Genomic DNA, 57,671 nt, shown 5'->3' with positions numbered 1-57,671 from the left:
CGAGCAGGCGGCCCTTGTCGTCCACGAGCTGCCGGCGCTGCCGCGTCGTCCGGATGCGCGCGACCGGGGCCAGCTCGCGACCTCGGGCGTGCACCCGCACCAGCGCGCCCAGCTCCTCGGGCGGGCGCTTGGTCGCGCGACCCGGCGGCAGCCGCACCTCCTCGCGGGTGTCCACGCCCACCGGCAGCTTCAGGTGCCAGCCCGCGTCGTCACCGCCCGTGCGGCGGCGCATCGTCAGACCCGCCCGGGCGAGCCTCAGGTCGGCCGTGTCGTAGTACACCGCTTCCAACCGCTGTTCCTCGGGGCCCGCCACGGCGGCCACGCCGGGCAGGTCGGCCAGGTCCGGCAGCGCGGCGCCGCCAGGGGCCTCGTACTTGCGTTCCGTCTCGTTCACCGACCTCGACATGCCCTAGGCATACACCGTTTCGTCCGAGTTCAGGCATGTCACGGTGCGTGATCAACCGTTAACCATGCCGGGGGTTTGTATCGGCCCGTCCGCGTGGTTTTCCGGTTCCGTCCCTGGACAGGGTGGGTTCGTGCGGTTGGCTGGCGGCGTGCCCACTGAGAAGGAACGGCTCGACGAGGTCGAGCCGACCGTCGCTGATCTCGTCGCCACCACGCAGGCGCTGACGGCCGAGCTCGGTCGGGTGAGCGCCCGCCTGCTGGTGCTGGAACGCAGGCTGTCCGGCGCCGGGTCGGGCCCGGACGAGGACCTCGACTCGACCGAGGACATCATCGACACCGTGCGCGCGCTGCGGGCCGCGTGGGACGCCGAGCAGGAGCTGCTGGCCGAGTCCGTCCGCGCCGAGCTGCGGGGCGAGGTCGGCGAGTACGAGTCGCTGCGCCAGCAGCGGGACGCGGGCCTGGCCAAGCTGTCGTCCGGCCGCATGCCGCGCTTCGAGCGCGACGCGCTCCAGCACGAGGTGCAGAACCTGGAGTGGCGGGTCAACGCGCAGGAGCCGGGGGCGATGGCCGCCTCGCAGCGGCTGGCCGCCGACCAGCTCGCCGCCGAGGAGCCGTGGCGCGCGGAAGCCGTCGTGGCGGGGGAGAAGGCGCGCGAGGAGGTCCTCGACATCGCCCGCCGCCGCCTGGAGCGCGCCCTGGCCGCCGACACCCGCCTGCCGCTGTGGTTCCGCGTCGGCCTGGGCGAGATCACCAGCCCCGACCCGTCCCGCTGGGTCGAGGCCGCCGTGGCCCTGATCGCCTACCGCTTGGAGTACGGCGTGACGGACCCGATCTCGCCGCTGGGCGAGGCACCCTCCGACGAGTCCGGCTTCGCCGCCCTGGTCCGCCGGGCCGAGGCGTACACCGACATCGTGGACCAGCTCGAGTCCCTGCGGCTCTAGCAGGTCTTGAGCATCGCGCCCAGCGCGTCGCGCTCCGCCTCGTCCACGGTCAGCGAGTAGATCGTCTTCACCGACACCACGGCCCGCGCGTAGGTGCACCAGTACGCCTGCGCCGGCGGCTTCCACTTCGCCGCGTCCTGGTCGCCCTTGGCCCGGTTGCTGGTCGCCGACACCGCGATCAGCTGGAGCCCGCCCAGGTCGTTGGCGAACTTCTCGCGCTGCTCGTCGGTCCACTTGTCCGCGCCCGACCGCCACGCCTCGGCCAGCGCCACCACGTGGTCGATGTCGAGCTGGCCGGGGTCGGTGACGACCGCGCCGTCGTAGGCGCTCGTCCACGAGCCCGACACGATCTTGCACTTGTCGGCCGTCTTCACGTCCGCGCCCTGCCGCTGCAGCACCACGTCCCGGGTGTCGCACCCGCCGCCCTGGTTGCTCCAGTGCGGGAACCGGTCGCGGCTGTACCCCGTCATCTTGCCCTCGGGCGCCACGGTCAGCGCCGCCAGCTGCGCCGCCGGGTCGTCACCGGGCGCGGCCGGACCCGTCGGCGCGGCCGCGGACGTCGGGGTGGGTGAGAGGACGTCGGTGCCGCACCCGGCGACGGCCAGGAGAACCGCCAGGACACCGCTGACAACCGCCGCAGACCGCTTGCCGCTCATGTACCCATGATCAGCGATGGTCGCCCCCACGGGAACACCGGGGCGGAAATATTCCGAACCGTTGTCCCGCAACGATCAAGGGCGGCTGGTGAGGTACCCGCCCATGTGCGTGAAGTACTCCGCGGCGGCCAGCTCCCGGCCGTCCTCGGTCCGGACGCGCTTGACCAGCAGCGCGTGGTTGCGCCCCCGCCGCGCCAGCGCGCCCGCGACGATCGCCACGCCGTCGCCCTCGCGGTAGAAGATCCGGCCGGGCGTGCCGCCGTACCGCTCCTTCGACACCTCGGCCTCCAGGATCTCCAGCCGCTTGCCCCGGTGGAACGCGAAGGCGCTCGGGTACGGCGGGCACTGCGCGCGGACCAGCCGGTCCAGCTCCTCGGCCTCCCACGTCCAGTCGATGCGCAGGTCCTCCTCCGCGCGCTTGTGGAAGAAGCTGGCCTTGGAGCGGTCCTGCTTGGTGAAGTCCGTGCGGCCCGTGGCGATCTCGGCCAGGCCGTCCACGGTGATCGGCCCGAACAGCTCCAGCGTCTTGTGGAACAGGTCGGCCGTCGTGTCGCGGGGGCCGACCGGGACGGCGCGCTGGAGCACGATGTCGCCGGCGTCCAGCGTCTCGTCCATCAGGTGCGCGGTGACGCCCACCTCCTTCTCGTCGTTGATCAGGGCCCAGATCAGCGGCGAGAAGCCCGCGTAGGCGGGGAGGAGCGAGTCGTGCACGTTCAGCGTGCCGTGCTTGGGGAGGCCGAAGACGTGCGGCGGGATCCACGTGCGCCAGTTCGTGGCGACGATGACGTCCGGGTCGACCTCCTTGAGGCGCTGGAACAGCTCGTCGTCGTCCGGGCGGTTGCGGATGATCGTCTCGACGCCGTGCTCGGCGGCCAGGTCCGCGACCGAGTCGCTCCAGATGCGCTCGTAGGCGTGGTCGCTCTTCGGGTGGGTGACGACCAGCGCCACCTCGTGCTCCGAGTCCAGCAGCGCCTGGAGCGTGCGGTGACCCCAGGTCTGGTAGCCGAACATGACGACCCGCATGGAGCTCCTCCTTGGATAGGCTCGCCTAACTTATCGAACCCTAACCTAAGTAGCCGTGGGTTAGCCTTCGCGGGTGATCCTTGATCTCAAGCTGGTCGGCGGGCGGGTCGTGACCATGGACCCGGCCCGGCCGACGGCGTCCGTGATCGGTGTGTGGGCCGGGAGGATCGTCGGCCTGGACGACGACGTCGCCGACCTGCCGGCGCGCCGCGTGGTCGACCTGGACGGCGCGGTCGTGCTGCCGGGGTTCGTCGACGCGCACAACCACCTGGCGTGGGCGGGCCGTGCGGCCAGGACCGCCGACATCTCGTCGTGCCGGACGGTCGCCGAGGTGCTCGACGTGCTGCGCGGCGCACCGCGTTCGTCGGGCTGGGTCGAGGTGGCGGGCTACGACCACCGCGTCCTCGACCGCCCCCTGACCTCCCGCGACCTCGACCCGGTCGGCCCCCGCGTCTACGTCCAGGACCTCTCGGGGCACGCGTGCGTCGTCAGCGGCGACGTGCTCGACGTCCTGCCCGCGGCCGTCCTGCGCGACGCCCAACGCGACGCTTCCGGCGCGCCCACGGGTTTCCTGGCCGAGGGCGCGCAAACCGCCGTGCGCGCGCTGCGCCTGCCGTACTCCCTGGACGACATCGCCGCCGACGTCGAGGCGGGCGCGCGCCAGTGCCTGCGTGAGGGCATCGTGCTGGCGGCGGAGGCGGGCGTGGGCGGCGGCCTGATCGGCAGCAGCCCGCTGGAGGTCGAGGCGTACCAACGCGCCGCGCTCCCGATCCGCGTCCAGCTCATGATCTCCGCGGACCGGTTGGAACCGGTGGCCGCCCACGCCGCCGACGGCATCCGCCGCGCCGTGCCGCTGGGCCTGCGCACCGGCCTGGGCGACGAGCGGCTCTCCATCGGCCCGCTGAAGCTGTGGACCGACGGCGGCATGATCGCCCGCACGGCCGCGCTGACCCGGCCGTACGAGGGCATGGACACCGCCGGTCAACTGCAGGACGACCCGGACGTGATGCGCGCGGCGATCCTGGACGGCCACGCCGCCGGCTGGCAGCTGGCCGTGCACGCCATCGGCGACCGGGCCGTCGACTTCGCCCTCGACGCCCTCGCGGAGGCCCAGCGGGCCGTTCCGCGCCCGGACGCGAGGCACCGCATCGAGCACTGCGGCCTCGTGCGGCCGGACCAACTCGACCGCATCGCGGCCCTCGACGTGATCCCGGTGGTCCAGCCGACCTTCCTGTGGGCCTACGGCGACGACTACGCGAACATCATGGGCCCGGAGCGGACCCCGTGGATGTACCGCGGCAGGTCGTTCCTCGACCGGCGGATCACCGTCGCCGGCAGCTCGGACCGCCCGGTCGCCGACGGGGCGCCGCTGCGCGCCATCCAGTTCATGGTCGAGCGGAGGTCCCGTTCAGGCCAACCGATCGGCCCGGCGGAGGCGACCACGGTCCACGAGGCGCTCACCGCCTACACCGTGAACGCCGCCTACGCCTGCCGCATGGAGCACGAGCTGGGCACCATCACCCCGGGCAAGCTGGCCGACTTCACCGTCCTGGAGGCCGACCCCCTGACCACCGACGTCGACAGGATCGCCGACATCGGCGTCGCCGCCACGGTCGTCTCCGGCGACTTCGCCCACAACCCCGCCGCCTTCTGACGGGCTCGATCCGACGTGGGCCCCACGTCGGATCGAGCCCGCGGCGATCACGCGCTCATCCGCCAGTGCACCACGTACCCGGCGGCCTCCGCCGCGATCAACGCGTCCAGCTTCGCGAGGTTCGTCCGCCGCGACATCCGGAACGCCCGCCCCCGCCGCGCGTCCAGCACCAGCGGCACCGCGCCGGGCAGCGTGTCCGCCATCGTCTGCTGGAGGATCCGCAACCCGACGTTGGCCGCCTCCTGCGTCAGGGGCGCCTCCTTCACGTACACCAGCACGGCCGCCCGCGACCCGTCCGGCAGCCGCAACCCCAGGTGCGGCCGGACACGCAGCGCCAGCTCCCCCGCCTGCCACCGCGCCGCCCCCGTCGGCACGCCGGTGGCCCTGGTCGCCAGCAGCCAGGGCAGGAACCCCTCCCGCAACTCCTCGAACGCCCTGGGCTGACCGGCGCGCGGGTGCCGGTGCGCCTCCTCCACCGCCTTGTCCAGCTCGGCGGCCGGGTCGGGCGAGTTCGCCGCCCGCCGCATCGCGTCGCGCATCGGGTTGTAGAACCCGGCCACCCACTGCTCGGGGGCGAGGTAGACGCGGCGCTGCTCGGACACGATGCTGATCCGGCCACGCTGACCGCTCATGGCGTACTCGGTGAAGGACAGGGCGGTGACGCTGATCGGCTCCACGGCAGGCTCCCCTCGGCGCTCGAACTCACGTTCGATTCTACCGCCGGGGTCCGACAATCCGGGCCGCCGCGAACCGGGAATCCGCAGGTGGCACGCTATCGGCCTAGTCTCGCGAGGGGGGCGGCGCGGGCACGGCCTAAGCTGCCGGCCCGGGGAAGGAGCCAGCCGTGGACGAACGACCGGACATCGACCTGACCAGGCCGAGCGCGGCCCGGGTGTACGACTACTACCTGGGCGGGGCGCACAACTTCGCGGTCGACCGCGAGATGGCCGAGCAGGCGATCAGGATGTGGCCGGACGTGCCGCTGATCATGCAGGCGAACCGGGCGTTCCTGCGCCGTGCGGTGCAGTTCTGCGTGAGCAGGGGCGTGACCCAGTTCCTCGACCTGGGCTCGGGCATCCCGACGGTGGGCAACGTCCACGAGGTCGCCCGCGAGGCCGACCCGGAGTCCCGCGTGGTGTACGTCGACAACGACCCGATCGCCGTGACCTACAGCCGGACCATCCTCGGCGACGACCCGCGGACCACCGTCGTGCAGGAGGACCTGCGCCACCCGGACGACGTCCTGGCCGTCCCGGAGGTCGCGGCGCTCCTCGACTTCGACCGCCCGATCGCCGTGATGATGGTCGCGGTGCTGCACTTCGTCCAGGACGACCCGACGAAGATCGTCGCCGCCTACCGCGACGCCGTGCCGTCCGGGAGCTACCTGGTGATCTCCCACGCGACCCACGACGGCCAGGACGAACAGGCCGACGAGCACACCGCCCTGTACCGCCGCCGGACCGCCACCCCCATGACCATGCGCTCCAAGGGGGAGGTCGAGGCCCTGTTCGACGGTTTCGAGCTGGTCGACCCGGGTGTCGTCCACCTGCCCCTGTGGCGACCGGCCTCACCGGAGGACGTGGCCGACCACCCGGAACGCTTCGCGGGCCTGGCCGCGGTCGGCCGGAAGCCGTGATCCCCTGACCTGGCCACGCAGGTCAGGGGCTTGCACATCCAGCGCCCCCGGCAGGATTCGAACCTGCGACCTCGGGATTAGAAGTCCCTCGCTCTCTCCACTGAGCTACGGAGGCTGGAGGGGCTGTCGACCACGCGCTGTAGCAGCGTAGCCGCCCCACCGGACACATCGTCCGGAAGACTCGTCGCGTTTCCGTCCCGGCACCCGAAGGGTGATCAAGATGGCAGGAAAGTGATGTGTATCACATCAATGGGGCGGTCGAGTCGCGCGTGACGAGGGTTACCGGCAGTCTTGTCGGCCCTCCCGGTCTGCCGCCGTCCAGCAGGCGCAGCGCCAGTTCCCCGGCGTGCTTACCCTTCTCGGCGAGGGGTTGACGCACCGTAGTCAACGGCGGGTCCGCGTGCTCGGCCGCCGGCACGTCGTCGAACCCGATCACGGACACGTCGGCGGGCACGCGCAGCCCCAGGTCCCGCACCGCCTGCAACGCGCCGAACGCCAGCTCGTCCGAAGCGCACAGCAGCGCCGTCGGCCGGGGTGTCGCCGAGAGCAGGTCCCGGGCACCCGCACGACCCAGCTCACGGCTGCTCCGCGCGCACTCCCACACCGGCGTGCCCGCCCCGGTCACGTCGAGGTACCCGTGCAACCGGTCGCGCGTCACCCGGAACGACGTCGAGGCCAGCCGCTCGGGCGTCACGCGCCCGTTGTACCCGTCGGGGTGCAGCGCGAACGCCACCACGCCGAACCGCCGGTGCCCCGCCTCCCACAGCGCCGCCGCCGCCAGCCGCGCCCCGCCGAAGTCGTCCACCTCGACCCGCGCGGTGTCCGGCAGCACGGGCTGGTCGATCACCACCATCGGCAGCCCGCGCGCCCGCGCGGCCGCCAGGGCCGGCGCGTCGTCCGGCAGCGAGTACGCCACCACGACGTCGGCCTGCGCCCGGGCCACGGTCTCCGGCCGCGGCCCGCCCTTGTCGCGCCCCGGCATCAGCACGAGGCAGTGGTCGTGGCCGTCCACGGTGGAGGCGAGCCCGTCGAGCACGACCGACAGCGCCGCGTCGGCGAACGACGCCGACAGCCCCTGCCCGAGCATGAACCCGACGGCCGCGCTGTGCCGGGTCGCCAGGCTGCGCGCCACGGGGTCCGGCCCGGCGTACCCCATGGCCGCCGCGGTCTCCAGGATCCGCTCGCGCAACGCGGCGGACAGCTGGTCCGGCCGGTTGTAGGCGTTGGACACGGTGGCGCGCGACACGCCGACCGCGCCGGCCACCGTGTCGAGCGTCGGCTTGCGAGGGCGGTCCACGTGATGAGCCTAACCAGGTAATCGGTTGGACGTTCTGAAGCGCTCTAGTTCACACTCGTGGTCATGCCCACCCCACGTCTCGCCGTCTTCGCGGTGTTCCTGTTCAACGGGGCGCTGTTCCTGTCCTGGGCCGCCCGCATGCCCGCGCTGGCGGCGCAGGTGGGCGCGACCGAGGCCACGCTCGGCCTCGCCCTGTTCGGCGCCAGCGTCGGCCTCGCGTCGACCGCACCGTTCGCCGCGCGGATCTGCGCGCGGGTGGGCGCGCGGCGGTTGATCGTCGTCGGCGCGACGGTCACCGTCCTGGCCGTGCCCGGGCTCACGCTCGCCGGGTCGCCGTTCCAGCTGGGCCTGATCCTGTTCGTCCTCGGCGCGTGCGGCGCGTCGCTGGACGTCGGCATGAACGTCGCCGCGGTGTCCGTGACGCGCGCGCTGGACCGGCCGCTGATGCCGCAGTTCCACGCGGGGTTCAGCGTCGGCGGCCTGGTGGGGTCGTTGGGCGCTGCGGCCGCCGCGGCCGCGGGCTGGGGGCTGACCAGGCACCTCGTCACGGTCGCGGTCATCGGCGCGGTCGTCGTGGTGTGGGTGATCAGGGCCGTGCCGAACACGACCGGCGACACCGCCGCCGCGGTCGAATCCGATCGGCCGGTGCTGAAGCGCCCCCTGCTGTGGCTGCTCGCGACGATCACGCTGTGCTCGGCCATCGCCGAGGGCGCGGCGTCGGACTGGTCGGCGCTGTTCTTCGTCACCGAGCGGGACGTCAGCGAGGCCGCCGCTGCCGCCGCGTACTCCGGGTTCTCCATCGCGATGGCCGTCGCGCGGCTGTTCGGCGAGCCCGCGCAACGCCGGGTCGGCCCCTACCGGCTGCTCGCGTCCGGCGCGGTGGTCGCCGCGGCCGGGTTGGCGCTCGCGGTGCTGGTGCCGTTCCCCGCCGCGGGGTACGTCGGGTTCGGCCTCGCGGGCCTCGGCCTCGCGTTCGCCTTCCCGGTGATCATGGACCTGGCCGGTGACGCCGGCAGGCGCGCCGACGGCACGGGCGGCGAGCGCGAGATCGGCCTGGTCACGACCGTCGCCTACACCGGGTTCCTGCTCGGCCCGCCGCTCGTCGGCGGCATCGCGCACGCCGCGGACCTGTCGGTCGCGCTCGGCCTGGTGGCGTTCGTGGTCGCGCTGATGGTCCCGGCCGTGCTGCTGGCCCGCCGGTCGCGAGGCCGCGAGCTCACGCGATCGGCAGCCGGTTCAGCGCTGCCTTGAGCATCGGCCGCATGGCCGCGAGCATCTGCTCCGGCACGCCGCCGGCCTGGGCCATCCCCACGAGGACGGTGCGGTTGGCGTTGACCGCCAGGGTCGCGGTGCACGCCATCTCGCCGCCGCTGAGCTCGCACAGCTCCCAGGTCGAGTGCCCGTCGACGACCACCTCGTGCCCCTTGGCCTGCCGCGACTGCACCTGCTCGTACTTCTGGTAGAGCGCGACGACCACGGTCCGCCCGACCGGCGTGCCGTCGTCCAGCACGTACTGGCACGACTCCTGGATCACGTCGTCCTTGCGCGCCGGCTCCTTCTTGAACGGCCCGATGGACTTCAGGTCCGGCGCGGTGAGCAGGGAGCACGGCTCGACGCCGACGACCGTGCGCGGCTTGGCGACCTTCGGCGCGCCCGGGGGCTCCGCCGACGTCGACGTCGGGGCGACCCCGGCCGCGGGCAGCGGGTCTCCGTTGACGGAGTAGCTGCACCCCGCCGACAGGAGCAGGGCGAGGGCCACCGCGGGCGCCGTGCGCGATCCGGTCACATCCGGCAACGGTAGCGGGTGTGATCTGCGCACGTCCGGCGGTTGGTAGCGGTGTGGCCACGCCGCCTACCCTCGTGACGTGCCCACTGAAGCGCCTCCCCGCACCCGGCGGACCGGTCTCGTCCCCCTGCTGATCGTCGGCACGGCGATAGCCGCGCTCGTGGCGGCGGGGCTGCTCGTCCTCACGGGCGGCGACGCGACCGGGTTGATCGTGGTGCGCGTGCTGACCGAGACCGCCGGCGTGGTGACGATCGGCTCGCTGCTGCTGGCCGCGTTCCTGGTGCCGCCGCAGGACACCGGCACGCTGGCCGCCGACGGCTACGCGGCCGTGCGCACGGCGGGCTGGGCGTCGTTGGTGTGGACGGTGGGCGCGGTGCTGTCGGTGCCGTTCACGGTGGCCGACGCGCTGGGGCAGCCGGTGACCACGATGCTGGACCCGTCGGTGCTGGTGCAGGTGGCCGGGCTGGTGGAGCAGTCGAAGGCGTGGATGATCACGGCGGTGCTCGTGGCGCTGCTCGCGCTGGGCTGCCGGCTGGTGCTGTCGTGGGGCTGGACCGTGCCGCTGTTCCTGCTGTCGGTGTTCGCCCTGATCCCGGTTGCCGTGACGGGGCACTCGTCCGGTGGCGGGTCGCACGACGTGGCCACGAACAGCCTGCTGTTCCACCTGATCGGGGCGGCGCTGTGGGTGGGCGGCCTGATCGCGCTGCTGGCGCACGGCCGGCGCGGCGGCGACCACCTGGGCCTGGCCACGGCCCGGTTCTCCCGGCTGGCCCTGGTCTGCTGGGTCGTGATGGCCGCCTCCGGCGTGATCAACGCGTGGGTGCGCCTGCCGCTGGACCAGCTCTTCACCAGCGACTACGGCCTGCTGGTGCTCGGCAAGACGATCGCGCTGGTGGTGCTGGGCGTCGTGGGCTACTTCCAGCGCGAGCGGAGCGTGAAGGAGGTCGTGGCCACCGGCTCCGGCCGGTCGCTGGTGCGGCTCGCGGGCGTCGAGGTGCTGCTGATGTTCCTCACGCTGGGGCTGGCCGCCGCGTTGAGCCGCACGCCGCCGCCGGTCGAGGGCCGGGTCCTGCCGAGCGCGGTGGAGCTGCGCATCGGCTACGACCTGTACGGCGCGCCGACGTTGTGGCGGCTGCTGTTCGACTGGCGGTTCGACCTGGTCTTCGGCACGGCCTTCATCGCGCTGGGCGTGGTCTACCTGCTGGGCGTGCGGCGGCTGCGCCGTCGGGGGGACGCCTGGCCGGTGGGCCGCACGATCGCGTGGGTCGCGGGGTGCCTGACCGTCGTGTTCGCCACGTCGTCGGGCGTGGGCCGGTACGCGCCGGCGATGTTCAGCATCCACATGGAAGCGCACATGCTGCTGTCCATGCTGGCGCCGATCCTGCTGGTCCTGGGCGGTCCGGTGACGTTGGCGATGCGCGCGCTGCCGACGGCGGGCAGGGGCAACCCACCGGGGCCGCGGGAGTGGCTGCTGGCGTTCGTGCACTCGCCGGTGGCGAAGGTGCTGACCAACCCGTTCGTGGCGCTGGCGCTGTTCGTGGGCTCGTTCTACGGCCTGTACTTCTCGGGGCTGTTCGACGCGGCGCTGGACTACCACTGGGCGCACCTGGCGATGAACGCGCACTTCCTGCTGGTCGGCTACGTCTTCTACTGGCCGGTGATCGGCATCGACCCGGCACCGAACCGGCTGCCGCCGCTGGGCCGGCTGGGCCTGCTGTTCGCCTCGATCCCGTTCCACGCGTTCTTCGGCATCGTGCTGATGAGCTCCCAGACCGTGATCGGCGACACCTTCTACCGCTCGCTCGGCCTGCCGTGGGTGACGTCGCAGCTGGAGGACCAGCGGCTCGGCGGCGGCATCGCGTGGGCGGCGGGCGAGCTGCCGCTGATCGTGGTGATGGTGGCGCTGCTGGTGCAGTGGGCCAGGTCCGACTACCGCGACGCCCGCCGGGCGGACCGGCGGGCGGACGCGGACGGTGACGCGGACCTCGCCGCGTACAACGCGATGCTGCGCAAGATGTCGGGCAAGGACTAGAGCGGGCGGCGGAAGCCCTTCACGGCGAGGAACCACCCGGCGGCGGCCAGCACGGCGCTCGTGGCCAGCGCCCCCACGACCCCGGTCACCGGCTGGGCCAGCGCCAGGGACCGGGCCGCGTTCACCGCGAACGTCAGCGGGTTGACGTTGGCGATCGCCTGGAGCCAGCCGGGCAGGCTGTTGACCGGCACGTAGGCGCTGGAGGCGAACATCAGCGGGAACATCGCCAGGAAGCCCACGGTCTGCATCAGCTCGGCGTTGCGCAGCCAGGCGGCGACGGCCAGGAAGATCCAGCCCAGGCCCCAGCCGACGGCCAGCGCCAGGGCGAGCGCGGCGAGCGTGCCGACGACCCCGCCGGCGGGGGAGTAGCCGAACACCACGACCGCGAACAGCATCATCAGCAGCAGTTGCGCGGCGGTGCGGACCAGGTCGGACAGGCTGCGGGCGACCAAAACGGAGCTGGACTGGACCGGCAGCGAGCGGAACCGGGCCAGCACGCCGTTCTTCATGTCGGTGACCAGGCCGACGCCCGCCTGCAACGCCGACTGCATGGCGGTGTTGACCAGGATCGCGGGCATGAGGAAGTCGATGTAGGCGACACCCCGCGGGAAGCCCGGGGTGTTGGCGATGCCGGCGAAGATCTGGCTGAACAGGGTCAGCATGATCAGCGGTTGCAGGATGCTGAACACGATCATGCGCGGGTCGTTGACCAGCGTGCGCAGGGACCTCTGGGTCAGCACGAGCACCTGGGTGCCGAAGGCGGTGCCGCGCCAGCGCGGTGCGGCGGAGAGGGTGGTCATCGGGTGGCTCCTGTTCAGGCCGCGTGCTGCGCGAGGGTGAGGTAGACGTCGTCGAGGGTCGGCTCGCCGAGGGCCAGTTCGGTGGCCTCCAGGCCGACCTCGTCCAGCGCGCGGACGACCGTGGCCAGCTCGCGGGACGAGGTGACGGGCGCGGTCAGCGTGTTTCGCGCCGGCACGGGGTGCAGGCCGGCCCGTTCGAGGGCTCCGGTGGCCTTGGGCACGTCCGAGGCGTCCGCCAGGGTCACGGTGACCGTGCGGCGGCCCACCTGGGCCTTCAGCTCGGAGCTGGTGCCCGCGGCGACGACCCTGCCCTGCGAGAGCACCGTGATGGAGTCGGCCAGCCGATCGGCCTCGTCGAGGTACTGGGTGGTGAGCAGGACCGTGGTGCCGTCGGTGACCAGGTTCTCCACGATCTCCCACAGGCCGAGGCGGGCGGCCGGGTCCAGGCCGGTGGTGGGCTCGTCCAGGAAGATCACCTCCGGGTGGCCGACCAGGCTCGCGGCCAGGTCCAGCCGTCGGCGCATGCCGCCGGAGTAGGTGCGCGAGGGCCGCTTGGCCGCGTCCGCCAGCCCGAACAGCTCCAGCAGCTCCGCGCCCCTGGCCCTGGCCTCGCGGGTGGTCGCGCCGAGCAGCCGGGCGATCAGCACCAGGTTGTCCAGGCCGGAGAGCTGCTCGTCCACGGAGGCGAACTGGCCCGTCAGCCCGATCCGGCTGCGGACCTGGTGCGCCTGGGTGACGACGTCGAACCCGGCCACCGCCGCCCGGCCGGAGTCCGGCGGGAGTATCGTCGTGAGCACGTTGACCAGCGTCGTCTTGCCGGCCCCGTTGTGGCCCAGGAGCCCGAGCACGGTGCCCTTGGGCACGGCGACGCTCACCCCGTCGAGGGCCTTCTGCGCACCGAACGCCTTGCCGACGTCGGTCGCTTCGATCATCAGGTCTGCCATGTCGCCTTCCCCCTCAGTCCTGCTTCAGCACGCCGTGGAGGAACAGCTCCACGAGCTGGTCGGCGTCCGCGGTGGAGTCGCCGAAGCCGTCGCCTTGCATGCGGTTGGTGAACACGAGCCCGAGCAGCAGCCGTGCGGCCAGGGACGGGTCGACCCGCAGGTCGTCGTCCGGGCCGAACAGCGTCGCGACGTGCTCGGTGATGCGCTGCATCTCGACCGGCGGGCCCTTGCGCTCGCCGTGGCCGTCGCGCGGGTCGTAACCGGAGTCGCGCAGGACGCTGACGAGCTTCCACATCCGGTCGAGGTAGCCGGTGACCGCGCCGATGGCCTGGGAGAGGCGTTCGGCGAGGGCCGTCGCCCGTCCCGCCCGCTCGATCAGCTCCAGCTCGGCGTCGATCTCCAGCACGCTCTGCACGCAGGTGCGGATCAGTTCCTGCTTGTCCTTGAACGCCCGGAAGACCGTGCCCTCCGCGATGCCGGCCGCCTTGGCGATCTGGCTGGTCGTCACGTTGGCGCCGTGCGCGAACAGCAGCGGGACGGTGGCGGTGACGATCGCCCGGCGGCGGTCTTCGGTGCTCATCGCGGGGGCGCGGCGGCGGCGGGTGGTGTCCTCGGGCATGTCACCAGGTTATGAGTGAGTCCTCACTCATGTCAACGAGTGAGTGCTCACTCATTGCGATTATGCATGCTCCGACGAGTTGTCCACAGATCCGGAAGCGGTGCTGTCCACCGCCCCCGACCACCGGCAATCTGGTCCCAGCGGATCACCACCAGGAGGCGGACATGGCTTACAACGAGACCCGGGTCACCATCTGCGGCAGCGTCGCCGGCCCGGTCACCCACACGAAGGTCGGCACGGGGTTCAGCCGGGCGAAGTTCCGGCTGTTCACCGCGGAGCGGGTGTGGGACCAGGAGCAGCGCACGTGGGAGGACGGCGCGCGGATGTTCCTGTCGGTGTCGTGCTGGCGGATGCTCGCGGACAACGCGCAGGCGTCCTTGGCCAAGGGTGACCCGGTGGTGGTCACCGGCCGGTTGACGATCAAGGAGGTCGAGTACGAGGGCGCGGTGCGGCCCGTGGTTGAGCTGGAAGCGACGGCGATCGGGCCCAACCTCGCGCTGTGCACGGCCACGTCGGTGCGCACCAGGCAGTCGGCGGACGCGGTCGAGGCGCGTGCCGCTCCCGAGATCGCCGCACCCCGCAAACCGGACGAGCTGCCGTTGGTCCTCCCGGGTGAGCCGGAGCGCCCGAAGGAGGTGGCCGAAGTGCCGTTCTGAGCCAATCGAGCTACAAGGGCTCCCCTCGGCCGGATCTGGACGGAGAATGCGCGGGCAGTCGTCGCCGTTGCGAGCGTGGAGGAGGGAGGTCGTCGGGCCGGCGCCAGGGCCGGGTCCGCACGCAGGCATCGGGGGGTTGACAGCGCACCGAGTTCGCGCATCCGGTCGGAGCCGCTGGTCGCAGGGTCGCGCCAGGCCCGCCGGACGGTCGTGTTACGTCTGTGGGTGACCCACGTTCGCGTTAACTCTGCGTTGTGCCCACGTCCGTTGCCGGCGTCCGAGGTTCGGGCCCGATCGGCACCGCTCTACGATCGCGGGCATGGCCGAGTACGTCTACACCATGAAGAAGGTGCGCAAGGCGCACGGGGACAAAGTCATCCTGGATGACGTCACCATCATGTTCCTCCCCGGTGCGAAGATCGGCGTGGTCGGTCCGAACGGCGCCGGCAAGTCGAGCGTGCTGAAGATCATGGCCGGCCTGGACACACCGGGCAACGGCGAGGCGTTCCTCTCGCCCGGCTACACGGTCGGCATCCTCCAGCAGGAGCCGCCGCTCAACGAGGAGAAGACCGTCCTGGGCAACGTCCAGGAGGGCCTCGGGGAGATCAAGGTGAAGCTCGACCGCTTCAACGAGATCGCCGAGAAGATGGCCGTCGACTACTCCGACGAGCTGATGGAGGAGATGGGGCAGCTCCAGGAGGAGTTGGACCACGCGAACGCGTGGGACCTCGACTCCCAGCTGGAGCAGGCGATGGACGCCCTGCGGTGCCCGCCGCCGGACGCCGACGTCAAGAAGCTCTCCGGTGGTGAGCGCCGCCGGGTGGCGCTGTGCAAGCTGCTGCTGAGCAAGCCCGACCTGCTCCTGCTCGACGAGCCCACCAACCACCTGGACGCGGAGAGCGTGCTGTGGCTGGAGCAGCACCTGGCGCAGTACCAGGGCGCCGTCCTGGCCGTCACCCACGACCGGTACTTCCTCGACAACCTCGCCGAGTGGATCCTGGAGCTCGACCGCGGCCGGGCCCACCCGTACGAGGGCAACTACTCGACCTACCTGGAGAAGAAGGCCGAGCGGCTGGCCGTCCAGGGCAAGAAGGACCAGAAGCTCCAGAAGCGGCTCAAGGACGAGTTGGAGTGGGTCCGCTCGGGCGCCAAGGCGCGCCAGGCCAAGTCCAAGGCCCGCCTCGGCCGCTACGAGGAGATGGCCGCGGAGGCGGAGAAGACGCGCAAGCTCGACTTCGAGGAGATCCAGATCCCGCCGGGCCCGCGCCTGGGCAACGTCGTGGTCGAGGTGGAGAACCTCAAGAAGGGCTTCGGCGACCGGGTGCTGATCGACAACCTGTCGTTCAGCCTGCCGCGCAACGGCATCGTCGGCGTCATCGGTCCCAACGGCGTCGGCAAGACGACGCTGTTCAAGACCATCGTCGGCCTGGAGGAGCCGGACTCGGGGACGGTCCGCATCGGTGAGACGGTCAAGCTGTCCTACGTCGACCAGAACCGCGCGGGCATCGACCCGAAGAAGAACGTGTGGGAGGTCGTCTCCGACGGCCTGGACTACATCCACGTCGGCAACGTCGAGATGCCGTCGCGGGCGTACGTCAGCGCGTTCGGCTTCAAGGGCCCGGACCAGCAGAAGCCGGCGGGCGTGCTGTCCGGCGGCGAGCGCAACCGGCTCAACCTGGCCCTGACGCTCAAGCAGGGTGGCAACCTGATCCTGCTCGACGAGCCGACGAACGACCTGGACGTCGAGACACTGGGCTCGCTGGAGAACGCGCTGGAGCAGTTCCCCGGCTGCGCCGTGGTCATCTCGCACGACCGGTGGTTCCTCGACCGCGTCGCCACGCACATCCTGGCGTGGGAGGGCACGGACGAGAACCCGTCGCAGTGGTACTGGTTCGAGGGCAACTTCGAGGGCTACGAGAAGAACAAGGTCGAGCGCCTCGGCGCGGAGGCGGCCAGGCCGCACCGCGTGACCTACCGCAAGCTCACACGGGACTGAGAGCCGGGTACCTACATCGTGGCGGCGAGGGGCGAGGCGCAGGCGGACGTCGAGGTGAGCACGCTGGTCGTGCCCGCCTGGCGGTTGCGTTGGCGGGCACCGGAGCTCGCTCTGGTGCTGGGCGAGCGCGCGGTCGCGCTCGCCTCCACCCGCCGTGACGAGGTCGACCGGTTGCGCGCGGAGGCCCTGGTGGTCTTCGCGAGCAACCGCATGGGCCGGGGCGTCCGCATCGCGGACCGGGCGTTGGACGCCCTCAAGGCGGCCGAGGTCGCGTCCGAGCGGGAGACGGCCTGGCGGCTGCGGGTGGAGCTGGCCGACAGCGCCAGGTCGGTCGGCGCGCCCCTCACGGGGTTCGCCGCCGTCCGGCCGGTGCTGGAGGCCGACGACGTCCCGCCGGGCCTGCGCGCCACCGCGCTGGTCCAGGCGAGCGAGTGCCTGGTGTCGGTGGGCCGCGGCGCGGCGCTGGCCAGGGCGCTGGACGAGGCGGACCAGCTCTACCAGGCCGATCCGCTGCTGGACCACGACACGACCCTGCTGCACCGGGGCCTGCTCCGCGCGTCCGCCGCGGGTCAGCACCGCCGTTGGGGCGACCTGCCGGCGGCGGTCGCCGCGGCCCGCGACGGCCTGGCGGTGCTGGACGGCCTGAAGGAGGCGCGGACCGACAACGGGCAGGTCCGGGGCAGGCTCACGGTCGAGCTGGTGTGCGCCCTGCTGGACCTCAACAAGCCGGGCGAGGCGTCCGAGGTCGGCACCCCGCTGCTGGAACGCCCGGTGCGAGCGCCGTCCGCGTCGACCGCCGGGTGGCTGCGCCTGGCCCTGGCGACCAGGGTGCACCTGCCCGCCGGCCGCGTGGACCAGGCTCGTGACCTGCTGCGCGACGTCGCGGACAGCGCCGAGCGCCACCAGCTGGACACCCTGCTGGCCGAGAGCCTGCTGGCCTTGGCGCACGTCCACGAGGTGGCGGGCGACCTGGCTGAGGCCCTGGCCAACCTGCGCTCCGCCCACGCCGCGGAACGCCGTCGTGCCCGCGCGGTCTACGCGGTGCGGGCGAGGCTGGCCGCGGAGTTCGCGGGCGTGCACCGCCAGCCCGCCGGCGGCCTGCACGACGAACTGGCCGCCCTGCTGCGCACCGGCACCCCGTCCGCCGTCGCGCCCACCGACCCCGACCTGGCGCCCGAGGTCAAGCAGCAGCTGCGCCAGTGGCGCCCGGTCCAGATGCACCGCAACGAGGGCATCCGGGTCAAGCGCCGCCGGGCCGCGGAGGACATGACGGTCGAGGGCCTGTCCGCCGCGAGGGCTCACGCCGCCGACCGCTGGCGGCTGGTCCAGCCGTTCGGCGAGACGGAAGCCGCCGCCGAACCGGGGGGTCGCCGCCGGGCACCGGAGCAGGACCAGGAGCAACGCCCCACCCAGGGCCGCCCGGAACACGCGCGGAGCATCCAAGCGCGCCCCACCACGCCTCCCCGGGGCATCCCCGTCGCCTCCCAGGAGGGCGCCGTCCCCACTCCGGTGCCGCCGACGCCCCCGGCATCGGCGACCGCAGTGCCCCCGCCCCACCCGGCTGCACCCACCGCCACCGACGTGCCCGCGAGCGGCGCCGGCGACGTGACCAACCCGGAGCCCACCTCCGGTCCCGCGCCCGCCGACCGCCACGCGGTCGAGGGCGCCGAGGACACGCCTGCCGCCTTCGCCGGGTTCCCGCCCGACGACGCGGCCGCCGCGCCGGTCGAACCGGCGGTGGACGCGACCACCCCGGCCGACGTCCCAGCCGACCTCCCGGAAGGCGAGCGGAGCGTCCCCGCGGCCGGCTTGATCGCCGCAGCGGGTGCGGTCCGCAGCGGTCGGCGACGGGCCGCCCGGGAGGCCGCCGAGGAAGAGGGTGCGCGGGAAGCCGGACCCGACTCGAGCGTGCTGGACACCTTGAAGGCGGCCGGCCTGCTCGACCCACAACGCGCCGGCGGCCGGCGACGTGCTCCCGACGCCGGTCCCGACCCGGAACCGGCCACCACCACCGAGGGCACGGCCACCCAGCCGCAACCAACCCCACAACCTCCGACCACCCACCAACCGCAGCCCACGCCCCACCACGGACCTGTGTCACACGCCGAGCCCGCACCGCACCCCGAACCCGCGCCGGGGTCCGCGCCCGCACCGCAGCCGGGGTCGCCGCTGCGCCCTGAGCCCGCACCGGTGCTCGCGCCCGCGCCGAACCCCACGCCTGCGCCGCACCTCGAACCCGCGCCGCACCTCGAACCCGCGCCGCACCCTGAACCGGCACTGCGGTCCGAGGCCGCGACGCACCTTGCGCACACGCAGCACACCGCGCCGGCATCGCACTTCGAGCCCGGACTGCGCCCTGAGCCTTCCCCGCGCCCCGAGCCTGCGCTGCCCTCCGAGCCCGCGCTGTACCCCGAACCCGCAGCGCACCCCGAGCTTGCGCCGCACTTCGAGGCTGCATCGCACCCTGAGGCTGCGTCGTACCCCGAACCCGCGCCGCACCCTGAGGCTGCGTCGTACCCCGAACCCGCGCCGCACTTCGAGCCTGCGCCGCACTTCGAGCCTACGCGGCATCCCGACTCCACCCTGCATCCCGACTCCGCACTGCGGCCCGAACCCGTGCCGCAGCCGGAGCCACTGCCGGAGCCCCTGCCGCAACGGCAGCCGCTGACCCGGCCCGATCCCGTGGTGCTGTCCGAGTCGCCGTCCCAGCCGGAGCCGGGGGCGCGGGAGCCGTTGTCGCAGCCGGTGCCGTTCCCCGAATCCCTCGGTCACGCGGGGCCGGTGTCGTCGCCTGAGCCGCCGTCGCACGTCGAGCCGTTCCCGGGTGCGGGGCCGTTGCCGTACCCCGAATCGCTGTCGTACCCGGAGGCTGTCGACCTCACCCCCCAGCCCGAGCCGCCGTCCGAGCCGGTGCAGTGGCGGGTCGAGCCGCCGGCCCGGTTGCGGGGTGAGCCGCCCGTCGACATGTTCGACTCGCCCACGATGGTGCAGCCCGTGATCCGTGACGACGTCCCCCCGGTCGGTCTCGGGGCGGCCTTCGTCAAGGGGCCGCTCATCCCGACCGCCCGCGTCCCCGACCCGCCCGACCACCCGTTGCCGCCGGTACCGGACTTCGGCATGTCTGAACCCCTGCCGACCGCCCCCGACGAGGTCCGGCCGCTCTTCCCCCCGGCGGACGCGAACGTGCCGGCACCCGAGCCGGTCCAGCCCGAGCCGGTCCAATCCGAGCCCGTCCAGCCCGAGCCCGTCCAGCCCGAGCTGATCCGGCCCGAGCCGGCGCCGCTCCGGTTCAGGCCGACCGGGTTCCTCGGCGCGGCGGACGTGGAGCACGACGTCGAGCCCGACATCCAGCCCCACATCCAGCACGACGCCGCGCCGGCGCCCGCCCCCGACCCGGCCGAGCCGAAGGAGCCGACGGGCGAGACGCCGAAGGAGCCCTTCGTCACCGCCGTCGTGGTCGGCGGCAGGACGATCGACCTGCCCGCCATCGCCGAACCGGCCCCGCCGACCTCCGACACGCCCAGCGCCACCCGCGCCTCGCGCCGCCACAAGAGCGACCTGAGCCTGGCCGAACTCCTCGCCGAGGCCCTCGTCGCCTACGAGGACGCCCGGCGCGAGGACGAGGCCGCCGGGCGCGTCGAGGTCGACGAGGACACCGTGCCGCTCCCACCTGTCGGGACGCCGCCACCGGCTTCCGACAACGAGACCACGGCTCCCATCCTGCGCGTGGACCCGCCGCACCGGTTCGACACGTGGACGCTTCCCGAATCCTGAACCGATTTGAGGTTCTAATAAGGTTTCCCGCCGGTAACAAAGCCGGGAAAAGGCCATGTCATCGGTGAATTCCGCGTTTTGCGGGAGGTTGTTCGATTCAGTGCGAGGGTGGCGGCGAACGGGTTCGCGGGCGTCTGGTTAAGTGGTGCGCGGACCCGGTACACAGAGGTACCGGATACTGTGGAGCCGCCTGAACATGACCTCGACTGGAGTTCCGTCCCGATCCGAGCACGCCGCCCGCGACGCCGGCGCGGCTCGCCCGGCCAGTCCCGAACAGGCTCGTGACGAATTGATCGAACGGGCCGCCGCCAACGCCCCCGAGCTCGCCGACCTGATCCGCCTGTACTACCGCCACGTCCCCGCCGAGGAAGTCAACGACGACGACCCGGTGGACTTGGTGGGCGCGGTGCGCTCGAACTACCAGCTCGCCGAGACCCGGGTGCCCGGGCGACCGGTGGTGCGGATCCTGAACCCGACCCGCGCGCACGACGGCTGGACCTGTCCGGCCACCGTGGTGCAGGTGGTCACCGACGACATGCCGTACCTGGTCGACTCGGTGGCCTCCGAGCTGACCCGCGGCGGCGTGCAGGTGCAGCGGGTGGTGCACCCGATCGTCGTGGTGCGCCGGGACCTGGTGACGGGCGCGCTCCAGGGGGTCCTGCCGACGGCGGACCCGGCCGACCCGCCGGGCGACGCCATCGCCGAGTCGTGGATGCACATCGAGGTCGACCTGCTCACCGACCCGGACCGGGCGCGCGAGCTGCAGACCAAGCTGCACGCCGTGCTCAACGACGTGCGCGAGGTCGTCGAGGACACCGACAAGATGGCCGGCACGGCGCTGCAACTGGCCGAACGGCTGGAGGCCGCCCCGCCGCCGCTGCCCGAGCACGAGGTGCGCGACGGCGCGAACCTGCTGCGCTGGCTGGCCGACGACCACTTCACGTTCCTCGGCTACCGCCAGTACGAGCTGGTGCACGACGACCCGGCCACCGACGGCGAACCCGCGCTGCGGGCGGTGCTCGCGAGCGGGCTGGGCGTGCTCAGACAGGACAGCCTCGCGGCGCGCAGCCTGACGGCGGGCCCGGACGCGGGCGCGCAGGCACTGTCGCCCGAACTGCTGGTCCTCACGCAGGCCAGCGCCCAGTCCAGCGTCCACCGGTCGGTGTACCCGTACTACGTGGGCGTGAAGACCTTCGACCACGACGGCAACGTCACCGGTGAGCACCGCTTCCTGGGCGTGTTCTCCACCACCGCCCTGCACGAGGACGTGCTGGACATCCCGGCGGTCGAGCGCCGGGTGCGCGACGTGATCCACCGCGCCGGCTTCCCGCTGCACTCCTACTCGGGTCAGCGGATGCTGGAGGTGATCCAGAACTACCCGCGCACCGAGCTGTTCTCGGTCGACACGGACACGCTCTACCAGACCGTGACGGGCGTGATCGCGCTCGCCGAACGCCGCCGGCTGCGGCTGTTCCTGCGCCGCGACCCGTACGGCCGCTTCTACTCCTGCCTGGTCTACCTGCCGCGCGACCGCTACACCACGACGTCCCGGCTGGCGATGCAGGAGGTGCTGATCGACCAGCTCGGCGGCGTGAACCTGGAGTACAGCGCCCGGGTGGGCGAGTCGGCGCTGGCGCGCGTGCACTTCACCGTGCACACCGACCCGAACCGCCAGGTCGAGCCGGACACGGGCTACATCCAGCACCTGCTGGCCGAGGCGGTCCGGTCCTGGGACGACCGCATGGTCGAGGCGGTGCTGGAGGGCCACGGCGCGGGCCTGGGCGCGGAGTCGTCCTCCGAGCAGGGCCAGCGGATCGCCGCCGCGTTCCCCGAGGCCTACAAGGAGGACTTCACCGCGGTCGAGGGCCTGGCGGACTTCCGGCGCATCGAGGCGCTGGCACCCGGCGCGCTGGACCTCGCGTTCTACGTGCCGCGCGACGCCGAGCCGGGCGAGCGGCGGTTCAAGCTGTTCCTGGTCGGCGCGCGGCTGACGCTGTCGGACGTGCTGCCGATGCTGCAGCGCATGGGCGTGGTCGTGGTGGACGAGCGCCCCTACGAGCTCAGCCGCGACGACGGCGTCGAGTGCTGGATCTACGACTTCGGCCTGCGCCTGGACCAGGCGACGCTGGAGAAGCTGTCGAGCGAGGACCTGGAGTCGGTGCGCACCCGGTTCCAGGACGCGTTCGCCGCCGCGTGGCGCGGTGAGGCCGAGGTCGACGGGTTCAACACGCTCGTCCTCAAGGCGGGCGTCACGTGGCAGCAGGCCGCGATGCTGCGCGCCTACGCCAAGTACCTGCGCCAGGCGGGCACGCCGTACAGCCAGGACTACATCGAGGACGCGGTGCTGGGCCACACCGAGGTCGCCACGGCCCTGGTGCGGCTGTTCGAGACGCGGTTCGACCCGGCGCTGTCGGACGAGCAGCGCGCGGACCGCACCGAGCACCTGGCCACCGAGATCACCGCGATGATCGACGACGTGACCAGCCTGGACGCGGACCGCATCCTGCGCAGCCTGCTCACGCTGGTGCAGGCCACGCTGCGCACGAACTACTTCGTCCGCGACGTCGACGGCAACCCGCGCCCGTACCTGGCGGTGAAGCTGAACCCGCGCGCGATCCCGGACCTGCCGCAGCCGCGCCCGCGGTTCGAGATCTTCGTGTACTCGCCGCGCCTGGAGGGCGTGCACCTGCGGTTCGGGCCGGTCGCCCGCGGCGGGTTGCGCTGGTCCGACCGCCGGGAGGACTTCCGCACCGAGATCCTGGGCCTGGTGAAGGCCCAGGCGGTGAAGAACGCGGTGATCGTGCCGGTCGGCGCGAAGGGCGGCTTCGTGCTCAAGCGCCCGCCCGCACCGACGGGCGACCCCGGCCAGGACCGCGAGGCGCTGCTCGCCGAGGGCATCGCCTGCTACCGGCAGTTCATCTCCGGCCTGCTGGACCTGACCGACAACCTGAACTCCGGCACGGTGCTGCCCGCGCCGCAGGTCGTGCGGCACGACGGCGACGACACCTACCTGGTGGTCGCCGCGGACAAGGGCACGGCGTCGTTCTCCGACATCGCCAACGAGGTGTCGAAGTCCTACGGCTTCTGGCTGGGCGACGCGTTCGCCTCCGGCGGCTCGGTGGGCTACGACCACAAGGCGATGGGCATCACCGCCAAGGGCGCGTGGGAGAGCGTGAAGCGGCACTTCCGCGAGCTGGGCACGGACACGCAGACCGAGGAGTTCACCGTCGTCGGCGTCGGCGACATGTCAGGTGACGTGTTCGGCAACGGCATGCTGCTCTCCGAGCACATCCGGCTGGTGGCCGCGTTCGACCACCGGCACGTCTTCATCGACCCGGACCCGGCGGCCGCGGCGGGCTTCGCCGAGCGCAAGCGGCTGTTCGAGCTGCCCCGCTCGTCCTGGGACGACTACGACCGCTCGCTGATCAGCGAGGGCGGCGGCGTGTGGCCCCGCACGGCCAAGTCGATCCCGGTCAGCGAGCAGGCCCGGGTGGCCCTGGGGCTGCCCGAGGGCGTGGTGAAGCTGTCGCCGCCGGAGCTGATGAAGGCGATCCTGCTCGCCCCGGTGGACCTGCTGTGGAACGGCGGCATCGGCACCTACGTCAAGGCGACCGCCGAGTCGCACGCCGAGGTCGGCGACAAGGCCAACGACGCGATCCGCGTCAACGGCGCGGACCTGCGGGTGAAGGTCGTCGGCGAGGGCGGCAACCTGGGCCTGACCCAGCGCGGCCGGATCGAGTTCGCCCGCACGGGCGGCAAGGTCAACACCGACGCGCTGGACAACTCCGCCGGCGTCGACTGCTCCGACCACGAGGTCAACATCAAGGTCCTGCTGGACGAGCTGGTCCGCGACGGCAAGCTCGACCAGGACCAGCGCAACGAGCTGCTCGGCCAGATGACCGACGAGGTCGGCAGGCTCGTGCTGGCCGACAACTACTCGCAGAACGCCGTGCTGGGCGTGTCGCGGGCGCACGCCGCGCCGATGCTGTCGGTGCACGCGCGCCTGGTCGCGGACCTGGAGCAGCGCGGGGTGCTCGACCGGGCCCTGGAGGCGCTGCCGAGCGCGGCGGAGTTCAAGGCGCTGGAGAAGGCGGGCGACGGCCTCACCTCCCCCGAGCTGGCCACGCTGCTCGCGCACGTGAAGCTGGCGCTGAAGGAGGAGGTGCTGGCCAGCGACCTGCCGACGATCGACGTGCTGGCCCGGCGGCTGCCCGAGTACTTCCCGAGCGAGCTGCGGGAGCGGTTCGCCGACGCCGTCGGCAACCACCCGCTGTCCCGCGAGATCATCACCACGGTGCTGGTCAACGAGGTCGTGGACGGCGGCGGCGTGTCGTTCGCGTTCCGGTTGGCCGAGGAGATCAGCGCCTCGGCGACGGACGCGGTGCGCGCCTACGCCGTGGTCACGGCGATCTACGACCTGCCGTCGCTGTGGCGGGAGATCCGGGCGCTGGACAACGTCGTGCCGACCGACGTGCAGGACGACATGGTGCTGGAGACGCGCCGCCTGCTCGACCGCGCGTCCCGCTGGCTGCTCAGCAACCGGCCGCAGCCGCTGGCGGTCGGGTCGACGATCAGCCGGTTCGCCCCGGTGGTCGCCGCACTGGCGCCGCGCACGATCGACCTGCTCCAGGGGCACGAGAAGGAGTCGGTGATCGCGCACGTCGAGCGGCTGGTCGAGCAGGGCGTGCCGGTCGGGCTGGCGCGCCGGATCGCCGGGCTGCTGTTCACCTACGGGCTGCTCGACGTCACCGAGGTGGCCGAGCTGGCCGAGCGCGAGGAGGGCGACGGCTCGACCGGGCCGGAGCGGACGCACGAGGAGACGGCCGAGGTGTACTTCGCGCTGTCGGACCACCTCGACGTCGACCGGATGCTCAGCTCGGTGTCGAACCTGGAGCGGCTGAACCGCTGGCACGCGCTGGCGCGCCTGGCGCTGCGGGACGACTTCTACTCGTCGCTGCGGTCGATCACGATCGACGTGCTGCGGTCGGGCGACCCGGGTGACACCCCGGACGAGAAGATCGCCAAGTGGGAGCGGGAGAACGCCTCCCGCCTGGGCCGCGCCCGCGCCGCGCTGGCGGAGATCAACCGGGTCAGCAGGCTGGACCTGGCGACGCTCTCCGTGGCCGCGCGGCAGGTGCGGAGCATGATCCGCTGACCGGCGTGGGGCGCCGCGCGGTCGCGTGGCGCCCCACCGCAGCGGGAAGCCGTAGGTGGCGGTCGCCCGCGGGGCCCTACCGTCGAACGGCATGAGGCGTGCGGCGGCAGTGGTGGTGGCGGTCGTGGCGGTGCTGTTCCTGCCGCACCCGGCCGGTGCGTGGAGCATCGGCGTCAACCGGGTCCAGACGGCCGCCGAGGACGGCGCCCTCGGCGTCGGGTACGGGCCCGGCTGGGTGCTGCTGAGCTACAAGGCGAACGGCCCGATGGTCGGCTACCTGTTCGCCCGGGACTTCCGGTTCGCGGACGGCGTGGTCAAGGGCTCGTTCGACCACATGGACATCCGCGACACCGGCGACTCGTCGGCGGGCAACCCGGAGATCAGCCGCTGGCCGTGGGGTTTCGCGGGCGGCAGCTTCGACGGGTGCGCCTACGCCTACGGCACGGCCAAGTTCGCGATCGAGCGGGACGGCTTCTCCTCCACCCGCTGCGCCAACGGCCCCACCGTCCAGGGGTCGAGCAACGGCGACGGCAGCATCGACACCCTGCGCTGGTGGCACAGCGAGCAGGTGTTCTGCACCGCGACCGGCGTCGACCCGCTGTGCAGCCCGTACGGGGTGTGGAGCGAGAACAAGGGCGGCGGGCTCAAGGTCACCACCGCGAAGTCGCCGTGCGCCGCGTACGGCAACATCGGCTCGGCCGCCGCGTACGGCTCCGGCCCCGCGGCCCCGGCGCACCTGCTGGGCACGGTGCCCGCCGGCGCGCAGGTCGACGTCCGCTACGTCACCAAGGACCGCGGTTGGGCGATGGCGAAGTGGCACGGCCAGGCGTTGGCCGCCGGCACGCACTGGGCGTTCCTGCCGCGTGGCTGCCTCGGGTGACGGGTCGGGGGTGGGCGCGGGCGCCCACCCCCCACGGCCGTCAGTTCCGCCAGGTGTCGTTCAGGGTCGCGGGCGCGGTGGCGGAGCGGTTGGAGCCGCTCTCCCAGGTGACCGCGCCGTTGCTCTCCTTGCGGAGGTACTTGTACTGGAACGCGGTGCCGGAGGGCAGGGACACCGACGCCCGCCAGACCGGGTACGAGGCCGACGACAGCGCCACCGCGGCCGCCGGGTTCCACGCGCCCAGCGACGGGTGGTCGCCGACCACGAAGATGTTCTGGCCCGGCACCGTCGTGGCGTTCACCGCGAACGACGTCGTGCCGACCGGCGGGTTGCCGCCGCCACCGGGCGCGCCGACGTGCAGCGCCAGCGCCTCGCCCGCGCCCAGGGTCGCGGTGACCTGGCCGTTCGAGCCGACGGTGTAGGAGACGCACCCCTCCTGCTGCACGTTGCAGTACGACCCGGCGGGCAGCGACGTCTGGAACGTCCGGGTCAGCGGGGTGGTCTCGCGGTTGATCGCGACGAAGCCCTTGCCGCCCCGCCCGAACGCGATCGCGTCACCGCCGTTGTCCCACCAGTTGACCACCGACGTGCCGGCGACCGCGTTGCGGAAGCCGACCATGGACGCGATCTGCGTCCACCGGTGCTGGCACTTCCACCCGGACGTGTAGCACTCCGACCCGGACGGCGGACCGGCGTCGTGGTCGGAGAACTCGTAGCCCGAGTACACGTTCGGGGAGCCGTAGGGCCACGCCAGCATGAACACGTTCGCCAGCGTGTAGGTGGAGCCGTCGCGGTAGCTCAGCGTCGACCCGTTGCGCTCGGTGTCCCAGTTGTCCACGAACGAGCGGGCCTGACCGCTGGGCAGGTAGCCCCACGACTGGCCGAACGTGCTCAGGTAGGCCAGGTTCTCGTTGGTGAAGACCCGCTTGAGGTCGTAGGCGTAGCGGAACTCGTCCACGTCACCCGAACCGGTGTACTCGCCGGGTTGCACGGCCTCGCCCGCGCCGTAGATCACCTCGTGCACCCAGTACACGTTCGGGTTGCTCAGCCGGGACTTGATCGCGGCGAGGTCGGCGGCCGCCACGTGCTTGGCCGCGTCGATGCGGAACCCGTCGACGCCCATCGCGATCAGCGAGTTCAGGTACGACGCGATCCTGCCGCGCACGTAGTCGCTGCCGGTGTTGAGGTCGGACAGGTTGACCAGCTCGCAGTTCTGCACGTTGTCGCGGTTGCGGTAGTCGCTGATCGCGGTGCGGCAGGAGTGGAAGTCGGGGTCGGAGTAGTAACCGGGGTAGTTGTACTTCGTGTACGACGAGCCGCCGGTGCCCGTGCCGGAACCGGCGCTCATGTGGTTGATGACGGCGTCGGCGATGACCTTCACGCCGGCCGCGTGGCACGTGCTGATCATGTTGCGGAACGCCGCCTCGTTGCCGAGCCGCCCGGCGACGCGGTAGCTGACGGGCTGGTAGGAGGTCCACCACTGCGAGCCCTGGATGTGCTCGGTGGCGGGGGAGACCTCCACGAACCCGTAGCCCCGGGGCCCGAGCACGGTGGTGCACTCGGTGGCGACCCGGGAGAACGGCCACTGGAAGAGGGTGGCGGTGACGTCCTTGGCGGACGGTGGCGTCGCAAAACTTTGCGGAACCGCCAAGAGGCTGAACAGGAGCAGGGCTGTCGCGACCAATGCGCTTCGACTTGCGGAAACCACGTTGTCTCCTCGGTGGCAGGGATGTGTCCTACGTCATACCAGTTGCCACCCTTGCTGAAAACAGTTGCAAAGTATTTCATTGCCCTTCGGCGGACCCGATCCGGAAGGACACCCCCATGACGCAGGACTGGTGGCGCGAGGCCGTCATCTACCAGGTCTACGTGCGCAGCTTCGCCGACTCCGACGGCGACGGCGTCGGTGACCTCCCCGGCATCCGCTCCAGGCTGCCCTACCTCGCCGACCTCGGCGTGGACGCCGTGTGGATCACGCCGTTCTACACCTCGCCCATGGCCGACGGCGGCTACGACGTCGCCGACTACCGGACCGTGGACCCGCTGTTCGGCACGAACGCCGACGCCGAGGCGCTGGTCCGCGACGCGCACGGGCTGGGCATCCGGGTGATCGTGGACCTGGTCCCCAACCACACCAGCGACCGGCACGAGTGGTTCCGGCAGGCGCTCGCCGCCGGCCCGGGGTCCCCCGAGCGCGCCCGCTACCACTTCCGCGACGGCCGCGGCGACCAGCCGCCGAACGACTGGGAGTCCGTCTTCGGCGGGCCGGCCTGGACGCGGGTCCCCGACGGCCAGTGGTACCTGCACCTGTTCGCGCCCGAGCAGCCCGACCTGAACTGGGACCGGCCGGAGGTGCGCGAGGAGTTCCTCGACGTGCTGCGGTTCTGGCTCGACCTGGGCGTGGACGGCTTCCGCATCGACGTCGCGCACGGCATGGTCAAGGCCGAGGGCCTGCCCGACGTCGGCACGCCCGGCCACCTCAAGCTGCTGGGCACGGAGGCGCTGCCGTTCTTCGACCAGGACGGCGTGCACGAGATCTACCGGGACTGGCGCAAGGTGCTCGACTCCTACCCGGGCAGCCGGATCGGCGTGGCCGAGGCGTGGACGCCCAGCCCCGAGCGGACCGCCCGCTACCTGCGCGCCGACGAGCTGCACCAGGCGTTCAACTTCCACTACCTGACCGCCGGCTGGGACGCCGCCGACCTCAGGCAGGTCATCGACGACTCGCTGGCCGCGATGCGCCCGGTGGGCGCGCCCACGACGTGGGTGCTGTCCAACCACGACGTGCAGCGGCACGTGACGCGGTACGGCAGCGTGGCCAGGGCGCGCGCCGCCGCGCTGCTGATGCTGGCGCTGCCCGGCAGCGCGTACGTCTACCAGGGCGAGGAACTCGGCCTGCCCGAGGTGCTCGACCTGCCCGAGGACGTGCTCCAGGACCCGGTGTGGGTGCGGTCCGGGCACACCGACCGCGGCCGTGACGGCTGCCGCGTCCCCATCCCGTGGACGCCGGACGGCCCGTCGTTCGGGTTCGGCGACGGCGGTTCCTGGCTGCCGCAGCCGGCGGGCTGGGCGGCGGCGAGCGTGGCGAGCCAGCTCGGCGACCCGAACTCCGTGCTGGAGCTGTACCGCGGCGCGCTGCGGGTGCGGCGCGAGCACCCGGACCTGGGCGCGGGGTCCGACGTGGAGTGGCTGGACGCGCCGGGAGGCGTGCTGGCGTTCCGCCGCGGCGCGTTCGGCTGCGTGGTGAACACCGGCCCGGACGTGGTGCGGCTGCCCGCCGGCGGTGACGTGGTGCTCGCCTCGGGCGGGTACGCGACCGACGACGCGGACCTCCTCGTGCCGCCGGACACGACCGTGTGGCTCTCGCGCCCGTAGAGTCACCCGGTGTGACAGCGCGGCTCAGTGACATCGCGACCCAGGCCGGCGTGAGCGAGGCGACCGTCAGCCGAGTGGTCAACGGCAAGCCAGGGGTTTCCGCCGCGACCCGCCAGGCCGTGGTCGCCGCGATGGACGTGCTCGGCTACGAGCGGCCGCCGCGGCTCCGGCAGCGCAGCGCCGGGTTGATCGGGTTGATCACCCCCGAGTTGAACAACCCGATCTTCCCGGCGTTCGCGCAGGTGATAGAGCAGGTGCTGACCCGCGACGGCTACACGCCGGTGCTCTGCACGCAGACGCCCGGCGGCTCGACCGAGGACCAGCTGACCGAGATGCTGGTCGACCGGGGCGTCACCGGGATCGTCTTCGTGTCCGGGTTGCACGCCGACACGACCGCCGACAAGGCCCGGTACGTCAAGCTGGCCGGGCGGGGCGTGCCGTTCGTGATGATCAACGGCTACACCGACCAGGTGTCCGCGCCGTTCGTCTCTGTGGACAACCGGGCCGCGGCCCGACTGGCGGTCACCCACCTGGCGGAACTCGGGCACGAGATGATCGGCCTGGCCGTCGGCCCGCCGCGGTTCGTGCCCGCGCAGCGCATGGTGGAGGGCTTCACGCTCGTCCGCCCGCAGGCGTCGGACCTGGTCGAGCACTCCCTGTTCACGGTCGAGGGCGGCCAGGCGGCGGCGAACGCGCTGCTGGACCGCGGCTGCACGGCGATCGTGTGCGGCAGCGACCTCATGGCGTTCGGCGCGATCCGCGCGGCCCGCCAGCGCGGCCTCGACGTGCCGCGCGACGTCTCGGTGGTCGGGTTCGACGACTCGCCGCTGATCGTGTTCGCCGACCCGCCGCTGACCACGATCCGGCAGCCGGTCGAGGCGATGGGGCAGGCCGCCGTGCACGCGCTGCTGGAGGAGATCGGCGGCACGTCGGTCAGCTCCTTCGCGGGCACGCACGCCGAGTTCGTGTTCCAGCCCGAGCTGGTGGTGCGCGGCTCGACGGGCGCGCGCCCGCGATGACGGCGGCCGACGCGCCGGCCCAGAGGACGCCGGCCCAGCGGATGCCGGCCCAGCGGATGCCGGCCCAGCGGATGCGGGCCCAACGGATGCGGGCCCAACGGATGCGAGCACAGCGCCTCTCGCGCCCCGCGGCCGACGTCGCCGACCTGTTCGCCTCCGTCCTCGCGCTCCAGGCCCAGGACGTCCCGGCGGCCCGGCTCGCGGCACGCGCCCGCGGCGTGCGGTCCCTCGACGGCCCCCTGGTGCGCACGTGGGCCATGCGCGGCACGCTGCACCTGCTCCACGAGGACGACCTGTGGGTCGTGCCCCTGCTCGGTCCGACGTTCATCGCCGCCGGCCGACGTCGCCGCGCCCAGCTCGGCCTCACCGACGAGCTGTGCGAGCGCGCGCTGCCCGCGCTGCGGGAAGTCCTCACCGAGCCGCTGGACCGCGCCGCCCTCGTGCGGCGGCTCGCCGAGGTCGGCCTCGTGCTCGACCCGAAGACCCAGGCACCCGCGCACCTGCTGGCGTTCGCCGCGCACTCCGGTGTGCTGTCCCGCGGGCTGGACGACACCTACCGGCCGCTGCGCGTGGAGTGCGAGCCCCGGGGCGTGGACGAGCTGTGGCGGCGCTACCGGCGGGCCTACGGCCCGGCCACGCCCGACGACTTCGCCGCCTGGAGCGGTCTGCCCAAGCGGCTGGTCGGCGACCTCCCGGAGGTCGCCGACGAGCCGGCCGAGCCCACCGGTGCGGTGCGGCTGCTCGGCCACTTCGACCCGTACCTGCTCGGCTACCGCGACCGGTCCGCCGTCCTCGACCCCGCGCACGCGCCGCTGGTGCAGACCGGCGGCGGTTTCCTCACCCCGCACGTCGTGGTGGACGGCCGGGTGGTCGCGGTCTGGAGGCGGGACGGCGCGCGGATCTCCGTGCGCCCGTTCGGCGACCGCCCCGACGTGGCCGAGGAGGTCGCCGACCTGGGCCGATTCCTGGACGTGGACGCGCGCTTAACCTGGGTTCGGCACGTGGATAAGGTCACTGCCACGCACTGAACTCGGGAGGCGCGTTCAACTTGGGTGTGTTCGTCACGGGCGTGCGCCCGCGCTGGTCGGACATGGACGTCTACGGCCACGTCAACCACGCCAACACGGTGACCCTGCTGGAAGAGGCGCGCATCGACCTGCTGTTCACCGAGGCGGCGAGGCACGGCCTGGCCGAGATGTCGCGGGGCGTCGTCGTGGCCCGGTTGGTGGTGGACTACCTCGCGCCGCTGGTGTTCACCGGTGACGAGATCCTGGTGGAGATGTCCGTGCGGGAATTGAAGTCGGCGTCCTTCACGTTGGACTACACGGTCCGCGGCAGCCGCCAGGAGGGCAGCGCCGTCGTCGCGACGGCCGAGACCCTCATGGTGCCGTACAACCTGGCGGCCGGTCGCCCGCGCCGCCTCCTCGAAGCCGAGCGCGACTTCCTCGCGGGTTGGCGTGCCGGAGGTAATGGTGCCTGAGCTGGTCCTCGCAGCCCCCGCGGAGCGGGACGACCTCGGCGCGTTCGTCGCGCGCGCCGTCCGCCTGGACGCCCAGGTGGTGGTGCGGCTGCGCAACCGCGCCTCCGGCGACCTCGTGGACGCGTGGGTCGGGACCCCGTTCGACACCCTGGCCACCCGGACCGTGGCGGGCCGCATCACCCCCGGTGACGTCACGGTGTCCGGTTCCGACCTGCTCACCGGCCTGGCGGTGGTGCGCAGCGAGACCGTCGACCCCGGACCGGCGCGGGACATGATGTGGCGCTCGGCGCTGCCGCCGTCGGCGGGCTGGCTGCCCGTGGACCGGCTGCCCGGCAGCGTCGTGTCGGAGCTGGCCGAGAAGGGCGTGGAGGTGGCGCGGGAGAACGCGGGCCCGCGCGGCACGCCGCCCGCCTCGCTGCTGGACCAGACCGTGCTCACGGTGAGCGGCTCGGGGTTGGACGTGAAGGTGCCCATGCGGTGCCTGTTCGCCTTGTCCGGCATGGGGTTCCTGGGCGGCGACGACGTGCGGATCACGGCCACCGACTCGTGGCTGCGCATCGACGCCCGCTTCGGCGCGGTCGTCCGCCGCCGGCACTCGATGCTGCCGCTGCTGGTCTGACCGGCTGCCGTCGCCCGCTCCGCCGCGGCCCGGCCCGCGGTTACCCTGTGATCTCGCGTGATCATGGGGGATTGCCGTGGAACTCAGGGTGCTCGGGCCGGTGGAGGCCCACGTCGGCGGCAGGGCGGTGGCGGTCGGGGGACCGAAGCCGAAGACGCTGCTCGCGCTGCTGGCCGTCCACGCGGGTCGGGTGGTCCCGCTGGAGCGGCTGGTCGACGCCGTGTGGGGCGAGCAGCCGCCGGACCGGTCCCGCTCCGCCGTCCACACCTACGTCTCCGCGCTGCGCCGCGCGCTGGGCGACGTCCTGTCCCGGTCCGGCGGCGGGTACCTGCTGACCGCCGACCCCGACCAGGTCGACCTGCACGTGTTCACCGCGGAGGTCGACGCGGGCCGGCGCGCGTTGGCCGACGGCGACCTGGAGGCGGCGGCGGACCGCTTCGCCGCCGCGCTGCGGACCTGGCGCGGCACCCCGTTGGGCGGCACCCGGGGCGCGTGGGCCGAGGGCGAGCGGTCCCGCCTCGAAGAGCTGCGGCTGGGCGCGTTGGAGGACCGCGTCGACGCGGACCTGGCCATCGGCCGGGGCGAGGCCCTGGTCCCGGAGCTGACCGCCGCCGTCGCCGACAACCCCCTGCGCGAGCGGTTGCGCGGCCAGCTGATGCTGGCGCTGCACCAGGCGGGCCGGCAGGCGGACGCGCTGGCGTGCTACCAGGAGGGCAGGCGCTTCCTGCTGGACGAGCTGGGCGTGGAGCCGGGCGCCGCGCTGCGGTCGGCGCACGAGCGCGTCCTGCGCGGCGAGGCCGACGCGCCGGTCCCCGAAGCGACCCGGCCGCCCACGCCGAGCCAGTTGCCGTTCGACATCGCGGACTTCACCGGCCGGGTGGCCGAGCAGGAACGCCTGGTGGCCCGCCTGACCGGTGACACACCGGCCGTGCGGGTGTGCGCGATCTCCGGCCAGCCGGGCGCCGGCAAGTCGACGCTGGCCGCGCGCGTCGCGCACGCCGTCCGCGAGCACTTCGCCGACGGCCAGCTCTACGCCGACCTGCGCGGTGTTCGGGCCGTGCCCGCCGACCCGGCCGAGGTGCTGGCCGGGTTCCTGCGCGCCCTGCACGTGGCGGACGCGGCGATCCCGGCCGACCCGGGGGAGCGCGCGCGGCTCTACCGCACGCTGCTGGCCGACCGCCGGGTGCTGATCGTGCTGGACGACGCCCGCGACGAGCGCCAGATCCGCCCGCTGCTGCCCGGCGGCGGCACGTGCGCGGTCCTGGTGACCAGCCGCGAACGCCTCGGTGCGGTGGGCGGCGCGACTCACCTGGACCTGCGCGTGCTGCCCGAGCCGGAGGCCGTCGACCTCCTCGACCGGGTGGTGGGGAACGGCCGGGTGCCCGCCGAGCCCCGGGCCGCCGCCGAGATCGTCCGCCTCTGCGGCCGGTTGCCGCTGGCGCTGCGCATCGCCGGCGCCCGGCTGGCCGCGCGTCCCCACTGGCGACTGGCGCGGCTGGCCGAACGCCTCGGCGTGCAGCACCGCGTCCTGCGGGAGCTGACCCTGGGCGACCTGGAGGTGCGCGGCAGCCTCGCCCTGAGCTACGACGGCCTGTCCGACCGCGAGCGCACCGCGCTGCGCCGCCTCGGCCTGCTCGACGTCTCCGCGTTCGGCGGCTGGCTGGTCGCACCGCTGCTGGACTGCGGCCCGCAGGAGGCGGAGGAGGTGGTCGAGCGCCTGGTCGACTCCCAGCTGCTCGACCTCGACTCGACCGACGACGGGGTCACGCTGCGCTACCGCATGCACGAGCTGACCAGGGCGTTCGCCCGGGAACGCGGTGAGGCCGAGGAGTCGCCGGACGAGGTGCGGGCGGCGTGCGCGCGGGCCGGGCTGGCGTGGCTGGGCCTGGTCGAGCTGGCGGGCAGCCGCATGCCGCACACCGGTTTCGCCGGTCCGCCGGTCGCGGTGGACCCGCGGTACTTCGACGACGCGACCGACGTCGTCGCCGATCCCGAGGCGTGGTTCGACGCCGAGCAGGAGGGGCTGGTCGGCTTCGTCGAACGCGCGGCCGAACTGGACCTCGCGGACGTGGCCGGCAGGCTCGCCGCCACCCTGTGCGCGTCGCGCTTCTCGGTGCGCAACCTGTTCGGCCAGTGGTGGCGCACCCACTCGGCCGCGCTCGCCGCGGCACGCCGCGCGGGCGACCTGGCGGGTGAGGCGCGGCTGCTGGCGGGCTTGGGCTGGCTGCGCTACGAGCAGGACCGGTTCGAGGAGTCGGAGACCTACTACCGCGAGGCGCTGGACGCGCACCGGCGCAGCGGTGACGAGCAGGGCGAGGCGACGACCTTGCTGGCGTTGAGCGCGGTGCAGCGCGAGCGCGGCGAACTCGACGCGGCGCGGGAGTCGCTGGAGACGGCGCTGTCCGCGCTGCGCGAGCCCTCCCTCGTCGCGCAGGCCACCCACGGCCTGGGCCGGGTGCTGACCGAGCAGGGCGACCTGGCCGGCGGTCTCGCCGCGTGCGAGCGGACGTTGGCGGCCTACCGCGCGATCGGCGACCGCCGCGGCGAGGCGATCGCCCTGCGGTCGATCGGCATCGTGCACCGGGCCGCCGGGCGGTGGGCGGAGGCGGCCGAGTGCTGCGCCCGGGCCGTGGAGGTGCTGCACGGCCTCGGCGACCGCCTGATGTGGGCCTACGCGACCCAGGCGCTGGTGAAGGCGCGCATCCGCCAGGGCGCGGGTGCGGTGGCGCGGGCGGCGCTGCTGGAGTGCCTGGGCGTGTGCAACGAGATGCGGGACGGCTTCGGTCAGGCGTTGGTGCTGCGCACGTTGGGCGAGCTGGAACTGGCCGCCGGACGCGCCCAGATGGCCAAGAGCTACCTGGAGCGCTCGCTGCACTGGTGGGACTCGTTCGGCCTGCCGATCTGGCGCGCGCGCACGTTGCGTGACCTGGCGGCGGCCCGCGAAGCCCTGGGCCAGGCGGAGGAGAGCGATCTGGCGTGGGCCGAGGCGCTGGAGGTCTTCCGCGCCCACGGCGCCCGCGAGGCCACCGAACCGAGGCCGCGTGCCACGACACCGGTCGAGGAACACCTCCAGACGTCCTGAGGCACGGCAGGCCCCCGGGAACCTCAAAGATCGTCTTCAGCTTTTCTTGAGCACCTCTCGTGACGCTCCTCGGGCAGGCAGACCGAGGAGGAACAGTGAAGTTGAAGGTGCTCGCCGGGATCGGCGTGGCAGTGGGCGTGGTGCTGGGGTCGGCGTTGAGCGTCACGGCGGCGTCGGCCGCCCCCGTGACGAACGCGGTCAACCCGCAGGGCGCGGTGACCGCGAACGCGGGCATCGCCGCCGTGGACGCGCCGATCACCCGCACGGAGGTGATCACGCGCGCCTACTCGTGGCTGACCGCCCGCAACGGCGGTCCGGTGCCGTACAACATGAACGCTTACGAGGGTGGCTACCGGACGGACTGCTCCGGGTTCGTCTCGATGGCCTGGATGATGTCCGGCAGCCAGACCACCGTGTCCCTGGTCGACTACAGCAGCCAGATCGCCAAGGACGACCTGAAGCCTGGCGATGTCGTGATGAAGGGCGGCCCGGGCACCGGTGGCGACGAGGGCCACGTGGCGATCTTCGAGCGGTGGGCGGACGCGGGTCGCTCCTCCTACGTCGGGATCGAGCAGGCCGGCAGCCCCGGTCATACCGTGCGCCGGACGATCCCGTACCCGTACTTCAGCGGCGGCGCGGGGTACCTGCCCTACCGCTACCACCGGATCGTGGAGGACGAGGCCGGAGCGAACCAGCCGACGCCCCTGGTGACGTCGAGCGGTGCGTTGGCGCTGTACGCGGTGCGTTCGGACGGCAACGTCTGGGGTGCGAGCCAGTCGGTGGTCGGTGGTGCTTTCGGGTCGTGGCAGGCGTTGACGTCCGGTGGTGGTTTCGTCGGCAAGCCGGCGGCGCTGTTGTTCGGCAACGGCACGATCGGGTTGTACGTCCGCACGGTCGATGGCCGTGTGATGGCGGCGGGTCAGAGCGTGCCGGGTGGTGCGTTCGGGCCGTGGTCCACGATCGGCGGCAGCGGTGGCGTCGCCGGTGACCCGACCGCGGTGTTGACCTCGACGGGCACGGTCGCGGTGTACGCGGCCAACTCGGCCGGCGGTGTGTCCGGTGCGTCGCAGAGCGCTCCGGGGGCGACGATCGGTACCTGGTCGATGCTGGGCGGCAGCGGAGTCGTGGGGAAGCCGGCCGTGGTGGTGTTCGGCAACGGCACGATCGGCCTCTACGCCCGCACCACCTCCGGCACCGTCGTGGCCGCGGGCCAGAGCGCACCCGGCAGCGCGTTCGGCGCGTGGTCGACCATCGGCGGCAGCAGCGGCGTGGCGAGTGACCCGACCGCCGTGATGACCCCGTCCGGCACGGTCGCCGTCTACGTGGCGAACTCCGCCGGTGGCGTCTCGGGGGCGTCGCAGAGCGCTCCGGGGGCGACGATCGGCACCTGGTCGATGCTGGGCGGCAGCGGAGTCGTCGGCAGGCCCGCCGCCGTGGTGTTCGGCAACGGCACGATCGGCCTCTACGCCCTCACCAGCGCCGGCACCGTCGTGGCGGCCGGTCAGAGCGCCCCGGGCGGCGCGTTCGGCGCGTGGTCGGTGATCGGCGGCAGCGGCGGGGTCGCGAGCACCCCGGCGGCCCTGCTCACCCCGAACGGCCTGGTCGCCGTCTACGTGACCAACTCCGCCGGCGGTGTCTCCGGCGCGGCGCAGAGCACGGCCGGCGGCACGATCGGCACCTGGCAGCAGCTCGGTTGAGCGTCCGGACCGGAACGAGGGGAAATCACGTGGGAACGCTCATCGAGCACGCCCGGATCGCGGTGCTGGCCACCGCCACCCTGAGCGCGACCGTCCTGGCGACCCCGGGCGCCGCCGCGGAGGCCGAGTGCCCCGTGCCGCTGCCCGGCCGCGACCTGGCGGTCACCAAGACGGTCCACCAGGTGGGCCACCGACTCGGCGTCAACGACAAGGTCATGCTCGCGGGCTTCGAGGCCGGCTGGGTCGAGTCCCGGATGAACAACCTGGACTGCGGCGACCTGGACTCGCTCGGCGTCTTCCAGCAGCGGCCCAGCCAGGGCTGGGGCACGCGCGAGCAGATCCTCAACGTGGAGTACGCCGCCAACGCGTTCTTCACCAGGGCGATCGACAGCGACCGGCGCAACCCGGGGCTGACCGCCGGGCGGCTCGCGGACAGCGTCCAGCGGTCCTGCTGCCCGGACCGGTACGACGCGGCGGAGGGCACGGCCCGGTCGCTGCTCGCCGAGGCGGCCGCGTACGCCGTCGCCCCGGCCTCACCCACCCCGCTGGTGACGTCGAGCGGTGCGTTGGCGCTGTACGCGGTGCGTTCGGACGGCAACGTCTGGGGTGCGAGCCAGTCGGTGGTCGGTGGTGCTTTCGGGTCGTGGCAGGCGTTGACGTCCGGTGGTGGTTTCACCGGCAAGCCGGCGGCGCTGTTGTTCGGCAACGGCACGATCGGGTTGTACGTCCGCACAGTGGACGGCCGTGTCATGGCGGCGGGTCAGAGCGTGTCGGGCGGTGCGTTCGGGCCGTGGTCCACGATCGGCGGCAGCGGCGGCGTCGCCAGCGACCCGACGGCCGTGTTGACGGCATCCGGCCTGGTCGCGGTGTACGTGACCAACTCGGCCGGTGGCGTCTCCGGTGCGTCGCAGAGCGCCCCGGGGGCGACGATCGGCACCTGGTCGATGCTGGGCGGCAGCGGCCTGGTGGGCAAGCCTGCCGTGGTGGTGTTCGGCAACGGCACGATCGGCCTCTACGCCCGCACCACCTCCGGCACCGTCGAGGCGGCGGGCCAGAGCGCTCCGGGCGCGACCTTCGGCCCGTGGTCCCCGGTCGGCGGCAGCAACGGGGTCGCGGGTGACCCGACCGCGTTGCTCACCGCGAACGGGCTGGTGGCGGTGTACGTGGCCAACTCGGCAGGCGGTGTCTCCGGCGCGGCGCAGACCACGCCCGGCGGCACGATCGGCACCTGGCAGCAGATCGGCGGCATCGGCTTCGTGGGTCGGCCGGACGCGGTGCGGTTCGGCGACGGCACGATCGGCCTGTACGCCCGCAGCGTGAACGGCTCGATCCTGGCGGCCGGTCAGAGCGCCCCGGGCGCGACCTTCGGCCCGTGGTCCCTGGTCGGCGGCAGCGGAGGTGTCACGAGCGACGCCGACGCGCTGATCACGGCGAACGGGCTGGTGGCGGTGTACGTGGCCAACTCGGCCGGCGGTGTGTCCGGCGCGGCGCAGAGCACGGCCGGCGGCACGATCGGGACGTGGCAGCAGCTCGGCTGACGCCCGCGCGCCCGCTGCCCCCGCCTCACCCGAGGCGGGGGCAGCGGCACGTCGTCAGACCAGCCAGACCGCCGTGTCGGGCGGCAGCAGGCTGCCCTCCATCGGACCGCTGGCCAGCAGCACCTCGCCCGGCGGCAGCGGCACCGGGCCGCCCGAGGTGTTCAGCGCGCAGATCAGCCCGCCGCCCTTGCGGCGGAACGCGAAGCAGCCGGGCGGCGCGCCGTACCACTCCAGCTCGTCACCGGCGAACGCGCCGTGCGACTTCCGCAGCTCCAGCGCCTGCCGGTAGAACGACAGCATCGAGTCCGGGTCTTCCAGCTGCGACTCGGCGGTCAGGGCCGCCCACTCGTTCGGCTGCGGCAGCCAGGTGCTCACGCCCTGGGAGAAGCCGAACGGCGGGGTGTCGCCCTCCCACGGCAGCGGCACGCGGCACCCGTCACGGCCCCGCTCGGTGTGCCCGGACCGCAGCCAGATCGGGTCCTGCAGCGCCCACTCCGGCAGCTCCACGTCCGGCAGGCCCAGCTCCTCGCCGTTGTAGAGGTAGACCACGCCCGGCAGCGCCAGCTCCACCAGCGCCATCGCCCGCGCCCGCCGCGCGCCCAGCTCGCCGCCGCCGTACCGCGTCACGTGCCGCGTCACGTCGTGGTTGGACAGCGTCCAGGTCGGCGGGGTGTCCAGCCCGCGCACCGCGCCCAGCGAGTGCTCGATCGCCGTCCGCACGCCGTCGGCGTCGAACGGTGCCTCGACCAGCCGGAAGTTGAACCCGAGGTGCAGCTCGTCGGGCCGCACGTACCGGGCGAACCGCGCGTCGTCCTTGACCCAGATCTCGCCGACGGCCATCCGGCCGGGGTACTCGTCGATCACCTTGCGGATCATCCGGTGGATCTCGTGCACGCCGTCGTTGTCGAACCGGGGGTCCAGCGAGTTGTCATGCATCACACCCGCGCCCAGCTCGGCCCGCGGGTCGATGTTCGGCAACCCGTAGGGCTTGGCCATGCCGTGGGCGACGTCGATGCGGAACCCGTCCACCCCGCGGTCGAGCCAGAACCGCAGCGTGCGCGCCAGGTCGGCGGCGACCTCCGGGTTGTCCCAGTTCAGGTCGGGCTGCTCGGGGGTGAACAGGTGCAGGTACCACTGCCCGTCGGGCACGCGCGTCCACGCCGGCCCGCCGAACTGGCTGGGCCAGTTGTTCGGCGGCACGGACCCGTCGAAGCCGCCGCCGTCGCGGAAGACGAACCGGTCCCGCTCGGCCGACCCGGGCCCGGCCCGCAGCGCGGCCTGGAACCACTCGTGCCGGTCGCTGGTGTGGTTCGGGACCAGGTCGATGGTGACCTTGAGGTGGTGCGCGTGCGCCTCGGCGACCAGCCGGTCGAACGCGGCCAGGTCGCCGAACAGCGGGTCGACGTCACGCGGGTCTGCCACGTCGTAGCCGTGGTCGGCCATGGGCGAGGTGAAGAACGGCGTGAGCCACAGGGCGTCCACGCCGAGCAGTTCCAGGTAGCCGAGCCGGGAGCGGATGCCGTCGAGGTCGCCCACGCCGTCACCGTTCGCGTCGGCGAAGGATCGGACGTAGACCTGGTAGAAGACGGCGTCACGCCACCAGGCGGACTCGTCGGCGATCTCTGGTCGTGGATCGGAGGATCGTCGCACGAGGAGTCATCCTGCCATTCGCGACCGACACCACGCCCCCGTCAGTGCGGTCAAAGGTCACACCCAGGCGTTCATCATGCTGTTGGCGGCCATCTCGAGGTACGCCCACAGCTGCTTGCGGTGCTCGGGGGACAGCTCGACGGAGTCGACGCCGACCTTCATGCAGCGCAGCCACGCGTCCCGCTCCACGGGACCGATGACGAACGGCGCGTGGCGCATCCGCAACCGGGGGTGACCGCGGTTGTCCGAGTACGTGTGCGGACCGCCCCAGTACTGCATGAGGAACAGCCGGAACCGCTCCTCGGCGGGGCCGAGGTCCTCTTCGGGGTACATCGGGCGCAGGACGGGGTCGTCGGCGACTTCCTCGTAGAAGCGCGCGACGATCTTGTGGAACGTCTCGTACCCGCCCACTGCCTCGTAGAAGTTGTCCGCAGGAGTGGTCACCCCTCCATCCTGCCTCAGCCGCCGGGCTGCCTTCGACGCCGACCCCGCCCGAGCGCGGGGGTTGGCGAACGGCCGGCGCATCGCGCCGGTCGCTGGTGACCGCTCCGGCCGCCACCCCATCCTGGGCCGGGGATCACCGGCCGCGAGGGGGAGGGCACGCGATGGGCGGCTCCAACGAGGCGTTGCGGCACTGGTTCCGGCAGGGCGGGTGGACCCAGCAGGAGCTCGCCCGCGCCGTCGGGCGGCTCGGCCGGGCCAGGGGCCACAACGTCGCGCCGGACAGCTCCCGGGTGCGGCGCTGGCTGGAGGGCGAACGACCGCGCCACCCGGTGCCGGAGCTGCTGGCCGCGCTGTTCACCGACCGGGTGGGCCGCCCGCTGACGCCAGCGGACCTGGGCCTGGCCGCCGCGCCGACCCGCGACCACGTGCCGTGGGACCACCGGGCGCTGGTCACGACGTTGCAGGACTTCACCAGGAGCGATCTGATGATCAAACGCAGGGACGTGCTCGGCGCGACCGCCGCCCTGGCGACCGGGGCCGTGCTGGAGGGCAGGCTGGCCGGGTGGCTCGACCCCGCCGACCGGGCCGCGCCGCCGTCGGCGCTCGGGCCGGGTCGCGTCGGCGTCGCCGAGATCGCCGAGATCGAGGCCGCGACCAGGACGTTCTGGGCCTGGGACGCCCAGCGCGGCGGCGGCCTGTACCGCGAGGCGGTGGTGGGGCAGCTCAAGGCGATGACCGACCTGCTCGACCACGACTACCCCGACGCGATCTCCCGCCGCCTGTTCCGCTCGACCGCCGACCTGGCCCGGCTGGCCGGCTGGATGTCGCACGACGTGGGCCTGCAGGCGACCGCGCAGCGGTACTTCACCCTCGCGCTGCACTGCGCCAAGCGGGCCGGGGACACCGGGCTGGGCGTCGAGGTGCTGTCCCGGATGGCCCGCCAGATGGTGCACGTCGGCAAGCCGCGCGAGGCCCTGTCCCTGGTCGCGCTGGCCCGCCGGGGAGCGGGGGCCGGGCTCGCGCCGATGGCCTCGGCCATGCTGGCGACCTGCGAGTCGTGGGCGCACGCGTCGCTGGGGGACCTCGCGGCGGTGGACCGGGCCGTCGGCGTCGCCGAGTCGTGCTTCTCCCGCGCCGACCCCGCCGCGACGCCGGGCTGGCTGTCGTACTTCGACCGAGCCGGGCTGGAGGGCATGGCGGCCCTGGCGTACCGGACGGCGGCCGAGCACCACCCCGGCGCGGAGCGGCGGGCCGAACCGCACCTGGCGGAGGCGCTGCGGCTGCGCCGCGACACCTACCGGCGGTCGAACCTGTTCGACGTGATCTCGCTCGTGGGCGTGCGCGTCCTGCAGGGCGAGCACGCCGAGGCGGACCGGCTGGCGGCGCGGCTGCTCGCCCCGGCCGGCCGGATCGGCTCCACCCGGACGTTCGACCGGATCGCCGCCCTCCGCGACCGGGCGAGGGCCGACTCCGCGAGGTCCAGGGACGCGCGGCCGCTGGCGGAGACGCTCACGGCGGTCGTCGCGGCCTGACGGGGGTGTCCGGGCCGGGTGCCGCGCACCCGGCCCGGACGCGCGGGCTCAGGACGCCTTGAGCGAGATGCCCGCGTCATCCAGGGCGGGCATCAGCTTCGCCCGCAGGGCCCGCTGCACGGCCCACTGGCGGCCCGGCCGGACCTTCACCGTGACCCGCATGGTGATGCCCTCGGGCGTGACCTTCTCCACGCCGAGCACCTGCGGCTTGTCGATGACGTCCTTGGCCAGCAGCTCCTCGGCCGCCGCGTCGGTCACCGCCTCGGTCAGCACCTCGGTCGCCGACGCCAGGTTCGCGCCGTAGGCCAGCGGCAGGTCGACCACCGCCACCGCGAAGCCCTGCGACGAGTTGCCGACCCGCATGATCTCGCCGTTGCGGACGTACCAGACCGTGCCGTTGGTGTCGCGGATCGTGGTGATCCGCAGCGCCACCGACTCCACCGTGCCGGTCGCCGGGCCCAGGTCCACGACGTCGCCCACGCCGTACTGGTCCTCCAGCATCATGAACATGCCCGACAGGAAGTCCTTGACCAGGTTCTGCGCGCCGAAGCCGATCGCCACGCCGAGGATGCCCGCCGAGGTCAGGATGGGCGCGGGGTTCATGCCCAGCTCGGTGAGGATCTGGATGAACGCCACGCCGAACACGATGATCGTGACGAACGACTTGAGCACCGAGCCGATGGTCTTGGCCCGCTGCTCGCGCCGCTCCGAGACCAGCGCGCCCAGCGCCTGCGGCGCGCGTTCCCGCAGCGGCTTGAGCAGCTTCGGCTTGCGCCCCTCGTTGCCGCGGGTCATCCGGTCGATCAGCCGGCGGAGCAGGAACCGGACCACCACGGCGACCACCAGGGTCAACGCGATCCGCAGCGCGCCCTCGGCGATCTTGGGCCCGTTGGCCACCCACCACTCGACGGCCAGGGTCGACTTGACGTCCACGTCCAGCACCTGCACTCGAACAGTCCTCCGCTCACAACTCCAGGCCGGTCGCCCGGGCCAGGAAGGTCAACTGGTCCACGGCCAGGCCGACGGACCGGCTCACCGACCGGCCGGCGTGCCCCACCTCGGTCTCGCGGCGGAGCAGCACCGGGTGCTTGGTCGGCTCGCTCGACGTCGCGTGCTGGAGCGCCGCGCACATCTTCCGCGCGTGGTTGGGGTCCACGCGGCTGTCCGACTCGAAGACCGTGAACAGCACCGAAGGGTACTCAACACCCGGCCGCACCCGGTGGTACGGGGAGTAGGCCAGCAGCCAGGCCAGCTCCTCGGGCACGGCCGCGGAGCCGTACTCCTCGGCCCACAGCCGCCCCAGCAGGAACTTCTCGTACCGGACCATGTCCAGCAGCGGGGCCGAGCACACCACCGCCGCGTACAGCTCCGGCCGCTGCGTCAGGGCCGCGCCGACGAGCAGCCCGCCGTTCGACCCGCCCATGATCGACAACTGCTGCGGCGTGGTCCACCCGTCGCGGATCAACCGCTCGGCCGCCGCGTGGAAGTCGTCGAACACGTTCTGCTTGCGCTCCCGCATCCCCGCCCGGTGCCACTCCTCCCCCTCCTCGTCACCGCCGCGCAGCGACGCGTGCACCCACACGCCGCCCGCCTCGGCCCACGCCAGCGCGGTCGCGCTGTAGCCCGGGCCGCGGCCCACCGCGAACCCGCCGTACCCGGTGAGCAGCGCCGGCCGGGGCAGGTCCGGCCGCCGCTCCCCGGACACCACGAACATTCGCACGACCGTGCCGTCCGCCGAGGTGTACGAGAGCTGCTGTGTGGACAACTCGGGGAGGGCCACCGTCCCGGGCGCCGCCGCCTCCAGCTCCGTCCGGCCGGTCGACAGCGAGTACCGGTACACCGACAGGGGCGTGACGAAGTCCGACCAGCCGAACCACAGCACGTCCCGGTCCGCGACGGTCCGCGCGTCGACTGTGGACAACCCGTGCAGCGACCCCGTGCCGGGCAGCGGCACCTCGCCGAGGTGCTCGCCGGTCGCGGGGGAGTGCAGGTGCAGCTCCGACACCGCGTGCCGGGTGCGCAGCAGCACGAGCGCCCCGTCGAGCCACTGCACGCCGTCCAGCACCGAGTCGGGCTGCTCGGCCACCAGCTCGGTCCACTCGGTCGGGGCCTGCGGGTCGGCGACGCACAGCCGGAACCGGGGCGCGTCCCGGCTGGTCCGCAGGTACAGCCGCCCGTCCGGCGCGACCCACGCCGAGCACCGGACGTCGTCGGAGTCGCGCACGACGGGCGTCAGCTCGCCGGAGCCGTGCAGGTCGGCGAGCCACACCGAGTCCCGCCGCACGGTGCCGGGAGCGCCGTTCACGACCAGCCACCGCCCGTCCTCCGACAGCGACAGCCCGTAGTAGTACGTGTGGTCCAGCCCGTCGCCGTGCACGTTGACGTCCTCGGCCGCGGGCGTGCCGACGCGGTGCCGCCAGACCCGCCGGTGGAACTGCCGCTCGTCCTCGGGCACCAGCGCCGGGTCGAGCCGCCGCACGTAGAAGAACTCCTCGCCGCCGGGCAGCCAGCCCACCGGGGAGTACCGGCACCGGTCGATCGGGCCGTCGAGCAGCTCGCCCGTGTCGACGTCGACCACGTGCAGCAGCGAGTGCTCGTCGCCGCCCACCGACACCTGGTAGGCCAGCCGCGTGCCCTCGCGGGAGGGCGACCACTGGTCGAGCGTGGTCCGCCCGGACGGGTCGAGCCGCGACACGTCCAGCAGCACCCGCTCCACGCCGTCCACGCGCACGTACAGCACCGGGTGGTCCTCGTCCGGCCCGCGCCGGGTGTAGAACGCCCGCCCGGCCCGCCACACCGGCGCGCCCACGGACCCGGTCCGCATCAGCTCGCCCAGCCGGGCGGCCAGCGCGTCGCGGCCCGGCATGGCGTCCAGCCACGAGCGCGCCAGCGCGTCCTGCTCGGCCGACCACGCGGCGGTGCGCGGGTCCGCCGGGTCTTCCAGCCAGCGGTACGGATCTTCGACCCGCTGTCCGTGCAGGTCTTCGGCCAGGTCGAGCCGCGGCGCGTCGGGATAGGAGATCGTCGCAGGCAGCGCTGCGGTGGAGGCTTCGGTCACCTTCGCGAGCGTAGCGCGGGTGATGAAAACCATCTCCGATTGGGGGGTGTTCACCGAAGTTTCGGCACCGGCTCCGTGACACGTCACATATCACAGGTGATTTTTGGGGTCGATCTGTGGTCTGCTAGTCACTGAACCGGTGGAGGTGGTCGCGTGCCAGACCGACAACCCACCCCGATCGGCGCCCTGGTGAACGCCGGGATCGCGCCGTCGGTCCCGTCCGGCCAAAAACCGCTCGTGCACGCCGTGGCCGACGGGCAGGGAGCCGGTCCCGCACCCGTGGTGCTGCCCTGGGGGCGGCGCAAGGTGCTGCTGCTCAACGCCACGTTCGAACCGCTCACCGCGCTGCCGCTGCGCCGCGCGGTGGTCCTGGTGGTCTGCGGGAAGGCGGAGGTCGTGCACGGCGACCCGGCCGGCGCCGTCGTCCACTCCTCGACGTCCCAGGTCGTCGTCCCGTCGGTGATCCGGTTGGCGAACTACGTGCGGGTGCCCTACCGCGGCCGGGTGCCGCTCACCCGCGCCGGGCTGATGCACCGCGACCGGTACCGCTGCGCGTACTGCGGCGGGCGGGCCGAGACGATCGACCACGTCGTGCCGCGCAGCCGCGGCGGCCCCCACTCGTGGACCAACTGCGTCGCCTGCTGCGCCAAGTGCAACCACCGCAAGGCCGACAAGCTCCTCTCGGAGCTGGGCTGGCGCTTGCGCGTGGTGCCGAGCGCGCCCCGCGGGCCGCACTGGCGGCTGCTGGCCGGCGTCACCGAGGCCGACCCGCTGTGGCTGCCCTACCTGGGCGAGCCCGCGGCTTAGCGACCCGCCACCCCGTCACGCGGCCAGGACGTCGTCCCGGCGGTCGTCGGTGATGCGCACGGAATCGGACGTGATGCGCACCGACCCGGACGTGATGCGCACCGAGCCCGAGGTGATGCGCACGGAGCCGGACGTGATGCGCACCGACCCCGAGGTGATGCGCACCGAGCCGGACGTGATGCGCACGGAGCCCGCGAGCACGACGTCCCCGGAGCCCTGCTCGGCCCCGGTGATCCGGACGGACTCCTGCGCGGTGATCCGAACGGAGTCGTCGGAGGTGATCCGCACCGACCCGGCGAGCGCATCCTGAGGCTGAACGGTCGTAACGCTCTGCGCTGATTGGGTGTACGACGAAAGGGTGAGGGCGGCGACCAGAACGAGGTTCAGCGTGTACATGTCGTGTCCTCCGAGACTCATCGGGCGGGAATTGGTCTCCGGATTCGGATGCGCAAGACCCGTACAGGTGAAAAGTTAGAAGCCGAGTGGGCCCAGGACAAGACGCCAAACCGGCCGCCATTCGCCTCCGTCCGGGGGAAGACCGTCCGGGTGTACGCACTGCGACGATCGAGCGCGCGAGCTGGTGCATACGGCACCGATGAGTACTGAGGGTGACGTCACCGCAGGTAGGGGACGGGCGGAGTGCCGCGCTCGGATGCCGCGTGTGGCAGCCCAAGGCGCCGGCGGTGGCGTTGTGCGGTCAGGACGCGCGTCCCACGAGGTGGACACCGCCATACGCGTGGTCGGGGACCGCGCCGCCGCGGCGGCGTTCACAGTTGGAAGCTCACGTTCGGAGGGCCGCCTACGCCGCCGTAACCCGACCAGTGCGGAAACGGGTGCCCTCGCCCCGACGTGACCAGGGCGATCGGTTACCGTAGCCGGCGTGACCATCGTGGAGACCGTGCTCGTCTTCGCGCTGATCCCGCTGGCCATCTACGGCGTGATCACGCTACTGACGCTGAGGCCGAAGGCCACCCGCATTCAGCGGTACCGGCCTGGCCAGGAGTGGAACTACGCCCCCGTCTGGTGGACGGCGAACCCCGCGGGTTTGCCCGGCGGCGCGCACCAGGCCGTCACCGCGCCGGCCGAGGGCCGGACCGCCCAGGGAGGTGCCCGTGGCAACTGGTGAGCTGACCAGGGCGGAGGTCGACCCGTCGACCCTGCCGCTCGGTGCCGTCGTGACCAACAGCGGCCGGGTGTCGGCCGCCAAGATGTACGAGCCGCACGCGCCGAGCCTGCCGTTCACGCCGGTGCAGCTGTCGAGCCTGGACGAGGCGCTGACGCTGGCCAGCCGCACGACCGGGCTGGACTTCAGCGTGTACCTCGGCGAGCTGGGCGCCGACTCGCGGGTCAGGGCCGAGGAGCTGCACGCGAGCACCCCGCGCCCGACGCACGCCGTGCTGGTCGCCGTGTCGCCCGGTGAGCGCCGGGTGGAGGTGGTGACGGGCGAGGAGTCCCACCGCCGCATCGCCGACCGCGGCGCGAAGCTGGCCGTGATGAGCATGGTCGCGTCCTTCAAGGAGGGCGACCTCGCCGGCGGCCTGGTGAGCGGCCTGCGCATGCTGACCGACCAGGCGGGCCGCGCCCCCAGGAACGCCTGACCGACGACGACCCGAAAGCCCCGGCGGGACCTCCGCCGGGGCTTTCGCGTTCACCGGGCCCTGAGCCCGTCCACGAACGCCTTCAGCCGTGCCGGGCTGACGCTCAGCACGACCGAGGGGTTCTTGCTGTCCCGCACCGCGTCGAGGTGGTTCGCCACCTCGACGCAGGCACCGTCGCTCACGCTCCTGCTGGACTTCTTCCACCGACGTGTCATGCGACTCCCGTCGTCCGCTGCACCTCCTTCGCGATGAGTTCGAAGGACCGCTCCGGGCTCATCGCGACCTCCAGCAACCTTGGCACGGACGCTTCGAAGCCGGCTACCGCCTCGGGTTCCTGCACGAACACCGAGCTGATCTGGTTCTCCAGGTGGGCGAACGACGTGCCGTCGCACTTGAGCAACTGGAAGGCGCCCTCCAGGCCGGGGTGCCACCCGGTGGCGAGGGGGATGACGCGGAGGTCGACGTTCTCGTGCGCGCTCATCATCAGCAGGTGGTCGAACTGCTCGGCCATGACGGCCGGGCGGCCGATGGTCTGGCGGAGCGCGCTCTCGCCGATCAAGGCGGTGTAGTGGACCGGCGCGCGGCGGGTGAGGATGTCGCGTCGGCCCATCCGGACCGCGACCCGCGTCGCGATCTCGCCCTCCGGGATGCGGGCCGCCTCCATGATGGCGCGCGTGTAGGAGCTGACCTGGAGCAGTCCCGGGATGAGCATGGGCGACCAGCTCACCACCTCCTTGGCCATCTGCTCGACCTCGACCAGCGCCGCCAGTTGCGCGCGCCGCTCCGGGAGGTCGATCACCGCGAGGGGCGATCCGCTCGGGTCGTCCGTCATCGCGAGGATCTCCTCGCGCTCCCGCTCGCTGATGTGGAGCGGTTCGAGGATGCGGATCACCTCGGTCCTCGTCGGCACCCGCTGACCGTTTTCGTTGCGCGAGAGCAACGAATGCACGACTCCAATCTTCTTCGCGAGTGCGCGTTGACTGAGATTATTGGCCTCACGTGCGTTGCGCAGGCGCGCTCCCAATGCGATGGCCTTCGACGTATTGCGGTTCATGAAAAGCGATACTAGGGCTGGACCAGTGGTCAAGTCTCTCGCTCGAAAAGGGTATTGACCGCGTGTTGCGGGCCGGACAAGGTGTTGTGCAACAGGCCACCGGCCAGTCCGCACACTGGTCGGACATGTGCGGCGGGGTGGTGGTGCGCGCACGAGCCCGCCGCGCCCACCACCCCGCCGCACCCTTTTCTCTTGTGCGGTGAAGGGGGTTTTGTGGAGACCGAGGAAAGGCCGGCTGCCCGACTGAGCAGCGCTCGCAGCCGGGAATTGGGGGAGGAATTGCGGCGCGTCCGGCACCGGGCCCGGATGTCGTCCGGGTCCGTGGCCGAAGCACTGGGCTGGTCGCTGGGCAAGCTGTCGAAGCTGGAGACCGGCAGCCGCCGCACGAGCCCGTGGGAAATCGGGACGCTGCTCGGCCGCTGCGGTGCGGACAAACCGACGCGGGAGCGGATCATGGCCATCGCGAGCGAGGCCGACACGGGCAACTTCCTGCGGCGGCACGACCCGTGGCCGGACTCGCTCACGGCCGTGTCCGTCCACGAGCACGCGGCCCGCACGCTGGCGACCTACGAGCCGCTGGTCGTCCCGAGCCTGGCGCAGACCGAGGACTACGCGTTCGCGCTCACGGGCGACCGGGGCGCGACCGAGGCGCGGATGGCGCGGCAGGAGGCGTTGCGCAGGCCGGGCGGCCCGGAGGCGGTCATCTACGTGCACGAGGCCGCGCTGCGGGTCGTGGTCGGCGACGCGAAGGTGATGCGGGACCAACTGCTGCGGCTGACGCTGATGTGCGGGTGGGCGCGCATCAACCCGCGGATCATCCCGATGGGCGTGGGGTCGCACGCGGCCCTGCGCCACCCCGGGACGCTGCTGACGTTCTCGTCGCCGGTGAAGCCGCTGGCGTACGCGGAGACCGAGGCGGCGACGGTGTTCCACGACGACCCCACCGCGGTCGCCGCCTACGAGGCGAAGATGCGCCGGCTGGAACGCCTCGTCCTCACCCCGCTCCAGTCGCGTGACGTGTTCGCCCGCTGGGCCGACGCCTACGACCGCGACCACCGCTCGGCCCCGGACGCGAAACGGGGTGACGCCTGAAGGCGTCACCCCGTCCAGCCCGCGCGAGCCTCAGGACCGGTCGAACTCCTGGGCCGCCAGAGCGCGCACGATGCCCGCACGGCCCTCCGACACCAGTCGGCGCAGGGCCGGCGGGCGTTCCTCGGCCAGCCACTCGTCGGCCGCCGTGACGGTCTCCTTCGAGATCGACCACGACGGGAACAGCCCGACCACCACCGACTGCGCCCGCTCGCTCGACCGCCGCTCCCACACGTCGGCGACGTCGGCGAAGTACCGCTCGACGAACGGCTGCAGCAGCGCCTTCTGGCCGGGGTGCTGGATGCCCGCGACGATCGCCTCCGACACCGCGTTCGGCAGGTCGTCGTCGTTCACCGCGCGGTCCCACGCCTCGGTCTTGGCCTCGACCGCGGGCCGCAGGGCGCGTGCCGACTCGGCCTTGCGGTGGCCGGTGGCGGTGGGGTCGCGCTCCTCCTCGGCCCGGATCTCGTCCAGCCCGGCCGCGCCGTGCGCGACCAGCGCGTGCAGCAGCCGCCACCGCAGGTCGGTGTCGACGTCGAGGCCGTCGAGCACGTCCGTGCCCTCCAGCCAGCCCCGCACGACCGCCAGCGTCTCCTCGTCCAGCACGGAGCCGGCCAGGGCGTTCACGAACGCCAGCTGGTGGTCCGAACCGGGCTCGGCGGCGCGCGCCAGCTCCAGCGTCCGCGTGGTGAACCTGCGCCAGCCCTCGTCGCGCCACGACGCGTCCGCGTACGACGAGAGCGCCGTCTGCGCCTGGAGCAGCAGCCGCTGCACCACGCCGACCTCGGTCTCCGAGTGCAGGCCGCCGAGCACCAGGTTTACGAAGTCGCGGGCCTTCAGCTCGGCCTCGCGGGTCATCTCCCACGCCGCCGACCAGCACAGGGTCCGCGGCAACGGCTCGGCGATGTCGGCGATGTGGTCGATCAGCGACGCCAGCGAGTCGGCGTCGAGCCGCATCGTGCAGTAGGTCAGGTCGTCGTCGTTGACCAGCACGAGCTTGCCGCGCGGCACGCCGACCAGGTCGGGCACCTCGGTGCGCTCGCCGGAGACGTCCAGCTCGACGCGGTGCGTGCGCACGAGCTTGCCGTGCTCGTCGGAGTCGTACACGCCGATCGCCAGCCGGTGCGTGCGCAGCTCGCCCGCACCCGGCCGCGCCCCGCCCTGGAGCACCGCGAACTCGGTGAACCGGCCCTCGGCGTCGACGGCGTACTTCGGCCGCAGCAGGTTCAGGCCGGTGGTCTCCAGCCACTGGGCGCTCCACCACGACAGGTCGCGGCCGGACGCCTCCTCCAGCGCGTTGAGCAGGTCGGCCAGCGTGGCGTTGCCCCACGCGTGCTTGCCGAAGTACACCCGCAGGCCGGCCAGGAAGTTCTCCAGGCCGACGTAGGCCACCAGCTGCTTGAGCACCGAGGCGCCCTTGGCGTAGGTGATGCCGTCGAAGTTGACCTCGACCGCCTGGAGGTCCGGGATGTCGGACGCCACGGGGTGCGTGGAGGGCAGCTGGTCCTGCCGGTAGGCCCACGACTTCTCGATCTTGGCGAACGTCGTCCACGCCTGCCGGTACTCGGTCGCCTCGGCCTGCGCCAGCACCGACGCCCAGGTGGCGAACGACTCGTTCAGCCACAGGTCGTCCCACCAGCGCATGGTCACCAGGTCGCCGAACCACATGTGCGCCATCTCGTGCAGCACGGTCTCGGCGCGGCGCTCGTACAGGTAGCGGGTGACGCGGCTGCGGAAGACGTAGTCCTCCAGGAACGTGACGCAGCCCGCGTTCTCCATCGCGCCGGCGTTGAACTCCGGCACGAAGCACTGGTCGTACTTGCCGAACGGGTAGGTCACCCCGAACGCCTGGTGGTAGAAGCCGAAACCCTGCTTGGTCTCGGTGAACAGCCGCTCGGCGTCCATGTGCGGCGCCAGCGACGCGCGGCAGTAGATGCCCAGCGGGATCGTCGTGTCGCCGTCGCGGAACTCGTCGCGCCACTCGGCGTACGGGCCCGCGACCAGCGCGACCAGGTACGTCGACATGGGCTTGGTGGTCGCGAAGACGTGCCGGTCCGCGCCGCCCGCCGCGTCCACAGTGGACTCGATCGGCGCGTTGGAGACGACCTTCCAGTGGTGCGGCGCGGTGACCGCGAGGTCGTAGACCGCCTTGAGGTCGGGTTGGTCGAAGCAGGCGAACATGCGCTTGGCGTCCGCCGTCTCGAACTGCGAGTACAGGTAGACCTCGCCGTCGACGGGGTCGACGAACCGGTGCAGGCCCTCGCCGGTGTTCATGTACCGGCAGTCGGCCTCGATCGTCAGCTCGTTGACCTCGGCCAGCCCGGGCAGGTGGACGCCGTCCTCCTCGCGGTAGGCCGAGACGTCCAGCTCTTGCCCGTTGAGCACGGCGCGGTGCACGTTGGCGGCCACGATGTCGACCCACGAGGACGCGCCGGGCGTCCGGCTGCGGAACGCGACCGTCGTCGTCGAGCGGAACGTGTCCGAGCCGGGCTTGCCGCCACCGTCGGTCAGGTCCAGCTCGATCCGGTAGGAGTCGACCTCCAGCAGCGCGGCCCGCTGCTGCGCCTGGTCGCGGGTGAGGTTGGGTGCCGCCACTGGTCACCTCGTCTGCCGGCGCCACGTGACCTCGGCGCCGGCCTCGTCGGAACGGGAACGGTGTCGTGTCGGTGAACACGACAGTCGCATCCAATCACGTGGGACGCCCGGAAGTGGACTGGCGTCCGAGGGAAGACTGCGCGCGGCGGCCGGGTTGAGCACGATGGGAGTGCCGGACCTGGCGCATTCCAGCTCACGAACAGCCACGGAGGGACACCGCATGTCGACAGAGGGACGCACGAAGGTCGACTTCTACTTCGACCCGATCTGCCCGTTCGCGTGGATCTCGTCCCGGTGGATCCTCGAAGTCGAGAAGCAGCGCGACCTCGACCTGAACTTCCGGGTGATGAGCCTGTCGGTGCTCAACGAGGGCCGCGACCTGCCCGCCGACTACCGCGACATGCTCGACCGCGGTTGGGGCCCGGTGCGCGTCGCGATCGCCGCGGCCAAGGCGCACGGCGACGACGTGCTGCGCGACCTGTACACGGCGCTGGGCACCCGCATCCACAACGAGGGCCTCGGCAAGGAGCGCGACTACGACCAGGCCGTCAAGCTCGCGCTGGAGGACGTGAACCTGCCGGCCGAGCTGGCCCAGGCCGCGCACACCGACGAGCACGACGAGGAGCTGCGCGCCAGCCACCACCGGGGCATGGACCCGGTGGGCATGGACGTGGGCACGCCCACGATCCACATCGACGGCGTGGCGTTCTTCGGGCCGGTGCTGACGAAGATCCCGCGCGGCGAGGACGCGGTGAAGGTGTTCGACGGGGCGCGGGCGCTGGCGAGCTTCCCGTACTTCTTCGAGCTGAAGCGCACGCGGACCGGCGACCTGGACTTCTCCTGACGCGCTCGGTGTGACACTCTGGGGCGCGTTTCGTCCTGGAGTGTCACACCGTTCCCGGGGAGCCCACCGTGATCGAGGTCGTCAACCCGACCACCGAAGAGGTCATCGGCACCGTCCACGCCGGCACGGCCGGTGACGTGGACGCGGCCGTGACCAGGGCGGTCGCCGCGTTCCCGGGCTGGGCGGCGACGCCGGTGGAGTCCCGCCTGGCCGTGGTGCGGGCGGTGGCCGACGCGCTGGAGGCGCGGGCCGACGAGTTCGCCTCGACCATGACGGCCGAGATGGGCACGCCGATCACGTTCGCGTCCCGGGTGCAGGTGCCGAACCCGGTGGGCATCGCGCGCGGCGTGGCCGACGTGGTGGCGGGCGGGTACTTCGACGGCGAGGAGATCGGCAACTCCCTCGTGCTGCGGGAGCCGATCGGGGTCGTCGCGGCCGTCACCCCGTGGAACTTCCCGTTGCAGCAGATGGTCGCCAAGGTCGTGCCCGCGCTCGCGGCGGGCAACGTGGTCGTGCTCAAGCCGAGCGAACTCGCGCCCCTCACGGCCGACCTGCTGGCCTCCGTGCTCTACGACGCCGGTGTGCCGCGGGGGGTGTTCTCCCTGGTCCACGGCACCGGTCAGGTGGTCGGCGAGGCGTTGGTGAGTCACCCGATGGTGGACATGGTGTCGTTCACCGGTTCGACGCGGGCCGGGCGGCGGGTGTCCGCGCTGGCCGCCGAGACCGTGAAGCGGGTGGCGCTGGAGCTGGGCGGGAAGTCGGCGAACGTCGTGCTGGACGACGCCGACCTGACGCGTGCGGTGAAGATCGGCGTCGGCAACGCGTACATGAACAACGGGCAGGCGTGCAGCGCGTGGACCCGGGTGCTCGTGCCCGCCGACCGGCACGACGAGGCGGTGGAGGTCGCGGTCGCCGCGGCGGCCAAGTACCAGCCGGGTGACCCCGCGCTGCCGGCCACGCGCCTGGGCCCGGCCGTGACGGCGGCGCAGCGCGACCGCGTGGTCGACTACATCCGGCGCGGGGTGGACGAAGGCGCGAAGCTCGCGCTCGGCGGGGTCGAGCGGCCGCTGGACCGGGGCTTCTTCGTCGCGCCGACCGTGTTCGGCGACGTGCGGCCCGACATGGTGATCGCGCAGGAGGAGATCTTCGGCCCGGTGCTGTCGGTCATGCCGTACCGCGACGAGGACGACGCCGTGCGCATCGCGAACTCGACCATCTACGGGCTAGGTGGCGCGGTGTTCTCGGCCGACCCCGACCGGGCGCTGGCCGTGGCCAAGCGCCTGCGCACCGGCCAGGTGGACATCAACGGCGCGGCCTTCAACACCAGCGCCCCGTTCGGCGGCTACCGCCAGTCGGGCAACGGCCGCGAGTTCGGCCACCACGGCCTCTCCGAGTTCACCGAACTGAAGTCCATCCAACGCTGACCGCGAGAGTCCTACGTTCAAGCCTCGAGAGTCCTACGTCCAGCGCCCGTGAGTTCAACACTCGGCATACCGGGCGGTATGTCCGAGCGTTGAACTCGGGGTGCCTGAACGTAGGACTCTCGCGCGCTGAACGTAGGACTCTCGCGGGGGTCAGGAGGTGAGGAGGCCGTTGGTCAGGCGGGGGACGGTGGTGCTCACGTCGACCTGGGAGGCCAGGGCGACGTCGGCGGCGTGGCCGGCGGCGATCAGCTCCCGGCCGGAGACGCAGCCGTGCAGCACGTCCTCCACCGACGCCCGCGCGTACACCTCCGCCGCCAAAGCCGCCTCCACGGACGCCGAGCCGTACCCCAGCAGGGACGACATCACCGCGCCCGCGCCCACCAGGTCCTCGACCGCCGGCCGCAACGGCCCCTGCTCCCCGCTCTCCAGCAGGTTCACGCCCCAGCGCTCGCCCGCCGGCACGACACCGATCGGCCCGCCCGCCGCCAGCTCACGGGCCGCCGCGGCCACCGCACGCGCGTTCCGCAGGCACCCCACCAGCACGACCGCCCCCGTCCCGGCGGCCGACGCGCACAACGTGGCGCCGTTCGCCGACGCCAGGTCCAGCACCGCCCCCGCCGGCACGGACACCAGCGACGCCGGCCGCAACGTCCACGACGGGTCGGCCGGTGGTGCCGCCGTCGCCCGGTCCGCCCACCGCACCGGCCGCACGGCCCCACCGCGCGACAGGACCACGTCCACCGCCGTGGAGAACGACAGCACGTCCACGACCACGAGCACCGCGCACTGAGCACCGAGCGCGGTCACACCTTCCGGTCCCCACTCCAGGCGAAGCCGGCAACCCTCCTGCCCGAACACCCTGCCGATGATGGCAGACTTGCTGACGTGCGCGTTTACCTGGGATCGGACCACGCGGGCTTCGAGCTGAAGACCCACCTCGTCAAGCACCTGACCGACGCGGGCCACGAGGTGGTCGACGTCGGTCCCGCCGTGTACGACGCGGAGGACGACTACCCGCCGTTCTGCATCGAGGCCGCCCGCCGGGTGGTCGCGGACGAGGGCAGCCTGGGCATCGTCATCGGCGGCTCCGGCAACGGCGAGCAGATCGCCGCGAACAAGGTGCCCGGCGCGCGGGCCGCGCTCGCCTACAGCGTCGAGACGGCCAAGCTGGCCCGCGAGCACAACGACGCGCAGCTCATCGGCATCGGCGGCCGCATGCACAGCACGGAGGAGGCGCTGGCGATCGTGGACGCGTTCCTCGCCACCCCGTTCTCCGGCCAGGAGCGGCACGCCCGCCGCATCGACATCCTGCGCGAGTACGAGCGCACCGGCGAGGCGCCGGCCCTGCCCTGATGCCCGAAGGCCACACGCTGCACCGGCTGGCGAAGCTGCACCAGCGCCGGTACGCGGGCTCGACGGTCCGGGTGTCGAGCCCGCAGGGCAGGTTCACCGCGTCCCTCGTGGACGGTCGGCTGTTCGAACGCGCCGAGGCGCACGGCAAGCACCTGTTCCACGTCTACGGCCCGGACGCGACCGTGCACGTCCACCTCGGCCTCTACGGCACGTTCACCGAGTCGCCGCACCCGGTCACCGAACCGGTCGGCGCGGTGCGCATGCGGGTCGTGGGGCCGACCCACTGGACGGACCTGCGCGGCCCGACCCGGTGTGAGGTCCTGACCGACGTCGAGGTGGCCGCGCTGCGCGCCCGCCTGGGCCCGGACCCGCTGCGCCGCGACGCGAAACCCGACCTGGCGTACGAGCGCGTCTCGCGTTCCCGCCAGTCGATCGCCGTGCTGCTGCTCGACCAGAGCGTGCTCGCGGGCGTCGGCAACGTCTACCGCGCCGAGGTGCTGTTCCGGCACGGCGTCCACCCGCTCGTGCCCGGCAACCGCGTCGACCGGGCGTTGTGGGACGACCTGTGGCTGGACCTGACCGTGCTGATGCGCGCGGGCGTGAAGGCGGGTCGCATCGACACCGTGCGGCCGGAGCACCTGCCCGAGGTCACCGGCCGCGCCCCGCGCCGGGACCGGCACGGCGGCGAGGTCTACGTCTACCGCCGCACCGGTCAGCCGTGCCTGGTCTGCGGCACGCCCGTGGCCGCCGCCGAGCTGGCCGGCCGCAACCTCTACTGGTGCCCGACCTGCCAGGCGGCCTGATCAGAAGTCGAACCCGCCGCCGAAGTCGCCCCCGAAATCGCCGCCGCCGAAGTCCCCGCCCCCGAAGTCGCCGCCGTAGTCGCCGCCGGCGTCGCCGCCCACGTCCCCGGAGTCGCCGGAGTCACCGCCGTCGCCCGCGTCACCACCGTCGCCGTAGTCCTCCGCCGCCACGGCCGCGGGCACGCCCGCCATGCCGACGAACATCGCGTTGAACAGCATCATCGAGCCGAACGTCCACGCGCCCGCCACGAGCGCGGGCTTCCACCACGGCTCGGAGTACCAGCCCTGCGGCACCGGACGCCCCGCGACCACGCCACCGGGGTAGTAGTGCGGCGTCTGCGCGCCCGGCCGCGGCG

The 57,671-nt window shown here is 72.8% G+C and carries 47 protein-coding genes and 1 tRNA gene (2 of these 48 running past the window's edge); 27 read left to right on the top strand and 21 right to left on the bottom strand.

Annotated features, from left to right (window positions below; genetic code table 11):
• A protein-coding gene (locus ACIGNX_RS05195) for a CHAD domain-containing protein (protein ID WP_396536503.1) crosses the window boundary here: on the bottom strand, nt 1-406 show its 5' portion. The gene continues 1,079 nt to the left of window position 1, outside the view; the window shows 406 of its 1,485 coding nt (coding positions 1-406); its start codon is at nt 404-406; the stop codon falls past the left edge of the window.
• Nucleotides 407-554: 148 nt separating this feature from the next.
• Here ACIGNX_RS05195 and ACIGNX_RS05190 point away from each other — a divergent pair, with 148 nt between their 5' ends.
• The gene (locus tag ACIGNX_RS05190; protein ID WP_396536501.1) at nt 555-1,346 is read left to right on the top strand and encodes a hypothetical protein; all 792 of its coding nucleotides are present in this window, start codon (nt 555-557) and stop codon (nt 1,344-1,346) included.
• Here ACIGNX_RS05190 and ACIGNX_RS05185 read toward each other — a convergent pair.
• Both ACIGNX_RS05185 and ACIGNX_RS05180 read right to left on the bottom strand, forming a co-directional pair.
• Entirely contained in the window at nt 1,343-2,002 is a 660-nt protein-coding gene (locus ACIGNX_RS05185) for an HNH endonuclease family protein (RefSeq protein ID WP_396536499.1), read from the bottom strand. The genes ACIGNX_RS05190 and ACIGNX_RS05185 overlap by 4 nt on opposite strands.
• A gap of 75 nt (nt 2,003-2,077) precedes the next feature.
• Nucleotides 2,078-3,025, bottom strand: coding sequence for a methionyl-tRNA formyltransferase (locus ACIGNX_RS05180; protein ID WP_396536497.1), 948 nt, complete (start codon nt 3,023-3,025; stop codon nt 2,078-2,080).
• A gap of 73 nt (nt 3,026-3,098) precedes the next feature.
• On the opposite strand from ACIGNX_RS05180, the gene ACIGNX_RS05175 reads away from it, so the two are divergent.
• A complete protein-coding gene (locus ACIGNX_RS05175) occupies nt 3,099-4,679 on the top strand; it encodes an amidohydrolase (protein WP_396536495.1) in 1,581 nt (526 codons plus the stop codon).
• 47 nt (nt 4,680-4,726) lie between these two features.
• Here ACIGNX_RS05175 and ACIGNX_RS05170 read toward each other — a convergent pair whose 3' ends face one another.
• Nucleotides 4,727-5,356, bottom strand: coding sequence for a hypothetical protein (locus tag ACIGNX_RS05170; protein WP_396536493.1), 630 nt, complete (start codon nt 5,354-5,356; stop codon nt 4,727-4,729).
• A gap of 167 nt (nt 5,357-5,523) precedes the next feature.
• On the opposite strand from ACIGNX_RS05170, the gene ACIGNX_RS05165 reads away from it, so the two are divergent.
• Nucleotides 5,524-6,315 (top strand): SAM-dependent methyltransferase, encoded by a 792-nt coding sequence (locus tag ACIGNX_RS05165; protein ID WP_396536491.1) that lies wholly within the window; start codon nt 5,524-5,526, stop codon nt 6,313-6,315.
• 42 nt (nt 6,316-6,357) lie between these two features.
• On the opposite strand, the gene ACIGNX_RS05160 is transcribed toward ACIGNX_RS05165, so the two are convergent.
• Both ACIGNX_RS05160 and ACIGNX_RS05155 read right to left on the bottom strand, forming a co-directional pair.
• A tRNA-Arg gene (locus ACIGNX_RS05160) sits at nt 6,358-6,430 on the bottom strand.
• A gap of 126 nt (nt 6,431-6,556) precedes the next feature.
• Entirely contained in the window at nt 6,557-7,612 is a 1,056-nt protein-coding gene (locus tag ACIGNX_RS05155; protein WP_396536489.1) for a LacI family DNA-binding transcriptional regulator, read from the bottom strand.
• A 63-nt stretch (nt 7,613-7,675) separates the two neighbouring features.
• On the opposite strand from ACIGNX_RS05155, the gene ACIGNX_RS05150 reads away from it, so the two are divergent.
• Entirely contained in the window at nt 7,676-8,863 is a 1,188-nt protein-coding gene (locus ACIGNX_RS05150) for an MFS transporter (RefSeq protein ID WP_396536487.1), read from the top strand.
• Here the strand turns inward: ACIGNX_RS05150 and ACIGNX_RS05145 are convergent.
• Nucleotides 8,829-9,398 (bottom strand): DUF3558 family protein, encoded by a 570-nt coding sequence (locus ACIGNX_RS05145; RefSeq protein WP_396536485.1) that lies wholly within the window; start codon nt 9,396-9,398, stop codon nt 8,829-8,831. The two genes, ACIGNX_RS05150 and ACIGNX_RS05145, sit on opposite strands and share 35 nt — an antisense overlap.
• A gap of 79 nt (nt 9,399-9,477) precedes the next feature.
• On the opposite strand from ACIGNX_RS05145, the gene ACIGNX_RS05140 reads away from it, so the two are divergent.
• Nucleotides 9,478-11,430 carry a cytochrome c oxidase assembly protein gene (locus ACIGNX_RS05140; RefSeq protein ID WP_396536483.1) on the top strand — a complete coding sequence of 651 codons (1,953 nt, stop codon included), beginning with the start codon at nt 9,478-9,480 and terminating at the stop codon, nt 11,428-11,430.
• Here the strand turns inward: ACIGNX_RS05140 and ACIGNX_RS05135 are convergent.
• The 3 genes from ACIGNX_RS05135 to ACIGNX_RS05125 are packed head-to-tail and all read right to left on the bottom strand — an operon-like array spanning nt 11,427 to nt 13,793.
• Nucleotides 11,427-12,230, bottom strand: coding sequence for an ABC transporter permease (locus tag ACIGNX_RS05135; protein WP_396536481.1), 804 nt, complete (start codon nt 12,228-12,230; stop codon nt 11,427-11,429). The two genes, ACIGNX_RS05140 and ACIGNX_RS05135, sit on opposite strands and share 4 nt — an antisense overlap.
• A 14-nt stretch (nt 12,231-12,244) precedes the next feature.
• On the bottom strand, nt 12,245-13,174 hold the full coding sequence (locus tag ACIGNX_RS05130) for an ATP-binding cassette domain-containing protein (RefSeq protein WP_396536479.1): 930 nt from the start codon (nt 13,172-13,174) through the stop codon (nt 12,245-12,247).
• 13 nt (nt 13,175-13,187) lie between these two features.
• Complete coding sequence (locus ACIGNX_RS05125; RefSeq protein WP_396536477.1) at nt 13,188-13,793, bottom strand: TetR/AcrR family transcriptional regulator; 606 nt, start codon at nt 13,791-13,793, stop codon at nt 13,188-13,190.
• A 164-nt stretch (nt 13,794-13,957) separates the two neighbouring features.
• Here ACIGNX_RS05125 and ACIGNX_RS05120 point away from each other — a divergent pair, with 164 nt between their 5' ends.
• The 5 genes from ACIGNX_RS05120 (at nt 13,958) to ACIGNX_RS05100 (ending at nt 26,254) form a co-directional block, all read left to right on the top strand.
• Nucleotides 13,958-14,449, top strand: coding sequence for a single-stranded DNA-binding protein (locus tag ACIGNX_RS05120; protein ID WP_396536475.1), 492 nt, complete (start codon nt 13,958-13,960; stop codon nt 14,447-14,449).
• 319 nt (nt 14,450-14,768) lie between these two features.
• Complete coding sequence (ettA, locus tag ACIGNX_RS05115; RefSeq protein WP_396536473.1) at nt 14,769-16,445, top strand: energy-dependent translational throttle protein EttA; 1,677 nt, start codon at nt 14,769-14,771, stop codon at nt 16,443-16,445.
• An 18-nt stretch (nt 16,446-16,463) separates the two neighbouring features.
• Complete coding sequence (locus tag ACIGNX_RS05110; protein ID WP_396536472.1) at nt 16,464-20,219, top strand: hypothetical protein; 3,756 nt, start codon at nt 16,464-16,466, stop codon at nt 20,217-20,219.
• A gap of 196 nt (nt 20,220-20,415) precedes the next feature.
• Nucleotides 20,416-25,374, top strand: coding sequence for an NAD-glutamate dehydrogenase (locus tag ACIGNX_RS05105; RefSeq protein WP_396536470.1), 4,959 nt, complete (start codon nt 20,416-20,418; stop codon nt 25,372-25,374).
• A 91-nt stretch (nt 25,375-25,465) separates the two neighbouring features.
• On the top strand, nt 25,466-26,254 hold the full coding sequence (locus ACIGNX_RS05100) for a hypothetical protein (RefSeq protein WP_396536468.1): 789 nt from the start codon (nt 25,466-25,468) through the stop codon (nt 26,252-26,254).
• A gap of 40 nt (nt 26,255-26,294) precedes the next feature.
• Here the strand turns inward: ACIGNX_RS05100 and ACIGNX_RS05095 are convergent, their stop codons facing one another.
• Nucleotides 26,295-27,905, bottom strand: coding sequence for a carbohydrate-binding module family 20 domain-containing protein (locus tag ACIGNX_RS05095; RefSeq protein ID WP_396536466.1), 1,611 nt, complete (start codon nt 27,903-27,905; stop codon nt 26,295-26,297).
• A gap of 173 nt (nt 27,906-28,078) precedes the next feature.
• Here ACIGNX_RS05095 and ACIGNX_RS05090 point away from each other — a divergent pair, with 173 nt between their 5' ends.
• The 8 genes from ACIGNX_RS05090 (at nt 28,079) to ACIGNX_RS05055 (ending at nt 39,064) form a co-directional block, all read left to right on the top strand.
• Nucleotides 28,079-29,629 (top strand): glycoside hydrolase family 13 protein, encoded by a 1,551-nt coding sequence (locus ACIGNX_RS05090; RefSeq protein WP_396536464.1) that lies wholly within the window; start codon nt 28,079-28,081, stop codon nt 29,627-29,629.
• A gap of 11 nt (nt 29,630-29,640) precedes the next feature.
• Nucleotides 29,641-30,648 (top strand): LacI family DNA-binding transcriptional regulator, encoded by a 1,008-nt coding sequence (locus ACIGNX_RS05085; RefSeq protein ID WP_396536462.1) that lies wholly within the window; start codon nt 29,641-29,643, stop codon nt 30,646-30,648.
• 101 nt (nt 30,649-30,749) lie between these two features.
• The gene (locus tag ACIGNX_RS05080; protein ID WP_396536460.1) at nt 30,750-31,676 is read left to right on the top strand and encodes a DNA glycosylase AlkZ-like family protein; all 927 of its coding nucleotides are present in this window, start codon (nt 30,750-30,752) and stop codon (nt 31,674-31,676) included.
• A 20-nt stretch (nt 31,677-31,696) separates the two neighbouring features.
• Entirely contained in the window at nt 31,697-32,128 is a 432-nt protein-coding gene (locus tag ACIGNX_RS05075) for an acyl-CoA thioesterase (RefSeq protein ID WP_396536458.1), read from the top strand.
• Nucleotides 32,121-32,747, top strand: a complete 627-nt coding sequence (locus tag ACIGNX_RS05070) for a hypothetical protein (RefSeq protein ID WP_396536456.1) — start codon at nt 32,121-32,123, stop codon at nt 32,745-32,747. The genes ACIGNX_RS05075 and ACIGNX_RS05070 overlap by 8 nt, the downstream gene beginning before the upstream one ends.
• Before the next feature lie 76 nt (nt 32,748-32,823).
• Nucleotides 32,824-35,829, top strand: a complete 3,006-nt coding sequence (locus ACIGNX_RS05065) for a BTAD domain-containing putative transcriptional regulator (RefSeq protein ID WP_396536454.1) — start codon at nt 32,824-32,826, stop codon at nt 35,827-35,829.
• 95 nt (nt 35,830-35,924) lie between these two features.
• A complete protein-coding gene (locus tag ACIGNX_RS05060) occupies nt 35,925-37,526 on the top strand; it encodes a hypothetical protein (RefSeq protein ID WP_396536452.1) in 1,602 nt (533 codons plus the stop codon).
• A 29-nt stretch (nt 37,527-37,555) separates the two neighbouring features.
• Nucleotides 37,556-39,064 (top strand): hypothetical protein, encoded by a 1,509-nt coding sequence (locus ACIGNX_RS05055; protein WP_396536450.1) that lies wholly within the window; start codon nt 37,556-37,558, stop codon nt 39,062-39,064.
• A 54-nt stretch (nt 39,065-39,118) separates the two neighbouring features.
• Here the strand turns inward: ACIGNX_RS05055 and ACIGNX_RS05050 are convergent, their stop codons facing one another.
• Together ACIGNX_RS05050 and ACIGNX_RS05045 are read right to left on the bottom strand one after the other, a co-directional pair.
• On the bottom strand, nt 39,119-40,714 hold the full coding sequence (locus ACIGNX_RS05050) for a glycoside hydrolase family 13 protein (protein WP_396536448.1): 1,596 nt from the start codon (nt 40,712-40,714) through the stop codon (nt 39,119-39,121).
• A gap of 57 nt (nt 40,715-40,771) precedes the next feature.
• Nucleotides 40,772-41,158 carry a globin gene (locus ACIGNX_RS05045; RefSeq protein ID WP_396536446.1) on the bottom strand — a complete coding sequence of 129 codons (387 nt, stop codon included), beginning with the start codon at nt 41,156-41,158 and terminating at the stop codon, nt 40,772-40,774.
• A gap of 161 nt (nt 41,159-41,319) precedes the next feature.
• Here ACIGNX_RS05045 and ACIGNX_RS05040 point away from each other — a divergent pair, with 161 nt between their 5' ends.
• On the top strand, nt 41,320-42,690 hold the full coding sequence (locus tag ACIGNX_RS05040; RefSeq protein WP_396536444.1) for a hypothetical protein: 1,371 nt from the start codon (nt 41,320-41,322) through the stop codon (nt 42,688-42,690).
• Nucleotides 42,691-42,738: 48 nt separating this feature from the next.
• Here ACIGNX_RS05040 and ACIGNX_RS05035 read toward each other — a convergent pair whose 3' ends face one another.
• A complete protein-coding gene (locus ACIGNX_RS05035) occupies nt 42,739-43,638 on the bottom strand; it encodes a mechanosensitive ion channel family protein (protein ID WP_396536442.1) in 900 nt (299 codons plus the stop codon).
• 16 nt (nt 43,639-43,654) lie between these two features.
• A complete protein-coding gene (locus tag ACIGNX_RS05030; RefSeq protein ID WP_396536441.1) occupies nt 43,655-45,748 on the bottom strand; it encodes a prolyl oligopeptidase family protein in 2,094 nt (697 codons plus the stop codon).
• A 153-nt stretch (nt 45,749-45,901) separates the two neighbouring features.
• Between ACIGNX_RS05030 and ACIGNX_RS05025 the strand changes: the two genes are divergently transcribed.
• Nucleotides 45,902-46,555 (top strand): HNH endonuclease, encoded by a 654-nt coding sequence (locus ACIGNX_RS05025; RefSeq protein WP_396536439.1) that lies wholly within the window; start codon nt 45,902-45,904, stop codon nt 46,553-46,555.
• A gap of 15 nt (nt 46,556-46,570) precedes the next feature.
• Here the strand turns inward: ACIGNX_RS05025 and ACIGNX_RS05020 are convergent, their stop codons facing one another.
• Nucleotides 46,571-46,843, bottom strand: a complete 273-nt coding sequence (locus tag ACIGNX_RS05020; RefSeq protein WP_396536437.1) for a hypothetical protein — start codon at nt 46,841-46,843, stop codon at nt 46,571-46,573.
• Nucleotides 46,844-47,435: 592 nt separating this feature from the next.
• On the opposite strand from ACIGNX_RS05020, the gene ACIGNX_RS05015 reads away from it, so the two are divergent.
• Together ACIGNX_RS05015 and ACIGNX_RS05010 are read left to right on the top strand one after the other, a co-directional pair.
• Entirely contained in the window at nt 47,436-47,681 is a 246-nt protein-coding gene (locus tag ACIGNX_RS05015) for a hypothetical protein (RefSeq protein WP_396536435.1), read from the top strand.
• Nucleotides 47,668-48,153, top strand: a complete 486-nt coding sequence (locus ACIGNX_RS05010; RefSeq protein ID WP_396536433.1) for a DUF5130 family protein — start codon at nt 47,668-47,670, stop codon at nt 48,151-48,153. Before ACIGNX_RS05015 ends, ACIGNX_RS05010 begins: the two co-directional genes overlap by 14 nt.
• Before the next feature lie 50 nt (nt 48,154-48,203).
• Here the strand turns inward: ACIGNX_RS05010 and ACIGNX_RS05005 are convergent, their stop codons facing one another.
• Complete coding sequence (locus tag ACIGNX_RS05005; RefSeq protein ID WP_396536431.1) at nt 48,204-48,368, bottom strand: DUF397 domain-containing protein; 165 nt, start codon at nt 48,366-48,368, stop codon at nt 48,204-48,206.
• The gene (locus ACIGNX_RS05000) at nt 48,365-49,207 is read right to left on the bottom strand and encodes a helix-turn-helix domain-containing protein (RefSeq protein ID WP_396536429.1); all 843 of its coding nucleotides are present in this window, start codon (nt 49,205-49,207) and stop codon (nt 48,365-48,367) included. Before ACIGNX_RS05000 ends, ACIGNX_RS05005 begins: the two co-directional genes overlap by 4 nt.
• Before the next feature lie 81 nt (nt 49,208-49,288).
• Between ACIGNX_RS05000 and ACIGNX_RS04995 the strand changes: the two genes are divergently transcribed.
• The gene (locus ACIGNX_RS04995; RefSeq protein WP_396536427.1) at nt 49,289-50,299 is read left to right on the top strand and encodes a helix-turn-helix domain-containing protein; all 1,011 of its coding nucleotides are present in this window, start codon (nt 49,289-49,291) and stop codon (nt 50,297-50,299) included.
• A gap of 30 nt (nt 50,300-50,329) precedes the next feature.
• Here the strand turns inward: ACIGNX_RS04995 and pepN are convergent, their stop codons facing one another.
• Nucleotides 50,330-52,891 carry an aminopeptidase N gene (gene pepN / locus ACIGNX_RS04990; protein WP_396536425.1) on the bottom strand — a complete coding sequence of 854 codons (2,562 nt, stop codon included), beginning with the start codon at nt 52,889-52,891 and terminating at the stop codon, nt 50,330-50,332.
• A 220-nt stretch (nt 52,892-53,111) separates the two neighbouring features.
• On the opposite strand from pepN, the gene ACIGNX_RS04985 reads away from it, so the two are divergent.
• Together ACIGNX_RS04985 and ACIGNX_RS04980 are read left to right on the top strand one after the other, a co-directional pair.
• Nucleotides 53,112-53,735 carry a disulfide bond formation protein DsbA gene (locus ACIGNX_RS04985; protein WP_396536423.1) on the top strand — a complete coding sequence of 208 codons (624 nt, stop codon included), beginning with the start codon at nt 53,112-53,114 and terminating at the stop codon, nt 53,733-53,735.
• A 68-nt stretch (nt 53,736-53,803) separates the two neighbouring features.
• The gene (locus ACIGNX_RS04980) at nt 53,804-55,159 is read left to right on the top strand and encodes an aldehyde dehydrogenase family protein (RefSeq protein WP_396536421.1); all 1,356 of its coding nucleotides are present in this window, start codon (nt 53,804-53,806) and stop codon (nt 55,157-55,159) included.
• A gap of 150 nt (nt 55,160-55,309) precedes the next feature.
• Here ACIGNX_RS04980 and ACIGNX_RS04975 read toward each other — a convergent pair whose 3' ends face one another.
• The gene (locus ACIGNX_RS04975; RefSeq protein WP_396536419.1) at nt 55,310-55,966 is read right to left on the bottom strand and encodes a 2-phosphosulfolactate phosphatase; all 657 of its coding nucleotides are present in this window, start codon (nt 55,964-55,966) and stop codon (nt 55,310-55,312) included.
• 78 nt (nt 55,967-56,044) lie between these two features.
• Between ACIGNX_RS04975 and ACIGNX_RS04970 the strand changes: the two genes are divergently transcribed.
• Both ACIGNX_RS04970 and ACIGNX_RS04965 read left to right on the top strand, forming a co-directional pair.
• Complete coding sequence (locus tag ACIGNX_RS04970) at nt 56,045-56,512, top strand: ribose-5-phosphate isomerase (RefSeq protein WP_396536417.1); 468 nt, start codon at nt 56,045-56,047, stop codon at nt 56,510-56,512.
• Nucleotides 56,512-57,315: an Fpg/Nei family DNA glycosylase gene (locus ACIGNX_RS04965; protein ID WP_396536415.1), complete on the top strand. Its 804-nt coding sequence runs from the start codon at nt 56,512-56,514 to the stop codon at nt 57,313-57,315. Before ACIGNX_RS04970 ends, ACIGNX_RS04965 begins: the two co-directional genes overlap by 1 nt.
• Here the strand turns inward: ACIGNX_RS04965 and ACIGNX_RS04960 are convergent, their stop codons facing one another.
• A protein-coding gene (locus ACIGNX_RS04960) for a hypothetical protein (protein WP_396536413.1) crosses the window boundary here: on the bottom strand, nt 57,316-57,671 show its final stretch. It continues 430 nt past the right edge of the window; only the last 356 of its 786 coding nucleotides appear in the window; its start codon lies beyond the right edge, outside the window; the stop codon is at nt 57,316-57,318.

It is taken from the genome of Actinosynnema sp. NPDC053489 (assembly GCF_044544865.1).
In the GTDB taxonomy this organism is placed as follows: Bacteria; Actinomycetota; Actinomycetes; order Mycobacteriales; family Pseudonocardiaceae; genus Actinosynnema.
This window is presented reverse-complemented; position numbering and strand designations above follow the sequence as displayed.

Coding starts and splice junctions, on each gene's coding strand:
- ACIGNX_RS05185 (WP_396536499.1), bottom strand. CDS start 2,002: ATGAGCGGCAAGCGGTCTGCGGCGGTTGTCAGCGGTGTCCTGGCGGTT.
- ACIGNX_RS05180 (WP_396536497.1), bottom strand. CDS start 3,025: ATGCGGGTCGTCATGTTCGGCTACCAGACCTGGGGTCACCGCACGCTC.
- ACIGNX_RS05150 (WP_396536487.1), top strand. CDS start 7,676: ATGCCCACCCCACGTCTCGCCGTCTTCGCGGTGTTCCTGTTCAACGGG.
- ACIGNX_RS05135 (WP_396536481.1), bottom strand. CDS start 12,230: ATGACCACCCTCTCCGCCGCACCGCGCTGGCGCGGCACCGCCTTCGGC.
- ACIGNX_RS05130 (WP_396536479.1), bottom strand. CDS start 13,174: ATGGCAGACCTGATGATCGAAGCGACCGACGTCGGCAAGGCGTTCGGT.
- ACIGNX_RS05125 (WP_396536477.1), bottom strand. CDS start 13,793: ATGCCCGAGGACACCACCCGCCGCCGCCGCGCCCCCGCGATGAGCACC.
- ACIGNX_RS05120 (WP_396536475.1), top strand. CDS start 13,958: ATGGCTTACAACGAGACCCGGGTCACCATCTGCGGCAGCGTCGCCGGC.
- ettA (WP_396536473.1), top strand. CDS start 14,769: ATGGCCGAGTACGTCTACACCATGAAGAAGGTGCGCAAGGCGCACGGG.
- ACIGNX_RS05105 (WP_396536470.1), top strand. CDS start 20,416: ATGACCTCGACTGGAGTTCCGTCCCGATCCGAGCACGCCGCCCGCGAC.
- ACIGNX_RS05100 (WP_396536468.1), top strand. CDS start 25,466: ATGAGGCGTGCGGCGGCAGTGGTGGTGGCGGTCGTGGCGGTGCTGTTC.
- ACIGNX_RS05090 (WP_396536464.1), top strand. CDS start 28,079: ATGACGCAGGACTGGTGGCGCGAGGCCGTCATCTACCAGGTCTACGTG.
- ACIGNX_RS05080 (WP_396536460.1), top strand. CDS start 30,750: ATGCGAGCACAGCGCCTCTCGCGCCCCGCGGCCGACGTCGCCGACCTG.
- ACIGNX_RS05040 (WP_396536444.1), top strand. CDS start 41,320: ATGGGCGGCTCCAACGAGGCGTTGCGGCACTGGTTCCGGCAGGGCGGG.
- ACIGNX_RS05005 (WP_396536431.1), bottom strand. CDS start 48,368: ATGACACGTCGGTGGAAGAAGTCCAGCAGGAGCGTGAGCGACGGTGCC.
- ACIGNX_RS05000 (WP_396536429.1), bottom strand. CDS start 49,207: ATGAACCGCAATACGTCGAAGGCCATCGCATTGGGAGCGCGCCTGCGC.
- ACIGNX_RS04985 (WP_396536423.1), top strand. CDS start 53,112: ATGTCGACAGAGGGACGCACGAAGGTCGACTTCTACTTCGACCCGATC.
- ACIGNX_RS04965 (WP_396536415.1), top strand. CDS start 56,512: ATGCCCGAAGGCCACACGCTGCACCGGCTGGCGAAGCTGCACCAGCGC.